Origin of the sequence: Microbacterium gubbeenense DSM 15944, assembly GCF_000422745.1 — a bacterium.
In the GTDB taxonomy this organism is placed as follows: Bacteria; Actinomycetota; Actinomycetes; order Actinomycetales; family Microbacteriaceae; genus Microbacterium; species Microbacterium gubbeenense.
On sequence record NZ_AUGQ01000002.1, the window covers coordinates 112994 to 170664 of the forward strand.

Here is a 57671-nt window from a genome sequence, read left to right on the forward strand (position 1 = left end):
CGAGCAGGCTCCCGGTCGGCGCGTTGCCGACGAACGGCGCCACGATCGCCACCACGACCTGCGCGATCAGCAGCAGCTGGACGATGACCATCGATCCGATCGATACGTCGCCCGGGCGGCGTCCGGCGAGCCCGATCACGAGGCAGAGCGCGCCCGCGACCACCGCGACCGCGATCTGCGCGATCGTGAACCACAGGATCATCGTTCGACCTGCGGCATGTTCATGGTGCTCTTCATCGCGGATCCGCGTCGCTCGACGACGCCGACCAGCGCGCCCGACGGATCGATCGCCGCGCGCAGGCCATCGAAGCGCTCGGGCGCGTCGATGCGCTTCCCGTGCCGCAGGTCGCGCGCCTCGTCGGCGCTCACGTCGAGGGATCCGAGCACGCGCGACGCGACCTCGGCGGGCGCGACGAGCGACGCGTCCTCGAGATCCTCGACGGAGAACGCGCTGTCGACCGCGAACTCCCCGATGCGGGTGCGGCGCAGGCGTGTGAGGTGCCCGCCCGTGCCGAGCGCGGATCCGAGGTCGCGCGCGAGCGCGCGGATGTAGGTGCCCGACGTGCAGTCGACCTCGACGTCGACGTCGATGTGGTCCGCCTCCCGCGTGATCGAGACGATCTCGAACCGCGAGATGGTGACCTCGCGCGACTTCAGTTCGACGTCTTCCCCGGCGCGCACGAGGTCGTAGGCGCGGCGCCCGTCGACCTTGATCGCAGAGACCGCGCTCGGCACCTGAGAGATCGTGCCGGTGAGCGCGGCGACGCCGTCGCGGATCCGTTCTTCCGTCGCCTCCGCGACGGATTCCGCGGACGCCCGCACGTCGATGTCGCCGTCCGCGTCGTCGGTCGTGGTCGTCTGACCGAGCCTGATGGTCGCGAGATACGTCTTGTCGAGGCCGACGATGAAGGTCAGCAGCCGGGTCGCGTGCTCGACGCCGACGACGAGCAGGCCGGTCGCCATGGGGTCGAGCGTGCCCGCGTGCCCGACTTTGCGCGTGCCGCGCGCGCGGCGCGTTCGGGCGACGACGTCATGACTGGTGATGCCCGACGGCTTGTCGACGAGCAGGATCCCGGGTTCCGCCATGTTCGCCACCTTATTCTGGTCAGATGCCCGAAACCTCCGAGCCCCCCGTCTCGTCCGCACCGCTGGGCCAGTTGGACCCCGTCACGCTGTACGGAATCCTGCGCTTGCGCGCCGACGTCTTCGTCGTCGAGCAGGAGTGCCCTTATCCCGATCTCGACGGCCGAGACGTCGAGGACGGGGCGCTGCAGCTCTGGATCGAGGAGGACGGCAGGGTGCTGGCGACGGCTCGTCTGCTCTCCGAGGGCGACGACCGGCGGATCGGCCGCGTCGTCACGAGTCGGGACGCGCGCCGGTCCGGCTACGCCGCGCAGGTCCTCGCCGAGGCGATGCGCCTGGCTGAGGGGCGCGCGATCCGGATCGACGCGCAGTCGCACCTCGAGTTCTGGTACGCGCGCTTCGGGTTCGTCGTCACCGGGCCCGAGTTCCTCGAGGACGGCATTCCGCACGTGCCGATGACCCGCTCGGCGCTCTGACGCCGGTCAGGCGCAAGGTTCGTACGACGGCTGTTTGCCGGTGAGCGTGGAGACCGCGACCGCCCCGTCGTACCCATCGCGATATGTGAACACGAGCTTGCTCGTCTCGTCGTCGATGACGACGTAGGAGTTGTCGGCGATGTCGGACGGCTGCTCGGTCGCCTTCTCGTATGCGCCGAGCACCTGTGCCTTCGTCGAGCCGAGGCCGAGATCCTCTTCCGTGCGCGGCCCGACTCCCATGGTGTCGCCGATCCAGCCGACGCTGACCTCGACGACGTCGTCAGTGCCCTTGAACCGATCCTTGATCACGATCACGTCGTATGCGTTGTCCTCGGCCACGCCGTATGCGACGCCGTCGCATGTGTCGAGGGTGCCGATGCCGCTCGGTTTGATCTCGTCGAGCACGTCGGGGAAGTCGTCTCCGACGTTCACGGGGCCGATTCCGCTGTCCGTGATCACCCACGAGTCCGGATCCGCCGGGTCGTCGGGTTCGATCTCTTCCGGCGTGGGCGTCGGCGAGGTCGTGAACGGCGATGTCCCGACCGAGGCCGACGGCGACGATTCCTCCGGGACGGTGGGGGCCGTGCGCGAGCACCCGGCGAACGCCGTGATCCCCATGACGAGCGCAACGGCCGCTGCCGCGATGCGGCGCGCTCCGACGTTCGTCATAAATATCTCCGGGGGTTTCGATGTGTCGCGTTCCAACCCTCGACGTTACGCGCCAAAAGACACAGCACGGTTACGAATGCGCCCGGTTTGGCAACCGTTCCATCACGATCCGCTCTCCGTAGACTGTGAGGATGCGCGCGAACGATCTGTCCGAGGCTCTCGTGCCCTGGTATCGCGCCACGGCGCGGGATCTGCCCTGGCGACGGCCCGGATTCGGCGCGTGGGGCACCCTCGTGAGCGAGTTCATGCTGCAGCAGACTCCCGTCGCGCGCGTGATCCCGCTGCTCGAGACCTGGCTCGAACGCTGGCCGACGCCGACAGATCTCGCCGACGCCTCCCCCGCGGAGGCCGTAACTCGCTGGGCGAACCTCGGCTATCCGCGCCGTGCGCTTTGGCTGCACCGCGCGGCCACCGAGATCCGCGATGTTCACGAGGGCATCGTTCCGCGCGACGTCGACCAGCTGCTCGCGCTGACCGGGATCGGCGACTACACGGCGCGCGCCGTCGCGGTCTTCGCGTACGGCGATCGGCATCCGGTCGTGGACACGAACACGCGCCGGGTGATCGCGCGCGCGATCGATGCGAAAGCGCTTCCCGGCCCGGCGCACCGGCGCGACCTCGAGCACATGGCGGATCTCCTGCCCTCTTCACGCACGGATGCGGCGATCATGAACGCCGCCATGATGGAGCTCGGGCAGGTCGTGTGCACCGCGCGGTCGCCGAAGTGCGGTGCGTGCCCGATCCGCGCGTCGTGCGCGTGGGTCCAGGCAGGATCCCCCGTCACGCCCGACACCCGTCGCAAACAGGCGAAGTACGAGGGCAGCGATCGTCAGGCGCGCGGCGCCCTGCTGAAGGCGCTCCGCGACGCGGCGCCGGATCCTCTCCCCCGCGCCGGCCTTCTCGTCGACTGGCACGACCCCGAGCAGCGGGAACGCGCGCTGATCTCGCTCGAGAATGACGGGCTGATCGAGCCCGACGGCGAGCTGGTGGGTTTGCCGACGCGCTGAGAAATCACCGAGGCCCTGACGAAATCTTAAGAATCGTCAGGGCCTCGGCGAAAAGTCAGGCGCTCGGCAAACGGCTACGCCTCGTCGTCGTCCTTATACGGATCCTCATCGCCCGCGTACGAAGCATTCTCGGCGAGGGAATGCACCTGCGCGTCGCGCTCGCGCGCCTCGCGCAGCAGCTCGCTGAGGTGCGAGGCCTCCTCCGGGAGGCCATCGGGAATGAACTCGAGCGTCGGAGTGAGGCGCGTGTTGAGCTGTCGCCCCACCTCGCTGCGCAGCAGGCCCGTCGCGGCCTTGAGCGCGGCGGCGGTGCCCTCGCGCTCCTCGTCCGTGCCGTAGACCGTGTAGAACACGCTCGCCATCTGCAGGTCGCCCGTGACGCGTACGTCGGTGATCGTCACGAAGCCGAGGCGCGGATCGCGCAGCCCCTTCTGCAGGCGCTCTGACAGCACAACGCGGATGCGATCCGCGACGCGCGCCTGCCGTTCGAAACCGGCCATTTCTGTTCCCCTTCCGGAACCAAGATGCCGGGTGGCCCAGAAGGACCACCCGGCATCCAGCGTATGCGATCAGCCGCGGGGCTTCTCGATCATTTCGATCGTCTCGATCTCGTCACCGATCTGGATGTCGTTGTACTTGCCGAGGCCGATACCGGCCTCGAAGTCGGTCTTCACCTCGGTCACGTCATCCTTGAAACGACGCAGCGACTCGATGGCCAGGCCATCGGCCAGCACGACACCCTCGCGGATGATGCGGGCCTTCGCGTTGCGCGTGATGGTGCCGCTCTTGACGAGCACACCGGCGATGTTTCCGACCTTGGAGGAGCGGAACACCTCGCGCACCTCGGCGAGACCGGCCTGCGCCTCCTCGAACTCCGGCTTGAGCATGCCCTTGAGCGATGCCTCCACGTCGTCGATCGCGTTGTAGATGACGTTGTAGAACCGGATGTCGACGCCCTCGCGAGCGGCGGCCTCGCGGGCCTTCATGTCCGGACGGACGTTGAAGCCCAGCACGATCGCGTTATCGATCGTGGCGAGGTTGATGTCGCTCTCGGTGACCGCACCCACACCGCGGTGGATGATGCGCAGCTGCACGCTGTCGTCGACCTCGATCTTCATCAGCGACTCCTCGAGCGCCTCAACGGCACCCGAAACGTCACCCTTGATGATGAGGTTGAGCGACTCGACCTTGCCCTCCTCGAGCGCCTTCGTGAAGTCCTCGAGCGACATGCGCTTGCGGGCCTTCGCCAGGGCGGCGTTGCGCTCGACAGCCTCGCGCTTCTCGGCGATCTGACGGGCGGTGCGGTCGTCCTCAGGCACGAGGAACAGGTCGCCGGCTCGGGGAACCGAGTTGAGGCCCTGCACCTGGACGGGGCGCGAGGGCGCCGCTTCCTGAATGCGATCGCCGTGCTCGTTGATCATGGCGCGAACGCGGCCGTATGCCGTGCCCGCGACGATCGGGTCGCCGACGCGCAGCGTTCCGCCCTGCACGAGGACCGTGGCGATGGATCCGCGGCCCTTGTCGAGCTTCGCCTCGATCGCGATGCCGCGCGCTTCCTTGTTGGGGTTCGCGCGCAGGTCGAGACCGGCGTCGGCGGTGAGGAGCACGGCGTCCAGGAGATCCTGGATGCCCGTTCCCTGACGCGCCGACACGTCGACGAACATGACCTCTCCGCCGTACTCTTCGGCGACCAGGCCGTACTCGGTGAGCTGCTGGCGCACCTTGCCGGGGTTGGCCTCGGGCTTGTCGACCTTGTTGACCGCGACGACGACCGGAACACCGGCTGCCTGCGCGTGGTTCAGCGCCTCGACCGTCTGCGGCATGATGCCGTCGTCGGCCGCGACCACGAGGATCGCGATGTCGGTGACGTCAGCACCGCGGGCGCGCATGGCCGTGAAGGCCTCGTGACCCGGGGTGTCGATGAACGTGATCGCGCGATCGTGGCCCTCGTGCTCGGTCCAGATCTGGTACGCACCGATGTGCTGGGTGATGCCACCGGCCTCGCCCTCGATCACGGTCGTGTTGCGGATCGCGTCGAGGAGCCTCGTCTTACCGTGGTCGACGTGACCCATGACGGTCACGACCGGCGGCCGGATCTCAAGATCCTCGTCATCCTCATCGAGCTCTTCCTGCTCGAGGTTGAGACCGAAGCTCTCGAGGAGCTCCTTGTCCTCGTCCTCGGGCGAGACGACCTCGACCTTGTAGCCGATCTCGGAACCCAGTACCTCGAACGTCGACTCGTCGAGCGACTCGGTCGCCGTCGCCATCTCACCGAGGTGGAACAGCACCGTCACAAGGTTGCTCGGGGGTACCGAGACGCCGTGCATGACCTCGAGCTTCTCAGCGAAGTCGGCGATCGATGCGCCGCGGCGCATGCGGATAACGGTGTCGCCGTTGCCGCGCGGAACCTTGACTCCGCCGACAACCGGCGCCTGCCGCATTTCGAATTCCTGGCGCTTCGCCCGACGCGACTTGCGCTGACGCGACTTGCCGCCGCCCTTACCGAACGCACCAGCGGTGCCGCCACGGCGACCACCGGGACCCGGACGACCGGCGAAACCGCCACCGGGACGGAAACCGCCACCGGCACCGGGGGGGCCTCCGCCGCCCGGACGCTGCTGGAACGGAGCACCGCCGCCCGGACGACCGCCGCCGGCACCGCCGGGACGACCGCGACCGGGGCCGCCGGGGCGACCGCCCGGCTTCGGCGCGCCGGGGCGCGGAGCCTGGGGCTTCGGGGGGCGCGGGATGTTGCCGGGCGTCGGGCGCTGGCCCATGCCCTGCGACGACGCGAACGGGTTGTTGCCCGGGCGCGGGCCGCCGGCGGGGCGCTGGCCCATGCCCTGCGACGACGCGAACGGGTTGTTGCCCGGGCGCGCGCCGGGCTTCGGCGCGCTCGAGTCACCGGCGGCAGGCTTCGCTGCTCCCGGCTTGGCCGCACCCGGTGACGGGGCGGACGACTTCGCGGCGGGCTTCGGTGCGTCGGCGCCGGGCTTCGGCGCGTCGGAAGCTGCCTTCGGTGCCTCCGCGGCAGGCGTCGGCGCGGCCTTCGGAGCCTCTGCGGGCTTCGGGGCTGCCTTCGGCTTCGCGGGGCCGGGCTTCGGTCCGCCCGGCTTGGGGGCGCCCGACTTCGGCGCGGCGGCCTTGGCGGCCGGCGCCTTCTCGGCGGATCCCTCAACGCCCTCGAACGCCGCGCGCAGCTTGCGCGCGACGGGCGGCTCGATCGTCGACGACGGGCTCTTCACGAACTCGCCGAGCTCCTTGAGCTTTGCGAGAGCGGTCTTGCTATCGACGCCGATTTCGGCCGCGATCTCATGTACGCGTGGTTTTGCCACAATTCTCCTGTCTGGGCGGTCTACCCAGACAGGGCAGACCTCTTAACGGCGGACGGGTCTCATTTCGAGCCGTTCACTTGATTTCCATAGCTATTCAGCCGATCTGTGAGAGTCTGCGTGTCGAGTGGCCCCGGCACACGGAATGCTCGTACGAATGCTCGTCGCTGGATGGCCAGCTCCATACATTTGCGGGCCGGATGGACCCATGCGCCCCTCCCCGGCATCGAAGCATGCTCGTCGATGACGAGCCGATCTTCGGTGGCGATGACCCGCTGAAGCACGGATCTGGAGTCACGCGTGCGGCATCCGACGCACGTTCGTACAGTGTCCATCCTACACGGTCTCCCCGTACGCGAAGCTGTCGACGTGTCGCAGCGCGTCAGTCCTCGTCAAGGATGCTGTCGGGCTGGATGTCGATCTTCGCGCCGGTGAGCTTCGCGGCGAGGCGGGCGTTCTGGCCCTCCTTGCCGATCGCGAGAGAAAGCTGATAATCGGGCACGAGAGCGCGCACCGCGCGCGTCTTCTCGTCGATCACGAAGCTCGAGGACACCTTCGCGGGGCTCAGCGCGTGCGCGACGAACGTCGCGAGGTCAGGGTCGTAGTCGACGATGTCGATCTTCTCGTTGCCGAGCTCGTCCTGCACGGCGCGCACGCGTCGGCCGAGCTCGCCGATGCATGCACCCTTGGCGTTGATCGACGGGTCTTCCGCAATGACGGCCATCTTCGTGCGGTGGCCGGCCTCTCGTGCGAGCGAGGTGATCTCGACGAGGCCCGACGCGATCTCGGGCACCTCGAGGGCGAACAGCTTCCGGACGAGTCCGGGGTGGGTGCGCGAGACCGTGATGGCCGGCCCCTTGTTGCCGCGGGCGACGCTCGTGACGTAGACGCGGATGCGCGAGCCGTGCGTGTAGTCCTCGCCGGGAACCTGCTCCTCAGGGGGCAGGATCCCCTCGACCGTGCCGAGATTGACGTGGATCATGCGCGGGTTCGTACCCTGCTGCACGACGCCGGCGACGATGTCGCCCTCCTTGCCGCGGAACTCTCCGAGCACGGCGTCGTCGGCGATGTCGCGCAGGCGCTGGCTGATGACCTGCTTCGCGGCGTAGGCGGCGACCCGACCGAAGTCTTCGGGGTTCTGCTCCTCTTCGCCGACGACGGCGCCCTCGTCGTCGGTCACGGGCGTCATCACCGCGACGTGGCCGGTCTTGTGGTCGAGCTCGGCGCGGGCGCCAGCGGGCAGCTCGCCGGTCTGGGACGTGTGCTTCGCGTAGGCGGTCAGCACCGCCTGCTCGATGATCCCCACCAGTTCCGTGAACGGAATCTCTTTCTCACGCTCGATCGAACGCAACAGAGCAAGATCAATCTCCACAGCAGCCTCCCTATTCAGCTCTCCCACCTGACGACATGCGCGTCGGTGCCCATCGACGATACCCGATGAGATGCCGAAGGAGCCTGGGCGTTCGCGTCCGCGCGCGCCCAGGCTCCCGATCGTGCCGGATCAGCAGGTGCCGAGAGACTCCCACGGGCCCCACGGCGTCGACGGAGCCTGGTTCCGCGTCCACCACTTCGCCTCGAACACCTCGCCGCCGGAGACGACGTGCTCGCCTCCGGTGTAGACCTGCGAGCTCGTCCACGTGCTCACGTCGCCCTCGGCGCACGCGACCGTCGCGCCCTGCTCCATCCAGGATCCCCAGGGCGACGACCCCGGGCGCTCGGTCGTCCACCACTGCGCAACGTAGGTCGTGCCGTCGAGCGAGACGACATCACCGCTGTCGTACACCTGACCCTGCTGCCACTCGTCTTCGGCGGGCGGCTCTTCCGCGCCCGCCGCAGCGATACCGACGAGGATCGGGTTGTGGTCGCTCGCGCGGAACACGCTGTCGTCGTACAGCTGGGTCGCGTTGTAGTTGTAGCGGCTGTACTCGTACCCGACCTGTTCCTGGCCGTTGATCTGCCAGACGTCGACGCCCGTGACGAGGTCGAGCGCGGCGGAGTTGGCGAACACGTGATCGAGCGAGCCGTCCATGCCGTCGAAGTTGTACGTCGCCTCGCCGCCGTTCAGCGCGTAGTTGAGGTTGGTGAAGCCGGCCGCCTCGATCTTTCGCGCGGGATCCTCTGCCGCGTACGCGTTGAAGTCGCCGGCCAGGAACACCGGCTCGATGCCGGTCGTCTCCTGCACGTCGGCGCTGAAGGCGACGAGCGCCTCGGCCTGGCGCACGCGATCGGGGTTAGCGTTGCCCTGCCCAGTGCCGTCGTCGACGCCCGACCCCTTCGACTTGAGGTGGTTGGCCGCGACGAGGAAGGCCTCGCCGTCTGCGGCGCCGTCGGCCTTGAAGCCCTGGAACAGCGGCTCGCGCGCGTTGTCGAAGGCAGGGTCGTCGACGAGGATGTGCGATTCGCCGACGAGATCGACGTCGCCCGCGCGGAAGATGAAGGCGTTGCGGATGACGTCCTCATCCGAGGGAAGCGCCTCGGGGCTCGCGGCGTAGTCCCATGCACCGGATCCGTCGGCCGCATTCAGCGCGTCGACGAGCGCCTTCACAGCGAAGTCGCGATCCTTGCCGAAGTGCGCGGAGTTCTCGATCTCCTCGAGCGAGACGATCGACGCGCCCGAGGCGCTGATCGCCTTCACGATCTTCGCCTGCTGCCGCTCGAGGCTCTCGCTCGTCGCCGCGCCGCGCGGGCCGTTGGGCTCGCACCGGTTCGCCGCGATGGGCTCGCGGTCGCGGTCGGTGTAGAACGAGCACGTTCCGAGGCCCGAAGCGACGAACTCCTCGGCCGTGGTCGGGAAGTAGTTCAGCACGTTGAACGTCGCGATGCTGAGGTCTCCCCCGACCTCCTGCGGACGCTCGTTCGCCGCGCGCTCGTCGGAGAAGGTGACGGCTTCGGATCCGTCGCCTGTGATCGGCGTGAGAGGCTGCAGGGCCCAGCCGCCGAAACGGTAGTCGAGCACGAACGGGCGCTCGAAGGTGACGTGCGATCCGACGCGCACGGGGTTGTCGGCCGTGAGGTAGGACAGCGGTGTGTCCTTCTGGCTGTTGAAGTTGGTGCTGCGCGCGTCATCGAGCGTGATCGACTTCGCCGCGTTCTCGGCCACGCGCGCGGCGATCGCCTCGGTGTCGTGCGGGTCGATGTCGGACGTCGGCTGCCGCAGGGTCTCGTCGCCGAGCGCGAGCCCGAACGAGCCGTAGAAGTTCGCGTCGTAGTTGTCGGTGACGGTGAAGGGCGCGTCGAAGTGGACGAGCTCGCTCTCGTGCGCGCGCTTGCCCTCGTCCGTCGCCACCGCCTCCCAGTCCGTGAGCGGAACGATCTCGCCCAGGGCCGCAGGCAGCACCTCGATCGCGTCGACCGTGATCTCGGTGAGGCCCTCGTACTCGCTGACCTCGCCCGTCACGGCCACGCTCTGGCCGATCTCGGCGCGCGCCTTATCGCCCCAGATGAACACGGCATCGGACGCGCCGTCTTCCGGGTCGCCCGCCGGATCCTGCATCGTGAAGCCGTTGAAGCCGCCGTCGCGCCAGTCTGCCGTGACGACGCCCTGCACCGTGACGGTCTGCCCGGCCATCGGCGATGCGTCGCCCTCGCCCTGGACCTCGGCGATCGTCGCGTCGACGGCTTCGCCCGGCTCGGGCTCCTCGGGCGTCGATCCGCCCGACTCACCGGCCGCGTTCACGGGCGTCGGCGCGCCCACGGCGAAGTCGGTTCCGTTGTCGTTGGAGTCGGCGCCGTCGGTGCGCGAGGCGCTCGTGGTGTTGTTGAGCGCGGCGCTCGGCGCCGTCTCGAACGACACCGCGGATCCGAAGCCGAGCATGTCGACGAGGCCGTCGGCGCCCGCGAGGTCGCCCTCGGTCGCCGGGAACTGTCCGGTGCCCTCGAACAGATACACGCGGCCGTTCGACCCGGACATGTTGATGCGGCCGGTCTGGTCTGCCGTCGGCAGCGGATCGCCCTCCCCGTTGCCCTCGGCAAGCTGCACCAGGAAATGGGCGCCAGGCTCGACGGTTCCATCCAGCGCGAGCGAGCCGCCCGAGCCGCCCGCCGCCGACTTGTACTCGAGGCTCAGCCCGGCCAGGTCGATCGCCTGATCGGTCGGGTTGAACAGCTCGACGAAGTCGTTCGTGAGCGGCGCGCCGCTGTTGCCGCCGCCCCCGAACGCCTCGCTGATCACGAGACCGGATCCGTCTGGTGCGGCGATCGCCGCCGACGGGACGACGGCGATTCCGGCCGCCGCGAGGCCCGCGCCTGCGAGCAGGGCCGCCCCTCGGCGCGTGTGGTGAGCGGTCCGATGCGACATGTGTGCGGCTCCCGAAGAGATAGGCGTGTACCGAATGACACATCAGCGTGTCACCGGAAAGTTGCCCCCGCGCGTCCGGTTGGTGAAGCGCTGGGGAACTGCCACGATCCTGCCCCGAACCCCTGACACGCGAAAGGGGCCCGCCTGAGCGAGCCCCTCTGCGCGCCGGCGTCAGGCCGTGAGCCGGGCGATCGCCTCCGCGAGCGGGAGCGTCTCACGCTCGCCCGAGCGGCGATCCCACAGCTCGACCTCGCCGTTGACCGCGGCGCGACCCGACACGACGATCTGCGGCACGCCCAGGATCTCGGCGTCGCCGAACTTCACGCCGGGAGACACCTTCGGTCGGTCGTCGAACAATACGTCCTTGCCGGCCTCCTCGAGCCCCTCTATGAGCGAATCGGCGAGGTCGTACGCCTCCTGGCCCTTGCCAGTCGCGACGACGTGGATGTCGAACGGGGCGATCGCCTCGGGCCAGATCAGACCCTTGTCGTCGCTGAACAGCTCGGCGATCGCGGCCATAACGCGCGTGATCCCGATGCCGTACGAGCCCATCGTCACCGTGACCAGCTTGCCGTTCTCGTCGAGCACCTTGAGCCCGAGCGACTCGGCGTACTTCCGACCGAGCTGGAAGATGTGACCGATCTCCATGCCGCGCTCGAGGGTCACGGGGCCGGATCCGTCGGGGGCGGGGTCGCCCTCGCGCACCGTCGCCGCCTCGATCGTGCCGTCGGGCGTGAAGTCGCGGCCCGCGACCAGCCCGTACACGTGACGATCGTCGGCGTTCGCGCCGGTGATCCATGTGGATCCGTCGACGACGCGCGGGTCGACGAGGTAGCGGATCCCCGTGGCGGACTTCTCGCCGAGAACGGCTCCGGTCTCGCTCCACGGGCCGATGAAGCCGCGCACGAGAACCGGATTCTTCGCCAGGTCCTCGGCGGTCGCAGGCTCGACCTCGGCCGGCGCGAACGCCACTTCGACGCGCTTGTCGTCGATGTCGCGGTCGCCGGGCAGCCCGACGACGACGAGCTCGCGGGATCCGTCGAGGTGCGACAGCGCCAGCACGACGTTCTTGAGCGTGTGCGCGGCGGTCCAGCCGCCCTCCGGCGCGCCGGGAACGGTCTCGTTGGCGTGGTTGACGAGCGTGGCGATCGTCGTGGTGCCGGGCGAGTCATAGATGACGGGCGCCGGCGCACCGGCGAAGTCGATGGGATCCGGTACCAGCGTCGTGAACGCCTCGACGTTCGCGGCGTATCCGCCCGCGCTGCGCACGAACGTATCCTCGCCGACGGGAGTCGGGTGCAGGAACTCCTCGCTGCGGGATCCGCCCATCGCCCCGGCGTCGGCCTTGACGATCACGTACTCCATGCCGAGGCGCGTGAAGATGCGCTCGTAGGCGTCGCGCTGCGCGTCGTAGCTCGCGTCGAGCCCGGCGTCGGACGCGTCGAAGGAGTAGGCGTCCTTCATCGTGAACTCGCGGCCGCGCAGCAGACCCGCGCGCGGACGCGCCTCGTCGCGGTACTTGTCCTGGATCTGATAGATCGACAGCGGCAGGTCCTTGTACGACGAGTAGAGGTCCTTCACGAGCAGCGTGAACGCCTCCTCGTGCGTGGGCGCGAGCAGGTAGTCGGCGCCGTGGCGATCGTGCAGGCGGAACAGCGCGTCACCGTACTCGTCCCAGCGACCCGACTGCTCGTAGGGCTCGCGCGGCATGAGAGCCGGGAAGTGCACCTCCTGCGCACCCGCGCGATTCATCTCCTCGCGCACGATCTGCTCGATCCGCGCCTTCACGCGGAGGCCGAGCGGGAGCCACGCGAAGATACCCGGGGCCTGGCGCCGGATGTATCCGGCACGCACCAGCAGCTTGTGACTGCGCACCTCGGCATCGGCGGGATCATCCCGGAGGGTACGGACGAAGAGCTTGGAGAGACGAGTGACCACGGACTGAGTCTATTCCGTCGGGCGGAGGCGGATGTTCGCGAATGCCCCCGTGGTCGTTATGGTGCGTCAGAACGACCACGGGGCACTTCCGGAACCTACTCGGGGCGCGCGGGCTTCGGTTTCACCAGCTTCAGACCGATGACCGCGCCGACGATTCCGGCGATGAACAGCACGCGATAGCACGTGATCGGCTCGGCGCCCGTCGCCATCGCGTAGATCACGGTGAGGGCGGCGCCGGTGCCGGTCCACACGGCGTATGCGGTGCCGATCGGGATATCGCGGGCCGCATATCCGAGGCCGATCATGCTCGCCGTGAGCGCGACGAGGAACACGACCGTCGGAACCGGCTGGGACAGCCCATCGCTTTCGCCGAGGGCCGTGGCCCAGACGGCCTCGAGCACCGCGCTGATGATGAGGACGACCCACGACATCAGCTCACCGCCTTCAGCCCGATGACGCTCGCCACGAGCAGCGCGAGCAGGGCGCCGCGCGCGAGGGTCAGTCGCTCTTCCTTGCGCACGACGGCGAGCAGCACGGTGAGCACGGCGCCGATCCCCACCCAAACGGCGTAGGCGGTGCCCGTGGGGATGCGGCTCATCGCGAAGGCGAGACCGGCCATGCTCACCACCAGCGAGACGACGAAGACGACCGACGGCCACAGCTTCTTGAAGCCCTTCGACGCCGACAGCGCCGTGGCCCACACCGCCTCGAGCATTCCCGAGGCGACCAGAACGATCCATTCCATAGCGGATCCTCCCACCGGGGTCGTCCCCGAACTTCAGGAAGTCGGCCGGGTCGTCCCGTCCGGCACGCAGGATCCGCGTACAGCTCCAGTCTATCGTCGGCCAGGAGACAGCGCCGCGGGACGCCATAATGGCATCCATGCGCCCCATCTTCATCGCCGGCCCCGTGTCATGGAACACACTCGTGATGCTGGACCATCTGCCGGAACCCGTGCCGCACATGCAGTTCGCCACGCGCGACTGGCAGACTCTCGGTGGCACGAGCGCGGGTAAGGCCCTCAGCCTCGCCGGACTCGGGCGCCCCGTGTATCTGCGCACCCTCCTCGGAGACGATGCCCCCGGTAGGCGCATTCGCGAGGCACTGTCCGCGACAACCATCGAGTTGGATGTGGTGCCTGCTCTCGAGACAGAACGCCATCTCAATCTCATGACTCCTGCGGGAGAACGCGTCTCGCTCTACCTGGCTACGCCAGATTCGTCGGGCGACGCACCCGATGACGACATGCTCACGGCGATGTCCAGAGCCGCCGCGATCGTGCTCGATCTCTCAGCGGAAGGGCGCCGTCTCATTGCCGCGGCACAAAGGCAACGCGAGACGACACTCTGGGTGGACCTCCACGACTACGACGGCCGCGATGACTTCCACCGCCCCTTCTTGGAGGCGGCCGACGTCGTTCTCTGCAGCGAGGATCGGCTGCCTCGACCCACAGAGTTCCTTCGCTCATGCGTTGAGAGCGGAGCATCGCTCGCCGTATGCACCCGCGGCGCGGATGGCGCGGTCGCGGTCGACGATTCAGGACGGGTCTACAACGTCCCCGCGCCGTCCGCGACGGTGATCGACACGAACGGCGCGGGTGATGCGTTCTTCGCAGGGCTGCTCAATGCGCGCCTCGACGGGCGGGGCGTCATCGAATCCCTGGAAGCCGCGTCGGCAGCCACGGTTCCCGTGCTCGCATCGCGGCATCTCCACCCGCTCTTGGAGTCCGTCCTCCCGGCAAGCGGCGCGCTCTGACGAGTCCCTATCACGGACGAATCCGTTCGCGAATCCGGTTCTGGATCTCTTCGCGCGGGAGGGTCGCGTCGATGACGAGGAAGCGTTCGGGCTCGGCGGCCGCGAGCGCGAGGAACGCGTCGCGCACGCGCGTGTGGAACTCGGCTTTCTCCGCCTCCAGGCGGTCGAACGGCTTGTCGTCGGCGTCGAGGCGGCGGCGCGCCACCGCGGGATCCAGATCGAGCAGCACCGTGACGTCCGGAAGCGCCCCACCCGTCGCCCAGAGCGAGAGCTCGCGAACCTCGTCGGCGCCGAGAGCGCGCGCGGCGCCCTGATAGGCCACCGACGAGTCGAGGTATCGATCCTGAATCACGACCTCGCCGCGTTCGAGCGCCGGACGCACGATTGTGTGGATGTGGTGGGCCCGGTCGGCGGCGAACAGGAGCGCCTCCGTGCGGTCATCGAGTTCACCGCGGGAGTGAAGCACGATCTCGCGGATGGTCTTGCCCGCCTCGGTACCGCCAGGCTCACGCGTGCGCACCACCGCGCGCCCCTGTTGCTCGAACCACTCCCGCAGCAGCTCCGCCTGGGTGGTCTTGCCGGTTCCGTCGCCACCCTCGAAGGTGATCCAGAGGCCGTCAGTCATGTGTGTTCTTCCTGCGAGAGAACCGGCGCCGCGAGAACGGGAGGATTCCTGCGCGACGCCGGCCCCTGGGGGCCTACGCGCCCTGTGCCTTTTTCTTTGCTGCGTTCGCGGCGCGGGTCGCGGCGGCCTTCTTCGCGGCGGCGGATCGGGCCGCGGCCTTCTCCTCGTCGGTCTTCGGCGCGGCCTTCTTCGCGGTCGTCTTCTTCGCCGTCGTGGACTTCGCGGCCGTCTTGCGCGCGGTCGTGCGCTTCTTGGCCGGGCCCTTCGCACGCTTGTCGGCGAGCAGCTGCACGGCGGCCTCGAAGTCGACGTCGTCGACGTTCGTGCCGCGAGGGATCGTCGCGTTCGTCTCGCCGTCGGTGACGTACGGTCCGAAGCGGCCATCGCGGATCCGTACGGCCTTGCCGCTCGCCGGATCCTCCTTCTCGAACTCCTTCAGCGCGCTCGCGGCGCGACGGGCGCCGTACTTCGGCTTCGTGTACACCTCGAGAGCTTCCTCGAGCGTGATGTCGAAGATCTGCTGCTCCGCCTCGAGCGAGCGCGAGTCGGCGCCCTTCTTGAGGTACGGACCATATCGGCCGTTCTGCGCCGTGATCGGCTCTTCGCTCGTCGGGTCGATGCCGACGGTGCGCGGCAGGTTCAGCAGCTTCAGCGCCGTATCGAGCTCGATCGTCTCGGGCGACATCGACTTGAACAGCGACGCACGACGCGGCTTGGGGGCCGCTGCCTTCTTCGTCGTCTTCTTCTTCGGCGCCTCGGCGACCTCGCCCGTTGCGGGGTCGGCCTCCGGATCCTCGGGCTCGGTCTCCTCCAGGTACGGACCGAAACGGCCGTCCTTCACGACGACGACCTTGCCGTTGTCGGGGTTCTCGCCGAGCACGCGGTTGCCCGCGACGGGCGCGTCCACGAGTTCCTGTACCTTTTCGGGCGTGAGCTCGTCGGGGGCGAGCTCTTCCGGCACGTTGATGCGGCGGGGATCCGCGTCGGGCTTGTCGGGATCGGTCACCTCGAGGTACGGGCCGTACTTGCCGAACCGCAGCGTGGCGGTGTCGGTGATCGGCGTCGCGTTCAGCTCACGGGCGTCGATCTCGCCGAGGTTGTCGACGATTCCGCGCAGACCCGGGTGCTCGTCGCCGCCGTAGTAGAAGCCTTTCAGCCACTCGGATCGGTCGGCCTCGCCGCGCGCGATGCGGTCGAGGTCCTCCTCGAGCTCGGCGGTGAAGTCGTAATCGACGAGTTCGCCGAAGTGGCGTTCGAGCAGGCGGATCACGCTGAACGCGAGCCACGTCGGCACGAGTGCCTGGCCGCGCTTGGTGACATAGCCGCGATCGAGGATCACACCGATGATGCTCGCGAACGTCGAGGGGCGGCCGATACCGCGCTCCTCGAGCGCCTTGACCAGCGTCGCCTCTGTGTACCGAGGCTTCGGCGAGGTCTCGTGGTTCTTCGCCTCAGCGTCGTTGACGTCGAGCTCGTCGCCCACGACCACCTGCGGCAGCTGCTGGTTCTGGTCCTCGTCGCCCTTGTTGCGCTTCTCGTCGGCGCCCTCTTCATACGCCTCGAGGAAACCCTTGAAGGTGTAGACGGTTCCGGAGGCGGTGAAGCCGAGCTTCTTGCCATCCGCCGTCTGCTCGAGCGTGACGGTCGTGGTCTCGAGCTTCGCGTCGCTCATCTGGCTCGCGATCGTGCGCTTCCAGATCAGGTCGTACATGCGCTGCTCGTCGCGACCGAGCTGGCCCGAGACGTCTTTCGGCGTGCGGAAGGTGTCCCCCGAGGGACGAATCGCCTCGTGCGCCTCCTGCGCGTTCTTCGACTTCGACGCGTACACGCGCGGCTTGGCGGGGATCGCTTTATCGCCGTAGAGCGCGACGGCCTGCGAACGCGCGGCCTGCACGGCCTGGGCGCTGAGGTTGATCGAATCCGTACGCATATAGGTGATGTACCCGCGCTCGTACAGGCTCTGCGCAACGCTCATGGCGATCTTCGCCGTCATGCCGAGCTTGCGCCCGGCCTCCTGCTGCAGGGTCGACGTCGTGAACGGCGCGTACGGGCGGCGTGTGCCGGGCTTGGCCTCGACGTTCGCGACCTTCGCGGATCCTGCGGCGTCGACGGCCTTCGCGAGCGAGACGGCGTCGTCTTCGCCCAGCACGACGACGGCGCGCTTCAGCTCGCCCTTGTCGTCGAAGTCACGGCCCGATGCGAGCGGAGCGCCGTCAATGCGCGACAGCCGGATCGAGAACCCGGTGTCGGCGCGCGAGGCGGTCGCGGAGATCGAGCAGTACCGCGCCGAGACGAACGCCATGCGCTCGCGCTCGCGGTCGACAACCATGCGAGTGGCGGCCGACTGCACGCGGCCCGCGCTGAGAGTCTGACCCGATGCTCCGGATCCGACCTTGCGCCAGAGCACGGGCGACACGTCCCAGCCGTACAGGCGGTCGAGCACGCGGCGCGTCTCCTGGGCGTCGACGAGCGAGATGTCGAGCTCGCGCGTGTCATCGACGGCCTTCTGGATCGCGTCCTTGGTGATCTCGTGGAAGACCATGCGCTTGACCGGAACCTTGGGCTTCAGCGTCTCGAGAAGGTGCCACGCGATGGCCTCGCCCTCGCGGTCGCCATCAGTGGCGAGCACGAGTTCGCTCGCCCCCTTGAGAGCCCGTCGCAGTTCGGTGACGGTCTTCGTCTTGCGGTCGCTGACCACATAGTAAGGAGTGAACCCGTGTTCGACGTCGATCGAATACTTGCCGAACGCCGCTCGGTCCTTCTCCGGGATGTCGCGCTTATCGGCGAGATCGCGGATATGACCGACCGAGCTGAGCACCTCGTAGTCGTCACCGAGATACCCCTGGATCGAGCGCATCTTGGTGGGCGACTCGACGATGACGAGTTTCTTACCGTCTGGCAAAGCGGGTCCTTTCTTCGAAGCACACCATACACACCGCACACTGTGCACAGCCGCGGGTTCTCGCCGATGATGTGCTGCATCACGGTGACTCCGCCTCGAGTGGCGGCCCGGCCCTTGCGGCCGCGGCGACAGGAAATCGAGCGTACGTCATCGAGATGCGCACGGTCGCGACGAGACCATCGATATTGCACGACGTGACACTCGCTCCCTGCGCCGAGACTACCTGGGCGGCGCGGCCGCATGGGTCGCCGGTGGCGAATCCCGCGAGTGCGTCGGCCGCGGCCAGTGCCGCCGCGTCCGCGATTCCCGCGGCGCGCTGCCCGGCAACGGCTGCTCCCCCGACGACCGCGAGTCCCATCGCGAGGGTCGCGGCGCACCCGATGGCCCCGGCTGTCAATACACTCGCGCCCACGTCACAGCCCTCCGTCGAGCGCGCAGCTCTTCGCCCACACCGGAACCGTGACGACCGAAAGCACGACGTTCGCGCTCGCCGTCACGCAGATGAGGTCACCGGATCCCTCGACAGTCGCAGAAGCGCCCTCGACGGCGGATCCGACAACGCCCGAGGCGCGGTCCGGCTCGCCGCGCGCCGCCAGCCGCGCCGCGTCCGCCGCCGCGTCCTGCAGCCGCACGGACACGGATCCGGCCATGAGCGCGCCGATCCCGAGAACGACCACGATCAGGAGGGCCGGCAGCGCGACCGCGAACTCCGCCGATGCGGAGCCGCGGTCGCGCAGCGACAGTGTCATGGCGTCTGCAGCGCCTTCTCGACGATTCCCTGCAGCAGCGACTGCACACTGCCAGAACGCATCACGGCGACGAGTACGCCCGCGATGGCTACAGCGGCCATCGTCACGATCGCGTACTCAGCCGTGGATGCTCCTTCCTCGTCGGTCCAGAGATCTGTCATGGGGTGTCCTTTCTATTGGGGTCGTCGCCGGTCATCCGGCGAACGCGGGGATCGGTGTGGCGCTGACGACGCTCAGAAGCATCGGCGCGACGCCGAGAAGCAGGAATGCGGGCAGGGTGCACACGCCCATGGGGATGAGCAGACGTGTAGCGAGTCGGGATCCGCGAAGCCGTCCGGCTGTGCGTGCGAGGTGCCGCGCATGAGCGGCGGAGGCGCGCAGCAGCTCAACGGCGGGCACCCCCGCCGCGCGGGAGAGGGTGAGCACCCGATCCGCTTCGCCCGATTCGCGGCGCGCCGAGATCGACCATTCGTCGCACGCCTCGAGTACGGCGCGTGCCCGCCGGACAGAGACCCCGCCCGACAGTGCAGCGGCGAGGAGCTCCTCGTGCATGCCAGGGGTGCCTGGCGCCGGCTGCGCCTGGCGCACGAGCCTCCTGGTCCAAACTCGCGCGAGCAGGATCAGCGCGATGCCGACGCCCAGACAGATTCCGCCGAGCGGGGTGGTGAACAGCACGCGAAACGGGTCGAGGCCGAGCCCGGCCGCGACGACGAGCCCGAGCAGCGGCAGCCACAGCATGAGCCGCGCGGACGACGTCGGTTCGGCGAGCGCGACCTTTACGTCATCGCGCAGCTCCGCCGCGTCTCGCAGTGAATCGGCGACCGAGCGCAGGGTCTCGGCAAGCGGAGCGCCGACCGACTCGGCCACCTCCCATGCGGCGGCGACATCGCCCCAGGCCGCATCGGATCCGCGCTCGCCCGCGATCGCGACCACGAGCGAGTCGCCCTCGTCGACGCGCTGCGCGATGCGGGCGGCCGAGCTGTCGCCGCCCTCGGCGAGGTGCCGCCATGCGCGGGGCGGGCTCGCGCCGGATCCGAGCAGCACGGCCAGCGACAGCAGCGTGCCCGCAGGGTCGGCCTGCTCTGCCTTCTTCACTCTCGCCACGGCGATACCTCCTCGATCTCGAGCCGGCCCGCGACCTGGCGGAACTCCCCCACCGCGATGAGCCGCCTGTCGCCCGCTGCACTGCGCGCGAGATGCAGCACCACGTCGAACGCGCTCGAGGCCTGCCGAGCGACGGCGTGGTCGTCCCAGCCGGCGAGTGCGCCGAGCGCCTCGAGGCGGGCGGGAACATCCGCGAGACCGTTCGCATGCAGGGTTCCGGCACCTCCGTCGTGGCCGGTGTTGAGCGCCGTCAGCAGGTCGCGGATCTCCTCGCCGCGGCACTCCCCCACGACGATCCGGTCGGGGCGCATGCGCAGGCTCTCGCGCACGAGCCGGGCGAGCCCGATCGCGCCCGCTCCCTCGCGGTTCGCCTGCCGCGCCTCGAGCGCGACGTGGTGCGGGTGATCGAGCCGGAGCTCGGCGACATCCTCGATCGTCACGATGCGCTCGTTGCGGGGCGCGGCACCGAGCAGCGCCGACAGCAGCGTGGTCTTGCCGCACCCCGCACCTCCCGTGACGAGGATGTTCGCCCGGCGCGCGACGAGGGATCCGAGCCACTCGCGCACCTCGGGCGGAAACGTGCCGCCGGCGCTCAGGCCGTCGAGGTCGATGTCGACGGTGCGGGGCACGCGAACGGATATGGCCGTGCCGCCCGTGGCGACCGGCGCCAGCACGACGTGCACCCGCACGCCGCCCGGCATGCGCACGTCGACCAGCGGCGACGAGTCGTCGACGTGGCGCCCGCCGAAGCCCACGAGATCGACGGCGAGATCGTGCACCTCGCGCTCGGACGCGCGCCAGTCGGGGACGCGCTCCGCCCCGCGCCCGCGGTCGACGAACAGTCCCGCGGATCCGTTCACGAAGATGTCCGTGACGCGCGGATCCGCAACGTACGGGGCGAGCGCCCCGAACGCAACGTCCTCGCGCGCGGGTTCGCCGCCCGCCGCGGGTGATGTGCGCGGCGCGCTGTCCCGCGGGGCGACGATGAACGGATCCGGCATGCCTCGACGCTAGGAACAGGACGAGCGCCCTGCACGAGCGCGCGGCCCGATCCTCAGATAACCTCACGAGATCCGTGATTGTGAGCACGCTGACCCACCCCTGACTTTCGGAGGTAGCCGATCACAGGAATAAGGTCGTACCGTCGACATCAGGGTCGGCGCCCGCCCGCGGGCGACCCCACGTCAGTCCGTCGCAAAGGAGCACACTATGTCGCAGCAGATCGACCACGTCTACGAGGAGAACCGCCGGTTCGCCCCTTCCGCGGAGTTCGCGAAGAACGCCGTCGCCGGGCCGGAGCTGTATGACGAGGCCAAGGCCGACCGATTGGCCTTCTGGGCGAAGCAGTCGCGCGAGCTGCTCGACTGGCACAAGCCGTTCACGAACGTGCTCGACTGGTCGAACCCGCCGTTCGCGAAGTGGTTCGACGACGGCGAGCTCAACGTCGCGTACAACTGCCTCGACCGCCACGTCGAGGCCGGTCGCGGCGACCGCGTCGCCTTCCACTTCGAGGGGGAGCCGGGAGATACCCGCACCATCACCTACGCCCAGCTCACCGAAGAGGTCAAGCGCGTCGCGAACGTGCTGACCGGCCTCGGCGTGGGCCGCGGCGACCGCGTCGCGATCTACCTGCCGATGATCCCCGAGGCCGTTGCCTCGCTCCTCGCGGTCGCTCGCCTCGGCGCCGCGCACTCTGTCGTGTTCGGCGGATTCAGCGCCGACAGCCTGCGCTCACGCATCGACGATGCCGGCGCGAAAGTCGTCATCACCGCCGACGGCGGGTACCGCAAGGGCAAGGCCACCCCGCTCAAGCCGGCCGTGGATCAGGCGCTTTCAGACCGCGGCGAGGGCGAGCAGGCGACGGTCGACAACGTGCTCGTCGTCAAGCGCACGGGCCAGGATGTCGATTGGAACGACGAGCGCGACATCTGGTGGCACGATGTGGTTCCCGCCGCGTCCGCTGAGCACACCGCCGAGGCATTCCCGAGTGAGAACCCACTGTTCATCCTGTACACGTCGGGCACGACCGGTAAGCCGAAAGGCATCCTGCACACCTCGGGTGGCTACCTCACCCAGGTCGCATTCACACACAAGAACGTCTTCGACCTGCGCCCGGAATCCGACGTGTTCTGGTGCACCGCGGACATCGGCTGGGTGACAGGCCATTCGTACTCGGTGTACGGTCCGCTCGCGAACGGCACGACGCAGGTGCTGTACGAGGGCACTCCCGAGTATCCCGAACCCGGCCGGTGGTGGGACATCATCGAGAAGTACGGCGTCACGACCTTCTATACGGCACCGACGGCGGTGCGCAGCTTCATGAAACAGGGGCGCGAGATTCCGCAGAAGCGCGACCTGTCGTCGATCCGCCTGCTCGGTTCGGTCGGCGAGCCCATCAACCCCGAGGCGTGGATGTGGTTCCGCGACGTGATCGGATCCAGCATTGCGCCGATCGTCGACACGTGGTGGCAGACCGAGACGGGAGCCCTCATGATTTCTCCGCTTCCCGGTGTGACCGAGACGAAGCCCGGATCCGCGCAGGTCGCACTCCCGGGAATCGCGATCGACGTCGTCGATGAGAAGGGTGACGCGGTCGGCGAAGGCGCCGGCGGGCTGCTCGTCGTGACCGAGCCATGGCCCAGCATGCTGCGCGGCATCTGGGGAGACCCGGATCGGTTCGTCGAGACGTACTGGAAGATGTTCGCGGACAAGGGTTACTACTTCGCGGGCGACGGAGCCCGAAAGGATGACGACGGCGACATCTGGCTGCTCGGCCGCGTCGACGACGTGATGAACGTCTCGGGCCACCGCCTGTCGACGACCGAGATCGAGTCGGCGCTCGTCGCCCATGAGGCCACGGCTGAGGCCGCGGTCGTCGGCGCGAGCGACGAGACGACCGGGCAGGCCGTCGTGGCGTTCGTGATCCTGAAGGAGAGCTTCCTCAAGGCGCACGGTCCCGAGGGCCTCGCCGAGGAGCTGCGTAAGTGGGTCGGATCCCAGATCGGCCCGATCGCACGCCCGCGCGACGTGTTCATCGTCAGCGAGCTGCCGAAGACGCGATCCGGCAAGATCATGAGGCGCCTGCTGCGCGATGTCGCCGAGGGGCGCGAGGTCGGCGACACGCAGACGCTCGCCGACACGATGGTGATGTCGGCCATCACCAAGCAGGTGAAGTAACGAAAAGGCGGGCGGATCCATTGGGATCCGCCCGCCTTTTCGTGCGCGCGATCAGGCGAAGGTGAAGACGACCTCGACCTCGACCGGCGAGTCGAGCGGCAGCACACTGACGCCGACCGCCGAACGGCTGTGGGCGCCGGCCTCGCCGAAGACCTCGCCGAGCACCGTGCTCGCGCCGTTGATGACGCCGGGCTGGCCGGTGAACGACGGATCCGAAGCGACGAAGCCCGTGACCTTGAACACGCCCGTCAGCCGGTCGACGCCGCCGACGGCCGCGGCGGCCGCCGCGATGGCGTTCAGCGCGGACGTGCGCGCGAGATCCTGCGCGTCGGAGGCCGGCACGAGGCCGTGCCCGTCGCCGACCTTGCCCGACGCGGGAAGCGCGCCGGAGACGAACGGCAGCTGGCCCGACGTCCACACGAGATCGCCGTGGACCTTCGCGGGGACGTAGCTCGCGACCGGAGCCGCGACGTCCGGCAGGTCGATGCCGAGCTCGGCGAGGCGCTCCGAGACGCTCACTGCTCGTCTCCGAACTGCTTGGCGGCCTCGGCCGCGTGGGCGAGGCCCGCGTTGTGGTCGCCGGATCCGGCGGGACGCTTCATGTAGGCCACGAGTCCGCCTTCGGCGTTCTGCACGATCTGCACCAGCTCCCAGCCCTGCTTGCCCCAGTTGTTGAGGATCGCCGCTGTGTTGTGGATCATCAGCGGAGTGGTGAGGTACTCCCAGGTGGTCACGATTTCTCCCGTCGAAACGCGAATGATGTGGCTGTGGATCGGGGCGGCACAGGGCGCGCAGAGACGCGCTACCCAGGCTTTGCCCTTAGCATCAACCCTATGCCTCATGCGAAAAGGACGTTCGGCGGTGTGCTCGGCGGCGTCATAGGACTCGTCGGTCTGAGCGCGGTCGCCGGCATTCTCGTGACCGCGACCGTGACACCCGCCATCGCCGTATCCGGCTACGCGGCCTCCAGCGCGATCTCGCTGTTCGACAGCCTGCCCGGCAACCTTCAGGTCGACCGCCCGATGGAGCCGACGACGATCTATGCCCCCACCGGTGAGGGCGAGGACGACTACTACGAGCTGGCTTCGTTCTACGACCAGAACCGCGAACCCGTCGAATACGGCGAGGTCTCGCAGTTCGTCTACGACGCCCTGCTGTCGACCGAGGATCCGCGCTATTACGAGCACGGCGGCGTCGACCTGATCGGAACGGGCCGCGCGCTGCTCAGCAACGCGGTCACCGACACCACCCAGGGCGGATCCTCGATCAGCCAGCAGTACGTCAAGGGCGTACAGGTGCAGACGTGCGAGCGCACGGCGACGGATCAGGAAACGCTCGCCGAGTGCGCCGAGGACGCGACCACCGCCGACGGCACCGAGGGATACCAGCGCAAGCTGCAGGAGATGCGGTACGCGATCACGATCGAGCAGGACTACTCCAAGGAGCAGATCCTGATCGGGTACCTCAACCTCGTGAACTTCGGCGGATCGACCTACGGCATCGAGGCCGCGGCCCAGCGCTACTTCTCGAAGTCGGCGAAGGACGTCAACCTCAACGAGGCCGCGACGCTCGCCGGAATCGTGAACTACCCCTCGACGCTGCGCCTCGACCAGCCCGAAAACGAGGTCAACGGCGAGGCCGACGGCTACAAGCTGACGAAGGATCGTCGCGACCAGGTGCTCGGCCGCATGCTCGCCGAGGGCACGATCACGCAGGAGAAGTTCGACGAGACGATCGAACAGCCGATCGAGCCGAAGCTCAAGAACCGCGTGCAGGGCTGCGCGGCGGCCGGCGGCACGGCGTACTTCTGCCAGTACGTGAAGAACACGATCCTGCACGACGAGCGCTACGCCGAGGCCTTCGGCGAGACGCCGGAGGAGCGCAGCGACCTGCTCACCCGCGGCGGGCTGGATATCTACACCACGCTCGACAACAACCTGCAGTACGAGGCGCAGCAGTCGATGGCGCGAAACGTCGCGACGAACCGCGACGGCATGGACCTCGGCGCGGCGGCGGTACAGATCGATACGCACACGGGCAACATCCTCTCGCTCGCGCAGAACACGCTGTTCAACGAGTCGTCCGAGACCGCGCCAGGCGAGTCCTCCCTCGTCTATGCCGCAGACTTCACGCACGGCCGCTCCACCGGATTCTCGGCCGGATCGACGTACAAGATGTTCACGATCATTGACTGGCTCGAACAGGGCCGCAGCGCCAACGAGTATCTCGATGGCCGCGTCGGCCGGACACTGCCGTTCACCTGCCACGGATCGACGAGTTCGTACACGACCGCCCGCGGCGACAACTTCGCGAACAACGGCGGCAGCATCAACTCGGTGAGAAACTTCACCGGCCTCTCGCTGAACAGCGGTTTCTACGCCATGGCGTCTCAGCTCGATGTCTGTGACATCCACAACGTCGCCGACCGCATGGGCGTCACCCTCGGCAACGGCGATCCGATCTCGGACCTCCCCGGACACGAGACCGCCTTCAGTATCCTCGGATCCGCGAACATCGCACCGATCGACATCGCGTCCGCGTACGCCACCGTGGCCAACGGCGGAACCCACTGCGAGCCGACTGCGATCCTGCGCGCGGACGCGCCGGACGGCGAGCAGCTCCCCATCCCCGAGACCAAGTGCGAGCGCGTGCTCGACGAGAACATCGCCGCGACGACGGCGTACACGATGTCCCGCGTGATGGAGCCCGGCCAGACCGGTAGCAGCGCCAACGTCGGCGACGGGATCGCGACGTTCGGTAAGACCGGTACGCACGAGGGCATCCAGTCGTGGATGGTCCAGACGACGTCAAACGTCACCTCCGCCGCATGGATCGGCAACGCGAGCGGCGGTGTCCGGAACGGCCAGGGCGACCTGTTCCTCAACGGTCTCGACGGCATTCGCTACACGATGTCCCGGGAGGTCCAGGCCGCCGCAAACGCCAAGTACGGCGGCGAGGCCTTCCCCGAGCCCGATCCGGGCCTGACGAAGGTCGTCGAGAAGCAGGTGCCGAACGTCTCGGGCATGTCGGTCGACGAAGCGACCTCCGTGCTCCGGGGCGAGGGCTTCCAGGTGCGCACGGGCGACTCGATCCCCGGCGAGCAGGACAAGGGCCTCGTCGAGGGCACGAACCCGTCGGGCAAGGCCCCGGCCGGCAGCCTCATCACGCTGCTGATCTCCGACGGCAAGGGATCCATCGAGATCCCTGACGTCTCGGGCATGTCCCCCGGCAAGGCGTACAGCGAGCTCTTCGAGCTCGGCCTGCGCGTGGAACTCACCGCGTGTAAGACGAACCCGGATGCGCCCGCAGGCGGCCGCGTGACGAGCACCGATCCGTCGGCCGGAACGCAGGTCGAGGAGGGCGCGACGGTGAAGATCAACCGTGAGGCGTCGAGGTGCAACGCCAGCGCGGACGACGCAGAGAACGACGACTGATGACCCGCCCACTGCCGGCCGCCCTCGCGGCGGTCGGCATCGCCGGCGCCGCGGCAGCGACGTGGGGCATCGGCATCGAGCGCTACCTGTTCACGGTGCGCCACCGCACGGCGCGGATCCTTCCTCCGGGAACGGATCCGATCCGGATCCTGCACATCAGCGACATGCACCTCGCACCGTGGCAGCGCAGGAAGCGCGAGTGGGTGGCACACCTCGCATCGCTGCGCCCGGACCTCGTGATCGACACGGGCGACAACTTCGGGCACCCGGACGCGCTGCCCGCCATTCGCGGCGCGCTCGGCGCGTTCACGGGCACCCCGGGCGTGCACGTGCACGGATCCAACGACATCTGGGCGCCGAAGCCGCGCAACCCGTTCCGGTACTTCCTCGGCCCCTCGAAGAAGAAGCCCGACGTCTCGCGGCTCGACTCGGATGAGCTCGATGATTTCCTCGAGGGCGACCTCGGCTGGTCGACCCTCAACAACGACACGGCGGTGCTCGACGTGCGCGGGCATCGGATCCGCTTCATCGGAACGGACGATCCGCACCATAAGTACGAAGACTGGGACGCGATCGACGAGTCGCTCGTCGGCGCCTCCCCCGCTGCCCTCACGATCGGCGTCACGCATGCCCCCTATCAGCGGGTGCTCAACGGTTTCATGGACCGCGGCGTCGACGCGATCTTCGCCGGCCACACGCACGGCGGACAGGTGCGCGTGCCGGGCTACGGCGCCCTCGTCGCGAACTGCGACCTGCCGCTGAAACAGGCCCGCGGTCTCTCGACGTGGCACCACGACGGCCGATCGGTGCCTCTGAACGTCAGCGCCGGCCTCGGCCACTCGATCTACTCACCGGTGCGCTTCGCCTGCCGCCCGGAGGTCTCCCTGATCACGCTGGCGCCGCGGCGCTGACCCCGCCTATTTCTTTATTTCTGGCACATTTCTGCAGCGCATTGCGCGCGGAAATGTGCCAGAACTGAAGGTTTGGGGCGGGGCTAGCGGCTTTCGAGCTCCCGGCGGATGTCGTCCAGGTTGCGGTCGGCCTGTTCCAGCAGCGCAGCCGTTAGGGCGAAGCGGCGATTGATGTCGGGGTTCGGCGGCTCGGACAGCGGCTTGTAGCGGAAGTCGTGCTCGACCTCCGCCCAGACGTGCTCGAGCATCGTGCGGATCTGGATCTCCACCGGGATCCCCGCCGGAACCGCGGCGAACACGCTCCCCTCCCGCGTGCGCGCGACGAACTGCACGCTGCGGTAGCCGAAGCTCTCGTCGCCCAGCAGGTCACCCTTGTCGATGTACGACTCCTCGACGACCTCGAACAGGCGCCGGGTCATCTTCTCGACCTGCGCGAGGTCACTGCGGAAAAATGCCATCACACGCACGCCGACGATGTCGAGCACGGCGCGCGCCGGATCCCTACGCACCTTCTTTTCGAAGGATCCGCGCTTCTTCACGCGGGCCTCCACGCGGAAATCTGCGACGCCCCACTGGCGCAGGTGTAGCGGGATCTCCGATTCGAGAGCCTCGGTCAGCGCTCGATATTCGACGAGGTTGCGGTCGTACGCCCGCATCGCTTCTTTGACCTCCGCCTCGATGTCCATGGTGTCAAGCCTATTCGACGCGACGGCGCGTCCCGCCTTCTGCGCGCAATGCGACGGAAGGCGGGACGCGCCCGAGCGACTACTTGGTCGAGAGACGGCGAGACGAACGCCACGCGATAAACCCGCCGACCAACAGCAGGATGCCGAATGCTCCGAGAGCAGGCGCGATGTCACCACCAGTCGGGGACAACGGCTCTTCCGCCACGGCAGGGCCCTCGCTGGGCTCAGGTTCCTCGCCACCTGGGTCTTCGGGACCGGGCTGACCGGGCTGACCGGGCTGCTCAGGCTGCCCCGGTTCCTCCGGACCGGGCTGGCTCGGGGCCGGCTCTGTCGGCTCCGGCTCGCCCGGTTCCTCGGGCTCCGGCTGACCGGGCGCCTCGGGACCAGGCTGTTCCGGTTCCTCGGGCTCCGGCTGACCGGGCGCCTCAGGACCAGGTTGTCCCGGCTCCTCAGGACCAGGCTCCCCCGGCTCCTCTGGTTCCGGCTCTTCAGAGGGCGGCGCCTCCGCGGCGAAGCCAGCGCCCGTCACCGTAAAGGTGCCGTCCCAGTCGGCGTTCGACGATCCGCGAACCCAGACCTTGATCCGTTCGATTGCATCGATTCTGTCCCAGTCGCCAAGGTCGACGGTCACGTCGCTGTGTTCGCTCGTGAGCTCAGCGGTACCGAACGCGACCTCGTCGCCGGCGTACACCTTGACCTTCGCTACGCGGTCGCTTTCGGCATCGGTCCCGGGCACGTCGATCCCGACCTGCAGCAGCGGTGCATCCGTCGCGGCGATCGGTTCTGCAGCGGACTGCACGATGCCGCGCCAGAGCTTGTCGAGTGCCGCGAAGTCGACCATCACGCCGTCGTCCGTCTGCTGGACGCCGGTCGCGTTGTCGCTCGCCACCCAGGCGTCGTTCGCGAGAGGGATCCGGACTTCTGTCTCGTCGCCGGAATCACCGCTGCCGCTGAGAGACGTCGGCATCTCTTCCGGCAGCGGTCGCGTGCCCTGTGCCTCGATATCGAGGCCGGGGAAGATGCCTTCCCACGATTCCTCGCCGATGATTTCCGGCGCGAATGCCGTGTGTTCGGCCCCCTCAACCGTATCGATGTAGCGGAACACGTCGTAGATCGGCTTCTTCTCGTCCGGGGACGAATCCTCCTCACTCTCGTCGTCCCACGTCCACAGCCCGAGCCGCAGACCGCCCTCAGTCTTGTAGTCGACGTGGCGGTGCAGGATGAACGAGTCGATCCCGGGGGTAGAAACCGCGCGGTAATAGCCGTAGGCATACGCGGCGGCCTGCAGCTCGGCAGCTTCCTCGCTGTCATCCGGGGTGTTGAAGCCCTGCTCAGACAGGATGATGTGCCGCAGCTCGCCGTCGTCGAGGAACTGCTCCTGACCGAGATACTCCGACAGCACCTGGAGATTCTTGAACGTGATGCGCATCGTATCGAACGAGTCGGTTGCCGTCTCGTCGTTCCACACGGCAGGGTCGAACAGATCCTCAGGATAGGGGTGCTGCGCGACGTTCCATGGGAAGTCGCCCGCCTCCTCGGTGAGTTCCTGCAGACGATCGATGAGGTCGCGACTTCCGTAGTACCGGTAGGGCTGCGCCGGGTTCAACGAGCCGTTCCAGAAGTGATCGAGCGAGATGTATGTACGTGCCTTGTCATACTCCCGCGTCGTCTCAAGGTAGGTCCACCGCATTGCGCGCTCGTAGTCGTCCATGAACGTATTGACAGTCGCCTCACCCTGGTTCTGCCAGGCCCACGGCGAGTTGACTTCGTTGCCGACGATCCAACCCACGGCGCGGCCATGCGACTCGTCCTCTTGGCTGTACCGTTCCGCCAGGAACGCGAGCGTGGCACGGAAATAGCGAGAGTTCTCGTCGACCGTGTTGAACGCATACACCGTCCCTTGACCACGAGCGGCATCGGGGTGGATGAGCAGGTCGGGAGCACCCGGGTTCGACTTCTCATTGTCATAAACAATGAGGATCAGATTTACCAGCATGTCGTTATCGGACAGCGGCTTGATCGCCTGATCGCTCGCCGCGGCATACTCACGGTCGAAGTAGTACGTCTCACCGTCGTACGTGAACGGGATCGACTTGTCGGATCCGAGATCTTCCGGCTGAAGCAACTGATCGAATGCGATGTTGATGGCCGCGTGGCCGACGCCGAGTTCCTCGGCGTCGTCGGTCATCTGCACCTGCAGCCCCTTCTTCGTCGGCGGCTCGGGGAACTCGAAATCATTCTTCGCGGCGAAGTCGAGCTCGGTCGCGTATCGCGCGGAGTCGACGTAGGCGACCTCGTCGCCCGTCGCGGCCACGACGAGGAACTTCGATGTCAAGCGGTCGCGCTCGCCGTCGAAGCGCGGCACGGCGAAAGAGAAGTCACCCGAAGACGCGGGGTGCGCATCCAGCAGCTCCGCGTCATCGACGTCAGTCTCGTACTCCCATGCGTCCAACTCGTAGAGACGGTACTCTTCCGCGCTTTCATCGGTCGCTCCCGTGACGAGCAGCTCCGAGTCGGTCGCGGTGATCGGATCGACGTGGCCCACGTGCTCGACCGGATCGCGATCTTCGTCCTCCGGATTCGGCAGCTCTTCCTTATTGAAATCGAAACCGATCGACGTGATCGTGACGATGCCCTCGCTCGTGGCGTTATCACCGGGATCGATGCGCAGCTTTGTGATCGTGCCGTCCCATGAGGAGATACCCCGCAGGTCCACGCGATACTCGCTGGGCTCGGTCTCGTCAGGTCGCAACTCGAAGGTTTGGGCCATACCCTCCGACCAGACCGGCTCGTCTTCTGTCTGCCAGTAGATCTTGCCGATCGCGTTTCCCGTCGCGTTCTCCGCATCGATCTCGACGGTGTTGACCGTTTCGGCGTCGAGTGCGAAGTCCGGGGAGGCGATCCAGGGGTCCTGCCCTTCGACCTGTACCTCGAGACCGCGCTCGGTGGCTTCGAGCGAAGGGACGCCGCTGCCTGCGGCCCATCCCTGTGTGTCGCCCGGTGTGTCGAATGTCCACTCCGGATTTTCTTCGGCGAGCGCAGCCGAAGGCGAGAGCACCGACGTTGCCATGGCGGCGAGCACCGCGAGGGCCCCCGCGACGGGCCGACGACGTCGGCGTGCGGTCTGGTCGTGCCGGTCACCGGCACGCAGACTATGGATGTGATGTGTCACGCGAATGTTCCTGTTCCGATTCTCCGTTGAAGTCTTCAGGTGCAGTCGGGGTCGTTCGCGCAGAACGCCCCAGCCGTGGTGCGATGCGTCAGTTCTGAGTCGAGCCCTCCGTCCAGTCGACCGAAATCTGCTGCACGGCCTCGAGCGTTTCGCTGAGGGCCGCAGAGCCGACCGGAATACCCTCGAACACGTTCTGGCCCACGAGCTCGGACGGACGCTGGATGCACCCGTCCTTCAGCATCGGGACGCCGAAGTTCCTTCCCGATGCCATCGAGCGGGACGTCGTCGTCGACATGCGGACCTCTCATAGCGAGCCTCGTGAGTGAAACGTTACACTATCATATGCTCACGACATGGGCTACGACAGCGCGCCCGCCGCGCAGGAAGGATTCGCCACGTGGTCAGCATGAAGGGCGTCGCTCGCCACGCATCTGTGGCGCTCGGAACAGTTTCCAAGTACCTCAACACACCCGAGCGAGTATCGCCGGCGATGCAGGCGCGCATACGCGCGGCGATCGACGAGCTCGGATACACCCGCAACGAGGCGGCCCGACAGTTGAAGTCCGGACGCAGCCGCACGCTCACGCTCGTCGCGCTCGAGCTGAACAACCCCTTCTTCGGCGAGGTTGCCGAGGCGATGGAGCGTCGCGCGACGGAGGACGACCTCTTTCTCTCGATCGTGAGCGCAAACGGTGACGCCGAACGCGAAGCCGAGTACATTCGTCTGCTCGTGCAGCAGCGCGTCTATGGAGTGATCCTGGCATCCGGACACACCCAGACGTCGGAGCTCGATCTGCTGCACAGCACTGACACCCCCACCGTGCTCATGGACGCGTACCCCGACGTGGACCGCTTCTCGTCCTGCTCCGTCGACGACTTCACCGGCGCGAAGCACGCCGTATCGCACCTGGTACAGCAAGGGTGCCAGCGCATCACCTTCGTCGGAGGCGAGATGAAGACTCATCAGATCGCGCAGCGCCTGCGCGGAGCGCAAAGCGCGATCGCGGAGTCTTCCGGAGTGAAGATGGAGATCATCGCGACGAACGACCGCTCCGTAACCGCAGGAATTTCCGCGGGCGACGACATCTCGCGCCGCCGCAAGGCGGAGCGTCCGGATGGTATCTTTGCGGCGAACGACTCTCTCGCTATCGGCATCATCGAGTCGTTCGTCCGCACCGGGACGGTATTGGTGCCGGACGACATCGCGGTCATCGGCTACGACGACGTCGACTTCGCGGCCGCATCGGCGGTCCCGCTGTCATCCGTCAGGCGCCCCCGCGTCGAGTTCGGGCGCGGCGCAGTCGATCTCGTCACCGAGCAGGCGCGTGCGGCCACTCGCACCGCGGTGCGACACACGATCATCCAGCCCGAGCTGGTCGTTCGCCACAGCTCGACGCGCACCGGCTGACCCGCCGTCAGCGGCCTATTGCCGCACGCCGCGATACCCCCACGAACTCGCGTCGTCCGCGGCCCAGCACGGTGTCGGAATTGACGATCCGTCCACGGTCATCAGTGAACGCCCAACGACGAATGGCCGGAGCATCAGATCCGGCCATTCGTCTCATCACGGTCGGGGTAACAGGATTTGAACCTGCGACCTCCTCGTCCCGAACGAGGCGCGCTACCAAACTGCGCCATACCCCGTGACAACTTGACTAGTCTAACGGATCCGCACGCGGGCGTCGAACTGGCTCCGACGCCCGCGCGTGGCGAATCCGGGGCTACTCGCCGACTGGCACGAGGCGCGTCAGCTGCGTCACGTGGCGCGGCTCGAGCTCCTCGATCGTGCTGACTCCGAGCAGCACCATGGTGCGACGGATCTCGCTCGAGAGGATCGCGATCATGCGGTCGACGCCCTCGCGGCCGCCGGCCATCAGGCCATACAGGTACGCGCGACCCACGAGCGTGAAGTCGGCGCCGAGCGCCATGGCGGCCACGATGTCCTGGCCGTTCATGATGCCGGTGTCGACCATGACGGTCGCGTCCTGTCCGACCTCCTTCACAACCTGCGGCAGCAGGCGGAACGGGATCGGAGCGCGGTCGAGCTGGCGCCCGCCGTGGTTCGACAGGATGATGCCGTCGACGCCGAGGTCGATGAGTTTCACCGCGTCGGGCACGTTCTGCACGCCCTTGATCACGATCTTGCCGGGCCACAGCTTGCGGATGATGGCCAGGTCGTCATAGCTGATCGTCGGATCCATCGCCGCGTTCAGCAGATCGCCGACCGTGCCGCCCGTCGTCGACAGCGACGCGAACTCGAGCTTCGGCGTGGTGAGGAAGTCAATCCACCACCACGGTCGCGGGAGCGCGTTGAGGATCGTGCCGATCGACAACTGCGGCGGGATCGAGAACCCGTTGCGGCCGTCGCGCATGCGGTTGCCCGCGATCGGGGTATCGACCGTGAACTGCAGCGTGTCGAAGCCGGCCGCGGCCGCCCGCTCCACGAGGCCGTAGGAAGTCTCACGGTCGCGCATGACGTACAGCTGGAACCAGTTGCGACCGTCAGGGTTCGCCTTCTTCACGTCTTCGATCGAGGTGGTGCCAAGCGTCGAGAGCGTGAACGGGATGCCCGCCGCGCCCGCCGCCCCGGCGCCGGCCGTCTCGCCCTCGGTCTGCATGAGGCGGGTGAAGCCGGTCGGCGCGATGCCGAACGGCAGCGCCGAGGTGCCGCCGAGGATCTGCGTCGTCGTGTCGACGTTCGCGGCCGGCTTCAGGATGTCCGGGTGAAACTCGATGTCCTCGAACGCCTGGCGCGCACGGGTCATCGACAGCTCCTGGTCGGCCGCACCATCGGTGTAGTCGAACGCGGCGGCCGGCGTGCGGCGCTTCGCGATGTCGCGGAGGTCGTAGATCGTGAACGCCTTCTTCAGCCGGGCGTCCTTGCCGAACTCGGGCAGCTTGATCTTGAGGAACTCCATCACCTCTGCGGGCTTCGGAAACTGTCGCTGAACCATTCGTGTACCTTCCTCACACGCGCGTGGACGCGTAATAGCCATTGATGTGGTCGTGGATCCGCGTGCGCGCTTCGTCTGCGCGCCCCGCGGCAATAGATTCGAGCACCCCGCGATGCTCGACCTGCAGCCGATCACGCGCCGCCGCCCAGTCGTCGATGTCGTGAGCGCGCGACTGCACGTACGTTTCGATCGCCGCGCGCAGCCCCGTCATGATCGCGGCGAACACCGCGTTTCCTGTCGCCTCCGCGAGCATCGCGTGGAACCGCGCGTCGAGCGCGAGGAAATCGTCCGGAGCGAGAGCCTCATCGTCCATCGTCGCGAGCAACTCCGCGGCACCCTCTGGCGTCGACGCGTCCGCCGCGAGCGACGCCGAGACGGCCGCTTCGAGGACGAGCCGCGCCTGCACGACATCGTCGAACGCGAACGCCTGCGCCGCGGCCTGCAGGCCGAGCACCTGCGCGAGCCCCGAACCGGCCGACGTCGTGATGACGGCGCCCGCGCGCGGGCCGGATCCGGTCGCCGTGTGCAGCACGCCCATCACTTCGAGGACCCGCAGGGCCTCTCGCACGCTCGAACGCCCGACACCGAGCTGCACGGCGAGATCTCGCTCGCTCGACAGCCGGTCGCCCGGCCCGAGCTCGCCGGAGCGCAGCAGGCTCTCGACGTGCGTCAGCACGGTGCGCCAGGCCTTCGCCTCCGCCATGAGAGCTCCCCGAATCGATTCTTGTGGTCTGACCACAGTAGCGCGCGCCGCACGTCACCACCAACCACGATGTGTGTCGATGTGTTTCACTCGTTTTGTCGCGCATCCCCACGGCCGTCATTCTGGAGGGTATGCCCTCCCCCGATGCCAGCCGTTCGAGCGCGCCCGCCGGCGCCGTTCGGCTCGCGGGCGTGGAGCGCACTTTCCCCACACAGCACGGGGCACGCACAGTGCTGCGCGACGTCGACGTCGACGTCTCCCCCGGCGAGATCGTGGCCGTCGTCGGCCCCTCGGGATGCGGCAAATCAACCCTTCTCCGCCTCGTCGGCGGGCTCGATGCGGCGACTGCCGGATCCATCGCCCTCGACGGTGAGGCGGCTCTCGCGCACGACGAGTCGACCGCCATCGCCTTCCAGGAGCCGCGCCTGTTCCCCTGGCGCACGATCGCACAGAACGTCGCGCTCGGCTTGCCGCGGGCGACGAAGAAGGGCCAGGCGAAGACCCGCGTCGCGGAGCTGCTCGAGCTCGTCGGCCTCACGCACGCGGCCGACCAGCGCCCGCGCGAGGTCTCGGGCGGCATGGCGCAGCGCGCGTCGCTTGCCCGCGCCCTGGCGCGCAGCCCCCGCGTGCTGTTGCTCGACGAGCCGTTCGGCGCGCTCGACGCGCTCACCCGCCTGAAGATGCACGACCTGCTGCTCGATATCCACCGCGCGCAGCCCACGACCATCCTCCTCGTCACGCACGACGTCGAGGAGGCCCTGTACCTCGCCGACCGCGTGCTGCTGCTGCGCAACCTGCTCGCGGCGAAGACCGAGCCCGAGCGCCCGCGCGCGAAGGTCGTCGCCCTCGGATCCGGATCCGGAATCGGCGCGGCAGGGTCCGCCGGCTCGCACGGATCCGCGCCCGCGCGCGAAGACGCCGCGCCGCGCCGCGACAGATCTATCGCCCGAGTCGTATCGGTTCCCGGCGCGCGCCCGCGCGATCGCGGATCCCGCGCCCTCACCGATCTGCGCACCAGCCTGCTCGACGGGCTGGGCGTCACACACCACCAATCGCTCACGACCAAGGAGACCCCATGAGCACCATCACACGCCGAATCATTCCCGCGACCGCCGTCGCCGGCATGATGGCGCTCATGACCGTCGGCTGTGTCGCAGGCGAAGGCTCCGCCGACGCGGCTCCCGAGGGCAGCGAATGGTCTGCCGGCACCCTGTCGGTCGACTGGGCGACGTACAACCCGCTGAGCCTCGTCATCAAGGAGCAGGGTCTCATCGAGAACGTGCTCGGCGACGACGTCGAGGTCGAGTGGCTGCAGTCGGCCGGCAGTAACAAGGCCAACGAGCTGCTGCGCTCCGAGTCGGTCGACGTGGGCTCGACGGCCGGATCCGCGGCGCTGTTCGCCCGCGCGAACGGTTCGCCCATCAAGGTCATCGACATCTACTCGCAGCCCGAGTGGTCGGCGATCGTCGTCGGCCCCGACAGCGACATCACCGAGCTGTCGGATCTCAAGGGCAAGCAGATCGCGGCGACCAAGGGCACCGACCCGTACTTCTTCCTACTGCAGGCGCTCGAAGAGGGCGGCCTCACGCTTGACGACGTCGAGGTGCAGAACGTACAGCACGCCGACGGCCGTTCGCTGCTCGACGGCGGATCCGTGGACGCGTGGGCGGGTCTCGACCCGATCATGGGCGCGGCCGAGGTCGAGTCGGGCGATCAGCTGATCTACCGCAACGTCGACTTCAACACCTACGGCTTCTTGAACGCGACCGAGGACTTCATCGAGAACCACCCCGACCTCGCGCAGGTCGTCGTCGACGCCTACGAAGAGGCGCGCGTCTGGGCGCTCGAGAACCCCGAGGAGACGGCGCAGCTGCTCGCCGACGCGGCATCGATCGACCTCGACGTCGCGAAGACCGTGATCGACGAGCGTTCGAACCTCGATGTGTCGGGCGTTCCCGGCGACGACCAGGTGGCCGTACTCGAGGCGATCTCGCCGATCATCGCCGAGTCGGGCGACGTCAAGGGCGGACAGGAGACGCTCGACGAGGCCATCGCCTCGATCGTCGACGACCAGTTCGCCGTCAAGGCAACCGAATGACATCGAGCACGACAACGACGACAGGGGCGGAGCGCCAGCTCACGCCCCTGTTGTCGCGCACGTGGGCGAAGATCGCGGGCGGATTCCTCGTTCCGCTCGTGATCCTCGCCGCCTGGCAGTTCGTCACCGCCACGGGCATCGTGCCGCCGTACCAACTGCCCGGTCCGTGGGAGGTCGTCCAGGCGGGCTCAGAGCTCGTCGAGCGCGGCGAGCTCTGGCTGCACATCGCGATCTCGGTGCAGCGCGTCGTCATCGGCTTCGCCGTCGGATCCCTCGTCGCGCTCGCGTTCGCGGGCGTCGTCGGGCTGTCGCGCGTGGGCGGGATCCTGTTCGCCCCGACGCTCGTCGCGCTGCGCGCCGTGCCGTCGCTCGCGTGGGTGCCGCTGCTGATCCTCTGGATGCAGGTGGGTGAGGAATCGAAGATCACGCTCGTCGCGATCGGTGCGTTCTTCCCCGTGTACACGACGGTCGCCGACGCGCTGCGCCACGTGAACCCGCAGCTCGTCGAGGCCGGCCGCTCGTTCGGCCTGCGCGGCTGGTCGCTGTTCCGCACGGTGCAGCTGCCCGCCGTGGTGCCGTCCGTCGTGTCGGGTCTGCGCCTCGCGCTCGCCCAGGCATGGCTGTTCCTCGTCGCCGCCGAGCTGCTCGGCGCGTCGATGGGACTCGGCTGGATGCTCAACGACTCGCAGCAGACGGGCCGGGTCGACCGGATCCTGCTCGCCATCGTGCTGCTCGCGCTGCTCGGCACGATCTCGAACGCGATCCTCGTGCTGTTCGAGAAGGCTGTTCTGAAGAGGTGGATGTGATGGACGAGCTCCGTCTGAGCGAGACGCGCTCCTTCCCCGCGCCGCCCGAGTTCGCCGCGCAGGCGAACGTCGACGCGTCGATCTACGAGACGGCGAACGCGGATCCGGCGGCGTTCTGGGAGGCGGCCGCGCGCCGGCTCGACTGGACCGAGCCGTGGCACACGGCGCACACGTGGGACGCCACCACCCCCGCGGCCGAATGGTTCGTGGGCGGCAGGCTCAACGTGGCTTACAACTGCGTCGACCGCCACGTCGAGGCCGGCCGCGGCGACAAGGTCGCGCTCTACTTCGAGGGCGAGCCGGGCGACCGCGAGGCCGTTACCTACGCCGACCTGCAGCGGCGCGTCGCTCAGGCCGCGCACGGGCTCACCTCTCTCGGCATCGGCCCCGGCGACCGCGTCGTGATCTACCTGCCGGTGCTCGTCGAGACGATCGTGATCACGCTCGCGTGCGCCCGGATCGGCGCCGTGCACTCGCTCGTCTTCGGCGGATTCTCGGCCGATGCCGTGCGCTTCCGTCTCGAGGACACGGGCGCCAAGCTGCTCGTCACGACGGACGGCCAGAACCGCCGCGGAACGGCCATCGAGGTGAAGTCGGCCGCCGACGAGGCTGCCCGCGATCTGCCGGAACTCGAGCACGTGCTCGTCGTCAAGCGCACGGGCCAGGACGTGCCGTGGACCGAGGGACGCGACGTGTGGTGGCAGGACGTCGTCGAGACCCAGCAGACGACGCACGAGCCCGAATCGTTCGACTCCGAGCACCCTCTGTTCATCATCTACACCTCCGGTACGACCGGAAAGCCGAAGGGCCTCGTGCACACCTCGGGCGGCTACCTCACCCACGCGAGCTGGGCGCACTGGGCGCACTTCGACGCCAAGCCCGACGACGTGCACTGGTGCACCGCCGACCTCGCGTGGGTCACAGCGCACACCTACGAGATCTACGGGCCGCTCTCGAACGGGCTGACGCAGGTCATCTACGAGGGCACTCCCGACGCGCCGCACCAGACGCGCCACCTCGAGATCATCGAGCGGTACGGCGTCACGGTCTATTACACGGCCCCGACGCTGATCCGCACGTTCATGACGTGGTTCGGGTCGTCGCTGCCGACCGGGTTCGATCTCTCGACGATCCGCCTGCTGGGTACGGTCGGCGAGGCCATCAACCCCGAGGCGTGGGTGTGGTTCCGCCGCAACTTCGGCCGCGACGAGACCCCCGTGGTCGACACGTGGTGGCAGTCCGAGACGGGCGCCGCGATGATCGCGCCGCTTCCCGGCGTCACGACGCTGAAGCCCGGATCCGCAACCGTCGCCCTCCCCGGCATCGACGTGGCCGTCGTCGACGAGGCGGGGGATCCGGTGGCCCCGGGCCGCGCGGGAACGCTCGTCGTGCGCCGCCCCTGGCCGGGCATGGCCCGCACCGTGTGGCGCGACCCTGAGCGCTACCGCACCTCGTACTGGGCTCCGTACGCCGACCGCGGTTACTACGTCGCCGGTGACGGCGCGACGATCGACGCCGACGGCTGCATCTGGATCCTCGGGCGCCTTGACGACGTCCTGAACGTCTCGGGACACCGCCTCTCGACGATCGAGATCGAGTCGGCGCTCGTCGCGCACGACGCGGTCGGCGAGGCCGGCGTGACGGGCGTCGCGGATCCGATCACGGGGCAGGCCGTTGCCGCATTCGTGACCAACGGATCCGCGGGACCCGCCTCGTACGACGCGCTGCGCCGCCTGGTGGCGCACGACATCGGCCCGATCGCGAAGCCGAAGTACGTCATTCGCGTTCCGGAGCTTCCCAAGACCCGTTCGGGCAAGATCCTGCGACGGCTGCTCGCGCAGCTGTGGCAGGGCGATACGCTCGGCGATATCACGAGCCTGCAGAACCCCTGGGCCGTCGACGGCGTGCGCGAAGCCGTGCGCCTGGCCCGCGAGAAGGAGACCACATGAGCGAGCACAAGTTCGGCTTCCGCACGCGTGCGCTGCACGCCGGCGGCACCCCCGACGCGACCACCGGCGCACGCGCCGTGCCGATCTACCAGTCGACATCGTTCGTCTTCGACGACGCGAAGGATGCGGCCAACCTTTTCGCGTTGCAGAAGTACGGCAACATCTACTCGCGCATCGGCAACCCGACCGTCGCCGCGTTCGAGGAGCGCGTCGCGTCGCTCGAAGGCGGAATCGGCGCCGTCGCCACGGCGAGCGGCATGGCGGCCGAGTACATCACATTCTCTGCGCTCGTCGGATCCGGCGACCACATCGTCTCCTCGTCGCAGCTGTACGGCGGCACCGTGACGCTTCTCGACGTGACGCTGCGCCGCATGGGCATCGAGACGACGTTCGTGTCGAGCGACGACCCCGAAGACTTCCGCAAGGCGATCCGCCCCAACACGAAGGTCGTCTACGCCGAGGTCATCAGCAATCCGGGCGGCGAGGTCTCCGACCTCGAGGGCCTGTCGAAGGTCGCCCACGATGCGGGCGTGCCGCTCGTCGTCGACTCGACGCTCGCGAGCCCCTACCTGCTGCGCCCGATCGAGCACGGCGCCGACATCGTGATCCACTCGGCGACGAAGTTCATCGGCGGCCACGGCACCACGCTCGGCGGCGTCGTTGTCGAGGCCGGCACGTTCGACTGGGGCAACGGCAACTTCCCGACGATGACCGAGCCGGTGAAGTCGTACGGCAACATCCGCTGGTGGGACAACTTCGGCGAGTACGGGTTCCTCACCAAGCTGCGCAGCGAGCAGCTGCGCGACATCGGCCCCTCGCTCAGCGCGCAGTCGGCGTTCACCCTCTTGCAGGGCGTCGAGACGCTTCCGCAGCGCATGGACGCGCACGTCGCGAACGCGCGCGTGGTCGCCGAGTGGCTCGCTGCGGATCCGCGCGTGTCGTTCGTGACCTGGTCGGGTCTCGACGAGCACCCGCACTTCGAGCGCGCGCAGAAATACTTCCCGCTCGGTCCGGGATCCGTGTTCGCATTCGGCGCACGCCCGTCGGGGACGTTCGACTCCGACGAGGAGCGGCTCGTGGCGGCGCGGGCGACCGGTGAGAAGCTCATCGAATCGCTGCAGCTCGCGAGCCACCTCGCGAACGTCGGCGACGCCCGCACGCTCGTGCTGCACCCCGCGACCACGACGCACCAGCAGCTCTCCCCCGAGCAGCTGGAGGCGGCGGGCGTGCCGGCCGACCTGATCCGCATCTCGGTCGGCCTCGAGGATGCGGAAGACATCATCTGGGACCTCGATCAGGCCCTCACGATCGCGACAGGGGAATCCCGATGAGCGCTTCGACGTTGCAGTCAGCACCGATTCAGTCTGGAGGCGTCCGATGACCGACGCATGCGAGTTCACTCCCCCGGCGGATGCCTGCGCGCTGCCCGGCACATCTCCCGCCGCCATTTCCGATGTCGACCCCGCGCACGAGGGTCGCAGCTGGCAGGGACCGGGCGCCGGCGCGCGCCTCGGGATCCTGCGCCGCGCCAAGTCGATCGCAATCGTGGGCGCCTCGAACAACCCCGCTCGCGCGAGCTACTTCGTCGGCACCTACCTGCTGTCGAGCTCGCCGTACGACGTGTACTTTGTGAACCCGCGCGAGACGACGATCCTCGGCGAGCCGGCGTACGCGTCGATCGCCGACCTTCCGGTCGTTCCCGACATCGTTGACGTATTCCGCAAGAACGACGACCTGCCGGGCGTCGCCCGCGAAGCCGTCGAGGCGGGCGCGAAGTCCCTGTGGCTGCAGCTCGGATCGTGGAACGAGGAGGCGGCGTCGATCGCAGAATCGGCCGGGCTCGACGTGGTCATGGACCGGTGCGTGAAGATCGAGCACGCCCGTTTCCACGGCGGCCTGCACCTCGCCGGCTTCGACACCGGTGTCATCTCCTCGAAGCGCCAGGTCGTTTCGCGGTAGAGCTTGTTCGTCGAGAGGGCCCGCTTCGGCGGGCCCTCTTCGCGTGTCCCCGGCATCGCCCGCCGCGGAGATGAGCCACAATTGCGGAGGATCAGCGCGATTCGGTCCGCGCGAACGGCTCATTTCCTTCGTTACGGATCGGAGTGGCGCGTGATGCTCCACGCACACCCTGGCAGGATGTGAGCCTCAGAGGTAAACTCACCACAGTTTGATCCTATAAGCTCAAGGAGGCGAGATGTTCGTCATCACCGCGGACCAGCACGACAGCCGTACGTCCGAGGATCTCGTGCCCGACGCGCTCGACGAGATCGCGCGCCTCGCCGGATCCGCGCTGCTCCTGCCGCCCGAGCGCACGGCGGGCGACGAGGTTCAGGCCCTCATCCGCGACGCTGACGCCGCGCTGACGGTGGCCCTCGCGCTCACCCGCACCGAGCAGTGGAGCGTCGGCGTCGGCATCGGGCGGGTCGAGGATCCGCTTCCCGACAACGTGCGGGCGGCCCGCGGATCCGCCTTCCTCGCTGCCCGCGACGCCGTCGACGCCGCGAAAAAGGCGCCGACGCGAATCGCCGTGTCAGATCCGGATGCCGAGGCGCTCGTACGACTGCTCATCGAGCTGCGGGATCGGCGAAGCGACGAGGGCTGGGAGGCGTACGATCTGCTCGCCCGGGGCAAGACGCAGCGCGAGGCCGCCGGCGAGCTCGGTATCAGCGAGGGCGCCGTGAGTCGGCGCGTGTCTGCCGGCGGCATTCGCGCGGAAGAGGCGGCGTTCCCGGCTCTCGCGAAGGTACTCGAGCGCGCGTCGGCCTAGGGCGTGTCTCCCTATTTGAGCCGCAGCGAGCATGGGCGCGAGTGCGTCGCTCGCGAGGCGGAGGAGCGAGGCGATGCTTCGCATCGTCGACCGACGACAACGACGTCGAGGGGCGTGCTCGCGCCCAGCGCAGTATGCGACGAATAGGGCGACACGGCCTAACAAGCGATGTCGGGGGTCCGTGACACACTGACGATATGGTCATTTTCGGCGCGCTCACCGAGCTCATCTTCGGATCCGCGCTCGTCGCGGTGTTCGCCGCCACTCTGATCCTCGTGCTGATCGATCGTCGGCGCCCGAGCACCGCGCCGCTGCTCGCGGCGGCGATCCTCGTGATCCTGTCCTTGTTGGCGGTCGCGACGGTGCCGGCCGCGCCGTCGCTCCCCTTCACGATCGCCCTCGCCGTGCTCGGCACGGCTCTCGCGACGCTCGGCGGCGACCCCGTCGCACGGCGGGTGCTGACGCTCGCGTCGAACAGCATGGTGCGCGAGGGACCGAACGGCGGCATTCTGCTGCGCACCCCGATCATGACGACCGAGCCCGCGCCCGAGGTCATGCGCGGCGGCGTGACGATCGGCTATCTCGAACGCGCCGGCGCCGCACTCTCGATCATCGTCGGCTACCCCGAGGCCATCGCCGTCGTCGTGGCCATCAAGGGCATCGCCCGGTTCACCGAGCTCGGAACCCCCGAGGCGCGCGAGCGCTTCATCATCGGCACTCTCGCAAGCCTCGGATGGGCGTGCGTCGTCGCCGCCACGGTTCGGATCGCTCTGGGGTGACCGCGCGTTGCCACGACCCGTGCCCGAGTCCGGATACGCTCGCCGCATGCCCTTCACCGGTGTCAGCGCGTTTCCTCTCACCCCGTTCGTCGACGATCGCGTCGACGAGAATGCGTATGCGGCCTTCATCCGCCGCATCGCCGGATCCGAGGTGAACTCGATCACGGCACTCGGATCGACCGGATCATACGCATACCTCTCCCGCGCGGAGCGCGCCCTTGTCAGCCGTGTCGCGGTCGAGAACTCCGGCACGACGCCCGTGTTCGTCGGCATCGGCTCCACGCGCACACGCCACGTCATCGAGCACGCGGCCGACGCCGCTGATGCCGGCGCCGAGGGCCTGCTGCTCGCCCCGGTGTCGTATCAGCCGCTCAGCGACGAGGAGGTCTATGGCCTGTTCCGCGATGTCGCGTCGAGCACCGACCTGCCGATCGTGGTCTACGACAACCCGCGCACGACGGGCTATGCGTTCACTCCCGCGATGTATGCGCGGGTCGCCGAGCTGCGAGGCGTCTCATCGATCAAGATCCCCGGCGTTCCGGCGGATCCTGCCGCCGCTCGCGCGCACGTCGACCGGATCCGCGCGGTCGTGCCCGAGACCGTCTCGATCTGTGTGTCGGGCGATGCCTTCGCGACAGCCGGAAAGGCCGCGGGGTGCGATGGGTGGTACTCGGTTCTCGCGGGCACGCTACCCGATCCCGCGCTCCGGGCGTGGGAGACAGGCGATGATGCACGCCTCAGGCCGCTATGGGATCTGTTCGCCGACGCGGGCGGCGGGCTGCGCGTCATGGCAGCGATCGCGGAGCACCTCGGCTGGGTCGAGAGCAACTGCCTCCCCCACCCCCTCAACGGTCTGACGGAGGACCAGCGAGCCCGGCTCGCGCAGATCCTCCCGGCCATCGCGTAACACGGCGGTCCTTCGGAAGGAGTCGGCTTACACCTGGCGCAGGCGCACGGTGCGCCGCGTCATGAGGATTGATCGCGTCGTGTTGGTGGATACGGCGGGATGCGGTCAGCCCTCGTAGCCGCCGGGGTTGTTCTGCTGCCAGTTCCACACGTCGCGGGTCATGTCGTCGATCGTGCGCGTGGCCTTCCAGCCCAGCTCGCGCTCGGCCTTCGCCGGCGTGCAGTAGGTCGCGGCGAGGTCGCCCTCGCGGCGGGGCTTGACCGACTTCGGCAGTTCCTTGCCGACAGCCTTCTCGAACGACGCGACGAGCTCGCGCACGCTCACCGGGTTGCCCGTGCCGAGGTTGTACGACACCAGACCGGCCTGGGCGTTCTCGAGCGCCTTCACGTGCCCCTCGGCGAGGTCGACGACGTGGATGTAGTCGCGCTGGCCAGTTCCGTCGGGGGTGTCGTAGTCGTCGCCGAAGATGCCGATCTCGGGCAGCTTGCCGACCGCAACGCGCGCCACGAACGGCATGAGGTTGTTCGGAATGCCCTTGGGATCCTCGCCGACGAGGCCCGACGCGTGCGCGCCGACCGGGTTGAAGTAGCGCAGCAGCGTGACGTTGACGTCGGGGTTCGCCTTCTGCACATCGGTCAGCACGACCTCGTTCATCAGCTTCGACTTCGAGTACGGGTTCGACAGGTCGACGAGGTTGCGAGTCGCCTCCTCGGTGAACGGCAGGTCGGCCGGATCCGAGTACACGGTTCCCGTCGAGGAGAACACGAACGAGCGGATCCCGCGCGCGAGCCCCACGCGCAGCAGCGCGTACGTCGTGTCGAGGTTGTTCGCGTAGTACTCGAGCGGCTTCTCGATCGACTCGCCGACGGCCTTCAGCGCGGCGAAGTGGATGATCGCGTCGAACGGGCCGTGGGCGTCGAACGCGCCCTCGAGCACCTCGTCATCCGCGGCGTCGCCCGTGACGAGCGGAACCGTCGTTCCGGTGATCGTGGCGATGCGCTCCGTGACGACACGAGACGTGTTCGACAGGTCATCGAGGAGCACGGGCTCGTGCCCCGCCTCGATGAGGGCGATCGCAGTGTGAGTTCCGACGTATCCGGCACCGCCGGCAAGAAGAACGCGCATGTTTCCAGCTTAACGGGGCGCGAGCACTCCGCCCGACTCATCGAGGTAGCAGGCGCCGCACAATGACTCATAGGTGACGAAGTGCTCGCTGCTCACCGTCGCGGCGGCCGCATCGATCGCGACCTGATCGCCCGAGAACACGAAGTCGCCGCCGATCTTCCGCGCGTTGAACAGCGCCTTCCGTCCGCAGCGGCAGATCGTCTTGAGCTCTTCGAGCGAGTGCGCCACCTCGAGCAGGCGCGCGGATCCCGGAAACGCCTCCGTCTGGAAGTCGGTGCGGATCCCGTACGCCATCACGGGGATGCCGTCCTCGACGGCGATGCGGAACACCTCATCGACCTGATCGCGCGTGAGGAACTGCGCCTCGTCGATCAGCAGACAGGAGACATCGGGACGCGTGTCGTCCGAGAACAGCGCGTCGTCCTCCAGGCGCCGACGCCGCGTTCTCTCCGCGTCGAAGAGGTCGCGCACGCTCGCATCGGGAGCGATGAGGAAGTCGGCCTGGCGCGTCATGCCGAGGCGCGAGGAGATCTCCCCCGCACCCTTCGTGTCGATCGCGGGCTTCGCGAGGAGGACGGACTGGCCGCGCTCCTCGTAGTTGTAGGCGGCCTGCAGCAGCGCGGTCGACTTGCCCGAGTTCATCGCGCCGTAGCGGAAATACAGTTTGGCCACCGAACCACCTTAATTCGTGCCGACGCGACGATGCCGCCAGGAGATCCCGGCGGCATCGTCGCGAGCGCGTTCTCAGACGAGCAGACCCAGCTTCTCGGCTGTGGCGCCCTCGGTCGCGGCCGCGAGATCCGCGTCGGCGTTCAGCGGCGTGCCGTACGTGGGGATCAGCGCCTTCAGCTTCGGATCCCACCCCGCCTTGCGATCCGGGAAGCACGTGCCGAGCAGGTTCAGCATGATCGACACGGTCGTCGATGCGCCCGGCGATGCGCCGAGCAGGCCCGCGATCGTGCCGTCGGCCGCGGAGACGACCTCGGTTCCGAACTGCAGCTTGCCGCCCTTCATGACCTGCGCGCGCTGGCCGGCCTGGATGAGCTCCCAGTCCTCGCCCTCGGCACTCGGCATGAAATCGCGGAGGCTGTCGATCTTGCGCGCGCGGCTCTTCATGAGCTCGCCCACGAGGTATCGCACGAGGCTCAGGTTCGTGGCGCCGACCTTCAGCATCGAACCGAGGTTCGACGGGCGCACCTGCTGCACGATGTCGAACAGGCTGCCGGTCTTGAGGAACTTCGGGCTGAACGTCGCGAACGGGCCGAACATGAGGGATCCCTCGCCGTCGACGCGGCGGGCGTCGAGGTGCGGAACCGACATCGGCGGCGCGCCGACCGCGGCCTGCGAGTAGACCTTCGCCTGGTGCTGCTCGACGAGCTTCGGGCTGCTCGTCTTCAGGAACTGCCCGCCGATCGGGAACACGCCGTATCCCTTGATCTCGGGGATGCCCGCGCTCTGCAGCAGCTTGATGGCCCAGCCGCCCGCGCCGACGAAGACGAACTTCGCGTTGATGCGGCCCTGCGCCTTGCCGACGCGATGGCGGTAGCGCACCTCCCACGATCCGTCGGACTGCTTCTTGAGCTTCTTCACCTCGTGCTCGAGACGCACGTCGGCGCCGTTCGTCTTCAGGTGGTCGAAGAGCTGGTGGGTGACGGCGCCGAAATCGACGTCGGATCCGGCCGGCACGCGCGTCGCCGCGAACGGCTCGCCCTTGCGGCGCTTCTGCATCAGCAGCGGCGCCCACTGGTTGATCACGCGCGAGTCTTCGCTGTATTCGATGCCCTTGAACAGGGGCTGCGTCTTCAGCGTCTCGTAGCGCTGCTTGAGGTACGCGATGTCCTTCTCGCCCTGCACGAACGTCATGTGCGGGGTCGAGCTGATGAACGTCGAGGCCTCATCGAGGATGCCCTTGTCGATGAACGACGACCACAGCTGGCGGCTCACCTGGAACTGCTCGTTGATGCCGACGGCCTTCGCGGGATCCGCGGCGTCGGGCATGTAGTTCAGCTCGCACAGCGCCGAGTGGCCGGTACCGGCGTTGTTCCACGCGTTCGACGATTCCTGCGCAACATCGCTGAGGCGCTCGAACACGACGATCTTCCAGTCGGGCTGCAGCTCTTTGAGCAGCGTGCCCAGTGTCGCGGACATTACGCCGCCGCCGATCAGAACGACATCTACGGATTCACTCACGATCTACCACTCTACTCTCGGCGCCTGGACGCCCTCCGCCGCGCGTACGCGACAAGAATCGTCGAATTTATGCCGCTGTCAGGAGCGCGCGGCGAGGAGCTCCGCAATCTGCACCGTGTTGAGCGCGGCGCCCTTGCGCAGGTTGTCGTTCGAGATGAACAGCGCGAGGCCCTTGCCCTCCGGGGCCGCCTGATCCGGGCGGATCCGCCCCACGAAGCTCGCGTCCTGGCCGGCTGCCTCGAGCGGCGTCGGCACGTCGGCGAGCTGAACGCCGGGAGCCTCGCTCAGGACCTCGCGAGCGCGGTCTGCCGAGATGTCGTCGCGGAACTCGGCGTTGATCGCGAGCGAGTGGCCCGAGAACACCGGAACGCGAACGCACGTGCCCGAGACGCGCAGGCCCGGCAGCTCGAGGATCTTGCGGCTCTCGTTGCGCAGCTTCTTCTCTTCGTCCGTCTCACCCAGGCCGTCGTCGACGAGGTTGCCCGCGAGCGGGATCACGTCGAATGCGATCGGCGCAACGTAGTTGTTCGGCGCGGGGAAGTCGATCGCGGATCCATCGTGCGCGAGGCGCCCGATGTCGCCCTGGCTGACGGCCGCTTCGACCTGACCGCGCAGCTCCTCGACGCCGGAGAGGCCGGATCCGGACACGGCCTGGTACGTCGACACGAGCAAGCGTTCGAGACCGGCCTCGGCGTCGAGCGCCTTGAGGACGGGCATGGCCGCCATAGTCGTGCAGTTCGGATTCGCGATGATGCCTTTGACGGCGCCGGCGATCGCGTGCGGGTTGACCTCGCTGACGACGAGCGGAACCTCGTCATCGCCGCGCCATGCGCTCGAGTTGTCGACGACCGTCGCGCCGGCCGCGGCGAAGCGGGGGGCGTGCTGCTTCGAGGGGCCGCCGCCCGCGGAGAACAGCGCAATGTCGATGCCCTCCAACTCGGTGCTGTTGATGTCCTCGACGATCACGTCGGTTCCGCGGTACGTCAGGGTCTTGCCCGCGGAGCGCGGCGATGCGAACAGGCGCAGCTCGCGGATCGGGAAATCGCGCTCGTCGAGAATCTCGAGCAGCTTGCCGCCGACCTGGCCAGTGGCGCCGACGACGGCGAGCGAGACTCCGGATTCTGCGATACGTACCATGGGGATCCTTGAAATTCGGGGGCGGAAGGCACCACGAGTCTACCGGCGCGGCCGGGTGCCCCGCGCGGATTCGACCGGCAGCTTGAAGCCGGTGTGGCTCTGGGCATAGCCCAGGCGCTCGTAGAAGCGATGTGCATCGTGGCGCGCATTGTCGGACGTCAGCTGGATGAGATCCGCACCGAGGGCCGGGGCCGCGGCGTCCGCAACCCAGCGCATCAGCGCACTGCCGATGCCCGCCGACCGCACGTCCTCGCGTACGCGCACCGCCTCGACCTGCAGCCTCGTCGCGCCGCGGCGCGCGAGGCCCGGGATCGCCGTGAGCTGCAGCATCGCGACGACGTCACCGTCGCGCTCCGCGACGAGCTGAGTGTTGCGCGGGTCCGCGTCGATGCCCGCGAGGCCAAGTGCATACGCGTCGCGATCAGCAGAGGATCCAGCGTCGCCGCGCGCGACGCTCACCGGATCGTTCGACAGCAGCGCGATGAGCGCATCGAGATCCGCCGCGCTCGCTTCGCGCAGCCGGAACGGACCGGCGTGCGAGGTGAGCTCGACGGGGAGCGTCAGCGCCGTCAGCGGCCGGTCCCGGCGTAGACCGTCGCCTCGATGTCGCTGTCGAGGCCGTACGCGGTGTGCACGGCACGGGCCGCGTTGTCGAGGTCGGTGTCGCGCAGCACGACCGAGATGCGGATCTCACTGGTCGAGATCATCTCGACGTTGATGCCGTTGCTGCTGAGCGCGTCGAACAGCGTCAGGGAAACGCCCGAGTGCGAGCGCATGCCGGCGCCGACGACCGAGAGCTTGCCGATCTGGTCGTCGAAGAGCACCTGCTCGTATCCGAGGTCGGCCTGCTCGGCCTGCAGCTGCTTCGCGACGGCCGCGCCCTGCTCCTTGGGGAGCGTGAACGAGATGTCGGTGCGCCCACGGCTGGCCGACTGCACGTTCTGCACGATCATGTCGATGTTCGCGCCTGCCTTCGACACGCGCGTGAAGATCGCCGCGGCCGAGCCTGGAATGTCGGGAACGCCGACGACGGTGATCTTCGACTGGCTGCGGTCGATGGCCACTCCGGCGACGACGGGCTCTTCATTGCCGATGTCCTCAGACATTTTCTCTCCCTCTGCGCGGCGGGGATGAGTCATTCCCTCGCCGAGAACATACGTGCCCTCGTTCGACGTGAACGACGAGCGGGCGTGAATCAGAACATTGTGGCGGCGGGCGTACTCCACCGCACGGATGTACAGCACCTTGGCGCCGTTGGCCGCGAGCTCGAGCATCTCCTCGGCGGCGATCGTGTTGAGCTTCTTCGCTAGCGGCACCACACGCGGATCGCACGTGTAGATGCCGTCGACGTCGCTGTAGATCTCGCAGACGTCCGCGCGCAGCGCTGCGGCGAGCGCGACGGCGGTCGTATCGGAACCGCCGCGGCCGAGCGTCGTGATGTCGCGCGTATCGCGATTGAACCCCTGGAACCCGGCGACGATGACGATCGCGCCGTCGTCGAGGGCCTCGCGCAGGCGCACGGGCGTGACGTCGAGTATCCGGGCGGACCCGTGGTCGGCCGTCGTGATCATGCCGGCCTGGCTGCCCGTGAACGAGCGCGCCTCGTATCCCATCGCGTGGATCGCCATCGCGAGCAGCGCCATCGAGATGCGCTCGCCGCTCGACAGCAGCATGTCGAGCTCGCGGGGCGCAGGGCTCGGGGCTACGGCACCGGCGAGGTCGAGCAGCTCATCGGTCGTGTCACCCATCGCGCTGACGGCGACGACGACGTCGTTGCCCGCACGGCGAGTATCGACGATCCGTTTCGCGACGCGCTTGATGCTCTCGGCGTCTGCGACGGACGATCCGCCGAATTTCTGCACGATCAATGCCACTGCGCTGCTCCTGGGGTTGACGAGGCGAGCGGATCCGCTCACCCGACCACCTTAGAGGCGAACTCGCCCGCACCGACAATCGAGGACCGCCGGGAAATGCTGCCTCGCGGCGCGCGGGGGCGGCGATTCTCTGCGCCCTCGGGTTGCAGAAACGAAGTGCGAGATTCAGTATGTAGATATAAACAATACTTAGAGAGGACTGTGGTGGACGAACGCATCTGGCCCGAGCGCGACCGGCCCTGGCAGGCCGCGTACCTGTGGGGCGTGACGCAGCCCGAGGTCTCGGCCGAGACGATCGCCGCACGCCTGGACGAACTGCTCGGCGCCGTGCTCGAGGCCGGTGTTCCGGCCGAGGAGCTGTTCGGCGATCCGGCAGCGCTCGCGGCCGACGATGTCGCAGAGCTCGGCACCGCGGAAGAGATCGTGCGGTCGTCGTTCGGCAGCGGAGCGAAGCAGACCCTGCTGCTGACGGGCGTCATGCTGCTCGTCCCTATCCTCCCGCTGATGATCGTGCTGCTGATCAGCAGCGGCTGGGAGATCGAGCTCACCGCTCGGTCGCTCACCTTCAGCGGATGCCTCGCGCTGCTGCTGGCATCGTGCGCAGTGATCAGGGCGCTGCACGATGCCGGGCTGCCGAAGGGCGTCGGGGCGATGATCGCGGTCGCCGTCGCGCTGCTCGTCGCTGCGGTCGCGGTTGCGATGACGCCGGATCCGCTCCCCCGGCTCGCCCGTGATGTGCCGACGCTGTTCGTCGGACTCGGCGCCGCGGTTCCGGGAGCCGCACTGCTGCTGACCTCCTTCCTGCTCCCCGAGAAACCACTGCGCGAAGACTGGAGCGAAGAGCAGTGGGTGCGCCGCTTCCGCGCCGCGCTGATCAGCCGCGGGCTCTCCCGGCAGCAGGCCGCCGAACGCGTCCGCGAGCTGCGCGCCGGCCGCGTCGCGGTGGACAGATCGGCGTTCGCAGAATACGGGCATCCGGTCGCCTTCGCGCGGAAGATGACCGAGCACGCGCCCGCGGCGAAGAAGCGTCGATGGGTCGTCGGCGGCGCGGCCGAGGTCGTGGTCCCCGCGCTTCTGCTGGTGTTCGGCGCCGCCAGCACCGACATGTGGTGGTGGATGCGCCTGCTGATCGGCGGCGTCGGCGCGGTATGGCTCGTGCTGAATGCGCGGTCGGTCTGGGGCTCGCGCCCGTGGAAGGCCGCGGAGTGAGCACCGCGGCCTGGCAGCGCGCATCGCTGCCGCTGCTCATGCTTCGCGTGCTGCGCTCATCGCCGAGACACGGCTACGGCATCTCGCAGGCGCTCGTCGACGCGGGCCTGCATCCGATCACAGGCGCCCAGCTGTATCCGGCGCTCGTGAAGCTCGAGGCCGACGGCGCGATCAGCGCAGGCTGGGAAGAGGGCGCTTCCGGTCCGGCCCGCAAGGTGTATTCGCTGACCGCGCGCGGCCGCGAGCGGCTGGCAGATCTCGAAGACGAATGGCAGTCGTTCGTGGCCGCCGCGTCGCGCGTCGTCTGAAGCGGCGCGCGATGCGGATCAGGCGGAGCGACGGCCTTCGAAGGCCCGACCGAGCGTGATCTCGTCGGCGTACTCGAGGTCGCCGCCGACCGGCAGGCCGGACGCGAGACGCGTCACCGAAATCTCCATCGACGCGAGCAGACGCGTGAGGTATGCCGCGGTCGCCTCGCCCTCGAGGTTCGGGTTCGTGGCGAGAATGATCTCCTGCACCGTGCCGTCGGACAGCCGCGTCATGAGCTGCCGAATGCGCAGGTCGTCGGGACCGACGCCCGCGATCGGGCTGATGGCTCCACCGAGCACGTGGTAGAGCCCGCGGAACTCGCGCGTGCGCTCGATCGCGGCGACATCCTTCGCATCCTCGACCACGCAGATGAGGCTCTGATCGCGCCGCACATCACTGCAGATCGCGCAGAGGTCGTTCTCGGAGACGTTGCCGCAGCGCTCGCAGAACTTCACCCGTTCGCGCACTTCGCTGAGCAGGGTCGACAACCGCGAGACATCGAACGTCGGCGTCTGCAGAATGTGGAACGCGATGCGCTGGGCAGATTTCGGCCCGACACCGGGCAGACGTCCGAGCTCGTCGATCAGTTCTTGGACGATTCCGTCGTACATATGAAGTCCTTCTTGCTACTGGAACCGCGTGGGAGGCGTGTACTCCTCCTCGTGGAGGAACACCGCCCCGAGCTTCTGCCGCACCACGGCCTCGCCGTAGCGCTGCACGCCCTCGTCGAGATGAACCTGGCGGCGCTGCACCGTCGGGCCGGACGGAGCAGCTTCTTCGGGCGGGTACGGGTCGTCGTACGGATCCGGCGGAACGTCGTCGTCGGTCGGCTCGTCGACGGGCGCCGAGAACGGCGGCGGCGCGGCGGCACTCACGGCCGATGCGGCTGCCGCCTCGGGTGCGTCGACGCGGTCTGGCGCGACCGTTTCGCCCCGCGAGGGCGCAGGATCCGCGACACCGGCGCTCGCGGGCGGAGCGGCCGGGCGTGCCTCGTCGACGGGCACGGCCTCATCGGCAGGCCCGGCCGAATCGTCGTTCTGCTCATCGGCATCGGAATTCGGGATCGGCGCAACCGCCCAGCCGGACGCGGGCGACGCGGCGTACGAGGTCGCGGGCGGCGCACTCGGTGCGGCCTCTGCGGGTGCCGGTGGTGCGACGGGTGCCGCTGATACCGCCGGCGCGCGGTCGGTGCCGGCCGCCGGGACGTGCTTGGCGAGGAACTTCACGGTGAAGCCCGTGACCTCCGCGATCGCCGTGCGCAGGTCGGCGCTCACGCCGGACCCGTCGGGCGCGCGCGTCTTGAACTGCCCGAGGTCGGTCTGGTTGGTGAACACCAGGCCCACGACGTCGTCGGCGACGTGCACGGCGGACGCCGACTGCAGTGTCAGCCACGACGAGCGGCTCGACTGCTCGAGGCTCGCGAGGATCTGCGGCCAGTCGCGCTGCAGCGACGCGAGCGTGAGCGGCTCGGGCGGCGCCTCTGAGGAGGTCGCCCATGCTGCGGCCGGGCCCTCATCGGACTCCGGCGGTCCGGCCGGAGCGATCGGCGGCGCGGCTGCGTCATCAGCAGTGGCCTGTTCTGCTGCGTCAGCGCGCTCGTCCGTGGACGAGGCAGGTGCCGCCGCGGGGCCTTCCGATGTGTCCGGCTCAGCGGACTGCTCAGAGGCCGGTTGCTCGGAGACCGGACGCTCGGAGACCGGGAGCTCGACCGGCGCCGCAGCGGCCGCCGCATCATCAGACGACTGATCGACAACCACGTCGTCTCGCTCCACGGGTTCCACGACGGGCGGAGCTGCCGGCGGAGCTGCCGCAGGATGTGCCGCAGGCGGCGCTGCGACGGGAGGCGCCACCGGGGCGGCCACCGGCGGAACCGGCGCCGCAGGCGGCGCAGTCGCCACCTCGATCTGCGCCGCGCTCGGCGTCACCGCCGACGGCTGTGCCGCGGGAGCCGTCGGCTCGTCGGACGTCGCCCCGTCTGCGGTCAGCACGCGGGCGATCATCAGCTCGAGCTGCAGGCGCGGCGATGTCGCACCGGTCATCTGATCGAGCGCGGAGCTCACGATGTCGGCCGCTCGCGACAACCGAGCGGATCCGTATGCGGCCGCCTGCGCCTGCATGCGTTCGAGCTCGTCAGCGGGCAGCCCGCGCAGAACGGTCGCCGCCTGATCGCCGGTCGCCGCGATCACGATGAGATCGCGCAGTCGCTCGAGCAGGTCGTCGACGAAACGGCGCGGATCCTGCCCCGTCTGCACGACGCGGTCGACCGCACCGAACGCCGCGGCCGCGTCGCGCGCGGCGAAGGCGATCGCCACGTCGTCGAGGAGCTCGCCGTGCGTGTAGCCGAGAAGGGCGACGGCGCGCGCGTACGACACGGACTGGCCCTCGGATCCGGCAATCAGCTGGTCGAGGATCGACAGCGTGTCACGAGGCGATCCGGCCCCGGCGCGCACGACGAGCGAAAGCACGCCCGGCTCGGGCGCGATCTGCTCTTGGTCGCACAGCTTCTCGACGTACTCGAGCATCGACGCAGGCGGAACCAGCCGGAACGGGTAGTGATGCGTGCGCGAGCGAATCGTGCCGATGACCTTGTCGGGCTCGGTCGTCGCGAAGATGAACTTCACGTGCGCAGGCGGCTCTTCGACGAGCTTGAGCAGGGCGTTGAATCCCTGCGGCGTCACCATGTGCGCCTCATCGAGGATGAAGATCTTGTAGCGGTCTCGAGCGGGTGCGAACACCGCACGCTCGCGCAGGTCTCGCGCGTCGTCGACGCCGTTGTGGCTCGCCGCATCGATCTCGACGACGTCAAGCGAGCCGCCGCCGTCGCGCGACAGTTCGACGCAGCTGTCGCATGTGCCGCACGGGGTATCGGTCGGGCCCTCGGCGCAGTTCAGGCACCGCGCGAGGATGCGCGCGGACGTCGTCTTTCCGCACCCGCGGGGGCCCGAGAACAGGTAGGCGTGCCCGATGCGATCGGACCGCAGCGCCGTCATCAGCGGATCGGTCACTTGAGACTGGCCGATCATCTCAGCGAAGGCCTCTGGCCGGTAGCGGCGATACAGTGCGGTGCTCACCACCCCAGCCTACGGTGGACCACTGACATAGTTACCGAGTCATTCGCCGAGCTCTCCGAACTCGGGGATCAGGTCGGCCTCGTCGGGCGTCGGCGGCACGATCGCTCGCGGGTACAGGCTGTCGTCGTCGTGTCGGCGAATCGCCGGCTTGCCGGGCCTGACGGGACCCTGACTCGTCAGCGCAACGGCGACCCGCTCCCCCGGACGAACGACGAAGTCCTCTCCGCGGACGGAGAAACCGACCTCCTCGCCCTCGCCGGCGGCCACGACGATCTCGTCGCGCGTGAGCGTCACCTCGAGGCGCGTGCCGTGCCAGGTGAGCGGGAAGCGCAGATCCTGCCAGCTCTCGGGAAGCCGCGGGTCGAAACTGAGCTTCCCCGCGAAGTCCCGCATACCGCCGAAGCCGTTCACGAGCGCCATCCACACGCCGCCCGCGGCCGCGATGTGCACTCCGTCGGCGGCGTTGTGGTGGAGGTCGGCGAGATCGACGAACAGCGAGTGCTCGAAGTATTCGAGGGCGAGGTCCTGATAGCCGACCTCGGCGGCCATGACCGCCTGCGCGACGCCGGACAGCGTCGAATCAGCCGTCGTGAGCGGGTCGTAGTACTCGAAATCTGCGAGCTTCTCCTCGGGCGTGAACCAGTCGCCCTGGAGGAACTGCGCGAGCACCACATCGGCCTGCTTCAGCACCTGGAACCGGTAGATCACGAGCGGGTGGAAGTGCAGCAGAAGCGGGCGCTGCGAGTCGGGAGTGTTCTCGAGATCCCACAGCTCGCGCTCGAGGAACAGCGCGTCCTGCGGGTGGATCCCCGCCTCCTCGCTGTAGGGGATGAACATCGCGGCGCCCATCTTCTCCCACGAGTCGACCTCGTCAGGGCGCACGCCTAGCCGCTCGCTCATCGCGCGGTGCATGTCGGGCGCGCGCTCGGCCATCTGCTGCACGACGCGCGAGGCGGCGCGCAGATTGAAGCGCGCCATGACGTTCGTGAACAGGTTGTCGTTGACGACCGTCGTGTACTCGTCGGGGCCCGTCACGCCGTGGATGTGGAACTCGCCGCCGCGCCAGAATCCGAGCGTCGACCACAGCCGGGCCGTCTCGACGAGGATGTCGACGCCCTGCTCGGCCATGAACTTCTCATCGCCCGTCGCGCGCACGTACTTCACGAGGGCATAGGCGACGTCGGCGTTGATGTGGAACTGCGCGGTTCCCGCCGCGTAGTACGCCGAGGCCTCCTCGCCGTTGATCGTGCGCCACGGAATCAGGGCGCCCGCCTCGCTCAGCTGCGATGCGCGTCGCCGGGCCGCCGGCAGCATCGTGCTGCGCGCCCGCAGGGCATTGCGCGCCCACCGCGGCGACGTGTAGTCGAGGAACGGCATCACGTACACCTCTGTGTCCCAGAAGTAATGACCGCTGTAACCCGATCCGGTCATGCCCTTCGCCGGCACGCCCCATCCGTCGGCGCGCGCCGACGCCATCGCGATCTGCAGCAGGCACCAGCGGATCGCCTGCTGCAGAGCGTCATTCCCGGAGACCCGGACATCGGATCGCTCCCAGAACGCATCGAGCCAGGCGCGCTGCCGCACGAAATGCGTGTCGATGCCCTCGGACATGGCGCGATCGAGCGTGCGCCGGCCCCTGTCGATCAGCTCAGCCGCCGGCACGCCGCGCGACGAGTGATAGGAAACGAACTTCGTCACCGTGACGGGCACCCCGGCCTTCGCATCGATGCGGAAGACGTTGCGCGCGATGTCGGGCTCGATCAGCCCGCGCGACTCGAAATCGTTCTCCGTCTCGACGACGTGATCGGCGAGCACCGCGAGGGTCATGCCGCTCGAGGCGGTGCGGTACGACAGCGTCGAGCGGGCGCCCGCCTGCCAGTGCTCCTGCGGAACCAGCACCCGCTCGCGGATCTTCTCCGACTTGCGCGGATCCGCGATGCCCTCGGCCTTGGCCACCTTCGGCCGTCCGCCGTACTCGTCCTCGCCGTCCTGCCGATTGATGACCTGGCAGTTCACCACGACGGGCGCGTCGGCGTTGAGCACCGTGACCTTCATCTGCATCACGGCGAGGTGGCGGTCCTCGAACGAGATCAGCCGGTTCGACTCGAGCAGCACCTGCTTGCCGGTCGCCGTCACCCACCGGATCTGGCGGCGCTGCGTGGCGTCGCGGAAGTCGAGGCTGCGCTCGTACTCGGCCATGTCGGCGAGGTCGATCGACATCGGCTCGTCATCGACGTAGACGCGCATCACCTTCGCGTCGGGCACGTTGACGATCGTCTGCCCGACCTCCGCGAATCCGTACGCGCCCTCGGCGTGCTGGATCGGCCACGTCTCGTGGAACCCGTTGACGAACGTCCCCTGCTCGTGCGCGGCGCTCCCCTCGGGATAGTCGGCGCGCATGCCGAAGTAGCCGTTGCCGCTCGCGAAGATCGTCTCGGTGACACCGAGGTCCTTCTCGCTGAAGCGGGTCTCGACG

52 protein-coding genes and 1 tRNA gene (2 of these 53 running past the window's edge) are annotated in these 57671 nt (G+C 68.3%); 18 read left to right on the forward strand and 35 right to left on the reverse strand.

The annotated features are described in order from the left end of the window. Both G510_RS0102530 and truB read right to left on the reverse strand, forming a co-directional pair. Positions 1–202, reverse strand: the 5' portion of a protein-coding gene (locus G510_RS0102530; RefSeq protein ID WP_029152316.1) for a hypothetical protein. Its footprint begins 167 nt before the window's first position; only the first 202 of its 369 coding nucleotides appear in the window; the start codon lies at positions 200–202; the stop codon falls past the left edge of the window. Then, positions 199–1086, reverse strand: coding sequence for a tRNA pseudouridine(55) synthase TruB (truB, locus tag G510_RS0102535; RefSeq protein WP_029152317.1), 888 nt, complete (start codon positions 1084–1086; stop codon positions 199–201). The genes G510_RS0102530 and truB overlap by 4 nt, the downstream gene beginning before the upstream one ends. Before the next feature lie 23 nt (positions 1087–1109). Between truB and G510_RS0102540 the strand changes: the two genes are divergently transcribed. Further along, a complete protein-coding gene (locus tag G510_RS0102540) occupies positions 1110–1559 on the forward strand; it encodes a GNAT family N-acetyltransferase (RefSeq protein ID WP_029152318.1) in 450 nt (149 codons plus the stop codon). 6 nt (positions 1560–1565) lie between these two features. On the opposite strand, the gene G510_RS0102545 is transcribed toward G510_RS0102540, so the two are convergent. Then, positions 1566–2228, reverse strand: coding sequence for a hypothetical protein (locus tag G510_RS0102545; protein ID WP_029152319.1), 663 nt, complete (start codon positions 2226–2228; stop codon positions 1566–1568). A gap of 131 nt (positions 2229–2359) precedes the next feature. Here G510_RS0102545 and G510_RS0102550 point away from each other — a divergent pair, with 131 nt between their 5' ends. Next, positions 2360–3235 (forward strand): HhH-GPD family protein, encoded by an 876-nt coding sequence (locus G510_RS0102550; RefSeq protein WP_036321692.1) that lies wholly within the window; start codon positions 2360–2362, stop codon positions 3233–3235. Positions 3236–3309: 74 nt separating this feature from the next. Here the strand turns inward: G510_RS0102550 and rbfA are convergent, their stop codons facing one another. The 8 genes from rbfA to G510_RS0102585 form a co-directional block, all read right to left on the reverse strand. Next, the gene (rbfA, locus tag G510_RS0102555; protein WP_029152321.1) at positions 3310–3735 is read right to left on the reverse strand and encodes a 30S ribosome-binding factor RbfA; all 426 of its coding nucleotides are present in this window, start codon (positions 3733–3735) and stop codon (positions 3310–3312) included. Between the two features lie 69 nt (positions 3736–3804). Further along, on the reverse strand, positions 3805–6570 hold the full coding sequence (gene infB / locus G510_RS0102560; protein ID WP_029152322.1) for a translation initiation factor IF-2: 2766 nt from the start codon (positions 6568–6570) through the stop codon (positions 3805–3807). A gap of 59 nt (positions 6571–6629) precedes the next feature. Beyond that, positions 6630–6902 (reverse strand): YlxR family protein, encoded by a 273-nt coding sequence (locus G510_RS17765; RefSeq protein WP_084644163.1) that lies wholly within the window; start codon positions 6900–6902, stop codon positions 6630–6632. Positions 6903–6949: 47 nt separating this feature from the next. Next, positions 6950–7939 carry a transcription termination factor NusA gene (nusA, locus tag G510_RS0102565; RefSeq protein WP_029152323.1) on the reverse strand — a complete coding sequence of 330 codons (990 nt, stop codon included), beginning with the start codon at positions 7937–7939 and terminating at the stop codon, positions 6950–6952. A 129-nt stretch (positions 7940–8068) separates the two neighbouring features. Beyond that, positions 8069–10864, reverse strand: coding sequence for an ExeM/NucH family extracellular endonuclease (locus G510_RS0102570; RefSeq protein ID WP_029152324.1), 2796 nt, complete (start codon positions 10862–10864; stop codon positions 8069–8071). Positions 10865–11035: 171 nt separating this feature from the next. Then, positions 11036–12802 carry a proline--tRNA ligase gene (locus G510_RS0102575; protein ID WP_029152325.1) on the reverse strand — a complete coding sequence of 589 codons (1767 nt, stop codon included), beginning with the start codon at positions 12800–12802 and terminating at the stop codon, positions 11036–11038. 95 nt (positions 12803–12897) lie between these two features. Next, a complete protein-coding gene (locus G510_RS0102580; RefSeq protein WP_029152326.1) occupies positions 12898–13233 on the reverse strand; it encodes a DMT family transporter in 336 nt (111 codons plus the stop codon). Then, a complete protein-coding gene (locus G510_RS0102585; protein WP_029152327.1) occupies positions 13233–13547 on the reverse strand; it encodes a DMT family transporter in 315 nt (104 codons plus the stop codon). Before G510_RS0102585 ends, G510_RS0102580 begins: the two co-directional genes overlap by 1 nt. Positions 13548–13684: 137 nt before the next feature. Between G510_RS0102585 and G510_RS0102590 the strand changes: the two genes are divergently transcribed. Further along, the gene (locus G510_RS0102590; protein ID WP_245563214.1) at positions 13685–14557 is read left to right on the forward strand and encodes a carbohydrate kinase family protein; all 873 of its coding nucleotides are present in this window, start codon (positions 13685–13687) and stop codon (positions 14555–14557) included. Positions 14558–14567: 10 nt separating this feature from the next. Here G510_RS0102590 and tmk read toward each other — a convergent pair whose 3' ends face one another. From tmk to G510_RS0102625, 7 genes are all read right to left on the reverse strand, one after another. Beyond that, complete coding sequence (tmk, locus tag G510_RS0102595; RefSeq protein WP_029152329.1) at positions 14568–15182, reverse strand: dTMP kinase; 615 nt, start codon at positions 15180–15182, stop codon at positions 14568–14570. A 73-nt stretch (positions 15183–15255) separates the two neighbouring features. Further along, on the reverse strand, positions 15256–18084 hold the full coding sequence (gene topA / locus G510_RS0102600) for a type I DNA topoisomerase (RefSeq protein ID WP_029152330.1): 2829 nt from the start codon (positions 18082–18084) through the stop codon (positions 15256–15258). Positions 18085–18163: 79 nt separating this feature from the next. Further along, on the reverse strand, positions 18164–18496 hold the full coding sequence (locus G510_RS0102605; RefSeq protein ID WP_036321696.1) for an Rv3654c family TadE-like protein: 333 nt from the start codon (positions 18494–18496) through the stop codon (positions 18164–18166). A 1-nt stretch (position 18497) separates the two neighbouring features. Beyond that, complete coding sequence (locus G510_RS0102610; RefSeq protein WP_029152332.1) at positions 18498–18833, reverse strand: TadE family type IV pilus minor pilin; 336 nt, start codon at positions 18831–18833, stop codon at positions 18498–18500. After that, positions 18830–18994, reverse strand: coding sequence for a DUF4244 domain-containing protein (locus G510_RS17770; RefSeq protein ID WP_084644164.1), 165 nt, complete (start codon positions 18992–18994; stop codon positions 18830–18832). The genes G510_RS0102610 and G510_RS17770 overlap by 4 nt, the downstream gene beginning before the upstream one ends. A 31-nt stretch (positions 18995–19025) precedes the next feature. Continuing rightward, positions 19026–19937, reverse strand: a complete 912-nt coding sequence (locus tag G510_RS0102620; RefSeq protein ID WP_245563215.1) for a type II secretion system F family protein — start codon at positions 19935–19937, stop codon at positions 19026–19028. Then, positions 19925–20938, reverse strand: coding sequence for a TadA family conjugal transfer-associated ATPase (locus G510_RS0102625; RefSeq protein ID WP_029152334.1), 1014 nt, complete (start codon positions 20936–20938; stop codon positions 19925–19927). The genes G510_RS0102620 and G510_RS0102625 overlap by 13 nt, the downstream gene beginning before the upstream one ends. Before the next feature lie 208 nt (positions 20939–21146). On the opposite strand from G510_RS0102625, the gene acs (G510_RS0102630) reads away from it, so the two are divergent. Beyond that, complete coding sequence (gene acs / locus G510_RS0102630) at positions 21147–23114, forward strand: acetate--CoA ligase (RefSeq protein WP_029152335.1); 1968 nt, start codon at positions 21147–21149, stop codon at positions 23112–23114. Positions 23115–23165: 51 nt separating this feature from the next. Here acs (G510_RS0102630) and G510_RS0102635 read toward each other — a convergent pair whose 3' ends face one another. Continuing rightward, on the reverse strand, positions 23166–23633 hold the full coding sequence (locus G510_RS0102635; protein ID WP_029152336.1) for a RidA family protein: 468 nt from the start codon (positions 23631–23633) through the stop codon (positions 23166–23168). Further along, entirely contained in the window at positions 23630–23848 is a 219-nt protein-coding gene (gene sp36 / locus G510_RS0102640) for a Sp36 family protein (protein WP_029152337.1), read from the reverse strand. The genes G510_RS0102635 and sp36 overlap by 4 nt, the downstream gene beginning before the upstream one ends. Before the next feature lie 99 nt (positions 23849–23947). On the opposite strand from sp36, the gene G510_RS15140 reads away from it, so the two are divergent. Continuing rightward, positions 23948–26548: a transglycosylase domain-containing protein gene (locus tag G510_RS15140; protein ID WP_084644165.1), complete on the forward strand. Its 2601-nt coding sequence runs from the start codon at positions 23948–23950 to the stop codon at positions 26546–26548. Then, the gene (locus G510_RS0102650) at positions 26548–27459 is read left to right on the forward strand and encodes a metallophosphoesterase (protein ID WP_029152338.1); all 912 of its coding nucleotides are present in this window, start codon (positions 26548–26550) and stop codon (positions 27457–27459) included. The genes G510_RS15140 and G510_RS0102650 overlap by 1 nt, the downstream gene beginning before the upstream one ends. 83 nt (positions 27460–27542) lie before the next feature. Here G510_RS0102650 and G510_RS0102655 read toward each other — a convergent pair whose 3' ends face one another. From G510_RS0102655 to G510_RS0102665, 3 genes are all read right to left on the reverse strand, one after another. Further along, positions 27543–28145 (reverse strand): GTP pyrophosphokinase, encoded by a 603-nt coding sequence (locus tag G510_RS0102655; protein WP_029152339.1) that lies wholly within the window; start codon positions 28143–28145, stop codon positions 27543–27545. Positions 28146–28224: 79 nt separating this feature from the next. Then, complete coding sequence (locus G510_RS18975) at positions 28225–31317, reverse strand: DUF5722 domain-containing protein (protein WP_157560385.1); 3093 nt, start codon at positions 31315–31317, stop codon at positions 28225–28227. A gap of 88 nt (positions 31318–31405) precedes the next feature. Then, entirely contained in the window at positions 31406–31612 is a 207-nt protein-coding gene (locus G510_RS0102665; RefSeq protein ID WP_029152340.1) for a hypothetical protein, read from the reverse strand. 111 nt (positions 31613–31723) lie between these two features. Here G510_RS0102665 and G510_RS0102670 point away from each other — a divergent pair, with 111 nt between their 5' ends. Further along, positions 31724–32725: a LacI family DNA-binding transcriptional regulator gene (locus G510_RS0102670; RefSeq protein WP_036321771.1), complete on the forward strand. Its 1002-nt coding sequence runs from the start codon at positions 31724–31726 to the stop codon at positions 32723–32725. A 162-nt stretch (positions 32726–32887) separates the two neighbouring features. Here G510_RS0102670 and G510_RS0102675 read toward each other — a convergent pair. The 3 genes from G510_RS0102675 to G510_RS0102685 form a co-directional block, all read right to left on the reverse strand. Next, a tRNA-Pro gene (locus tag G510_RS0102675) sits at positions 32888–32961 on the reverse strand. Between the two features lie 77 nt (positions 32962–33038). Then, positions 33039–34271: an alpha-hydroxy acid oxidase gene (locus G510_RS0102680; protein WP_029152342.1), complete on the reverse strand. Its 1233-nt coding sequence runs from the start codon at positions 34269–34271 to the stop codon at positions 33039–33041. Between the two features lie 13 nt (positions 34272–34284). Next, a complete protein-coding gene (locus G510_RS0102685; RefSeq protein ID WP_029152343.1) occupies positions 34285–34974 on the reverse strand; it encodes a FadR/GntR family transcriptional regulator in 690 nt (229 codons plus the stop codon). A 131-nt stretch (positions 34975–35105) separates the two neighbouring features. Here G510_RS0102685 and G510_RS0102690 point away from each other — a divergent pair, with 131 nt between their 5' ends. From G510_RS0102690 to G510_RS0102730, 9 genes are all read left to right on the forward strand, one after another. Next, positions 35106–36053 (forward strand): ABC transporter ATP-binding protein, encoded by a 948-nt coding sequence (locus G510_RS0102690; protein WP_036321698.1) that lies wholly within the window; start codon positions 35106–35108, stop codon positions 36051–36053. Next, entirely contained in the window at positions 36050–37072 is a 1023-nt protein-coding gene (locus G510_RS0102695; protein WP_029152345.1) for an aliphatic sulfonate ABC transporter substrate-binding protein, read from the forward strand. The genes G510_RS0102690 and G510_RS0102695 overlap by 4 nt, the downstream gene beginning before the upstream one ends. Beyond that, on the forward strand, positions 37069–37878 hold the full coding sequence (locus G510_RS15150) for an ABC transporter permease (protein ID WP_036321699.1): 810 nt from the start codon (positions 37069–37071) through the stop codon (positions 37876–37878). The genes G510_RS0102695 and G510_RS15150 overlap by 4 nt, the downstream gene beginning before the upstream one ends. Further along, entirely contained in the window at positions 37878–39827 is a 1950-nt protein-coding gene (gene acs, locus G510_RS0102705) for an acetate--CoA ligase (protein WP_036321700.1), read from the forward strand. The genes G510_RS15150 and acs (G510_RS0102705) overlap by 1 nt, the downstream gene beginning before the upstream one ends. Beyond that, positions 39824–41158, forward strand: coding sequence for an O-acetylhomoserine aminocarboxypropyltransferase/cysteine synthase family protein (locus tag G510_RS0102710; protein ID WP_029152347.1), 1335 nt, complete (start codon positions 39824–39826; stop codon positions 41156–41158). The genes acs (G510_RS0102705) and G510_RS0102710 overlap by 4 nt, the downstream gene beginning before the upstream one ends. Positions 41159–41204: 46 nt before the next feature. Further along, entirely contained in the window at positions 41205–41786 is a 582-nt protein-coding gene (locus G510_RS0102715) for a CoA-binding protein (RefSeq protein ID WP_036321701.1), read from the forward strand. A 235-nt stretch (positions 41787–42021) separates the two neighbouring features. Continuing rightward, complete coding sequence (locus G510_RS0102720) at positions 42022–42594, forward strand: hypothetical protein (RefSeq protein ID WP_029152349.1); 573 nt, start codon at positions 42022–42024, stop codon at positions 42592–42594. A 197-nt stretch (positions 42595–42791) separates the two neighbouring features. Next, on the forward strand, positions 42792–43373 hold the full coding sequence (locus G510_RS0102725) for a hypothetical protein (RefSeq protein ID WP_036321702.1): 582 nt from the start codon (positions 42792–42794) through the stop codon (positions 43371–43373). A 46-nt stretch (positions 43374–43419) separates the two neighbouring features. Beyond that, positions 43420–44280 (forward strand): dihydrodipicolinate synthase family protein, encoded by an 861-nt coding sequence (locus tag G510_RS0102730; RefSeq protein ID WP_029152351.1) that lies wholly within the window; start codon positions 43420–43422, stop codon positions 44278–44280. A gap of 105 nt (positions 44281–44385) precedes the next feature. Here G510_RS0102730 and galE read toward each other — a convergent pair whose 3' ends face one another. The 6 genes from galE to G510_RS0102760 all read right to left on the reverse strand — a co-directional run bounded on the left by galE (position 44386) and on the right by G510_RS0102760 (position 50606). Beyond that, positions 44386–45405: a UDP-glucose 4-epimerase GalE gene (gene galE, locus G510_RS0102735; RefSeq protein ID WP_029152352.1), complete on the reverse strand. Its 1020-nt coding sequence runs from the start codon at positions 45403–45405 to the stop codon at positions 44386–44388. A 9-nt stretch (positions 45406–45414) separates the two neighbouring features. Then, positions 45415–46077, reverse strand: coding sequence for a thymidine kinase (locus G510_RS0102740; RefSeq protein WP_029152353.1), 663 nt, complete (start codon positions 46075–46077; stop codon positions 45415–45417). Between the two features lie 72 nt (positions 46078–46149). Continuing rightward, the gene (mqo, locus tag G510_RS0102745; protein ID WP_029152354.1) at positions 46150–47595 is read right to left on the reverse strand and encodes a malate dehydrogenase (quinone); all 1446 of its coding nucleotides are present in this window, start codon (positions 47593–47595) and stop codon (positions 46150–46152) included. 78 nt (positions 47596–47673) lie between these two features. Further along, complete coding sequence (locus G510_RS0102750; protein ID WP_029152355.1) at positions 47674–48732, reverse strand: aspartate-semialdehyde dehydrogenase; 1059 nt, start codon at positions 48730–48732, stop codon at positions 47674–47676. A 39-nt stretch (positions 48733–48771) separates the two neighbouring features. Continuing rightward, positions 48772–49191, reverse strand: a complete 420-nt coding sequence (locus G510_RS0102755) for a GNAT family N-acetyltransferase (protein WP_342664719.1) — start codon at positions 49189–49191, stop codon at positions 48772–48774. A gap of 110 nt (positions 49192–49301) precedes the next feature. Next, positions 49302–50606, reverse strand: coding sequence for an aspartate kinase (locus G510_RS0102760; protein ID WP_029152357.1), 1305 nt, complete (start codon positions 50604–50606; stop codon positions 49302–49304). 204 nt (positions 50607–50810) lie between these two features. Between G510_RS0102760 and G510_RS0102765 the strand changes: the two genes are divergently transcribed. Then, the gene (locus G510_RS0102765) at positions 50811–51815 is read left to right on the forward strand and encodes a hypothetical protein (RefSeq protein ID WP_029152358.1); all 1005 of its coding nucleotides are present in this window, start codon (positions 50811–50813) and stop codon (positions 51813–51815) included. Next, positions 51812–52123, forward strand: a complete 312-nt coding sequence (locus G510_RS0102770; protein WP_029152359.1) for a PadR family transcriptional regulator — start codon at positions 51812–51814, stop codon at positions 52121–52123. Before G510_RS0102765 ends, G510_RS0102770 begins: the two co-directional genes overlap by 4 nt. 18 nt (positions 52124–52141) lie before the next feature. Here G510_RS0102770 and recR read toward each other — a convergent pair whose 3' ends face one another. The 3 genes in view from recR to G510_RS15155 are tightly spaced (at most 39 nt apart) and all read right to left on the reverse strand, a layout consistent with a single transcriptional unit that may run on beyond the window. Further along, positions 52142–52735 carry a recombination mediator RecR gene (gene recR, locus G510_RS0102775; protein ID WP_029152360.1) on the reverse strand — a complete coding sequence of 198 codons (594 nt, stop codon included), beginning with the start codon at positions 52733–52735 and terminating at the stop codon, positions 52142–52144. A 15-nt stretch (positions 52736–52750) separates the two neighbouring features. Then, positions 52751–55195 (reverse strand): DNA polymerase III subunit gamma and tau, encoded by a 2445-nt coding sequence (locus G510_RS0102780; protein ID WP_029152361.1) that lies wholly within the window; start codon positions 55193–55195, stop codon positions 52751–52753. A gap of 39 nt (positions 55196–55234) precedes the next feature. Next, positions 55235–57671, reverse strand: the 3' portion of a protein-coding gene (locus tag G510_RS15155; RefSeq protein WP_084644166.1) for a glycoside hydrolase family 65 protein. 41 nt of this gene lie beyond the right edge of the window; only the last 2437 of its 2478 coding nucleotides appear in the window; its start codon lies beyond the right edge, outside the window; the stop codon is at positions 55235–55237.

Coding starts and splice junctions, on each gene's coding strand:
- G510_RS0102590 (WP_245563214.1), top strand. CDS start 13,685: ATGCGCCCCATCTTCATCGCCGGCCCCGTGTCATGGAACACACTCGTG.
- G510_RS0102625 (WP_029152334.1), bottom strand. CDS start 20,938: ATGCCGGATCCGTTCATCGTCGCCCCGCGGGACAGCGCGCCGCGCACA.
- G510_RS0102570 (WP_029152324.1), bottom strand. CDS start 10,864: ATGTCGCATCGGACCGCTCACCACACGCGCCGAGGGGCGGCCCTGCTC.
- acs (WP_036321700.1), top strand. CDS start 37,878: ATGGACGAGCTCCGTCTGAGCGAGACGCGCTCCTTCCCCGCGCCGCCC.
- G510_RS0102540 (WP_029152318.1), top strand. CDS start 1,110: ATGCCCGAAACCTCCGAGCCCCCCGTCTCGTCCGCACCGCTGGGCCAG.
- truB (WP_029152317.1), bottom strand. CDS start 1,086: ATGGCGGAACCCGGGATCCTGCTCGTCGACAAGCCGTCGGGCATCACC.
- rbfA (WP_029152321.1), bottom strand. CDS start 3,735: ATGGCCGGTTTCGAACGGCAGGCGCGCGTCGCGGATCGCATCCGCGTT.
- G510_RS17765 (WP_084644163.1), bottom strand. CDS start 6,902: ATGGACACTGTACGAACGTGCGTCGGATGCCGCACGCGTGACTCCAGA.
- G510_RS15150 (WP_036321699.1), top strand. CDS start 37,069: ATGACATCGAGCACGACAACGACGACAGGGGCGGAGCGCCAGCTCACG.
- G510_RS15140 (WP_084644165.1), top strand. CDS start 23,948: ATGCCTCATGCGAAAAGGACGTTCGGCGGTGTGCTCGGCGGCGTCATA.
- tmk (WP_029152329.1), bottom strand. CDS start 15,182: ATGACTGACGGCCTCTGGATCACCTTCGAGGGTGGCGACGGAACCGGC.
- G510_RS0102715 (WP_036321701.1), top strand. CDS start 41,205: ATGACCGACGCATGCGAGTTCACTCCCCCGGCGGATGCCTGCGCGCTG.
- G510_RS0102610 (WP_029152332.1), bottom strand. CDS start 18,833: ATGACACTGTCGCTGCGCGACCGCGGCTCCGCATCGGCGGAGTTCGCG.
- G510_RS0102665 (WP_029152340.1), bottom strand. CDS start 31,612: ATGTCGACGACGACGTCCCGCTCGATGGCATCGGGAAGGAACTTCGGC.
- G510_RS0102680 (WP_029152342.1), bottom strand. CDS start 34,271: ATGGTTCAGCGACAGTTTCCGAAGCCCGCAGAGGTGATGGAGTTCCTC.
- G510_RS0102545 (WP_029152319.1), bottom strand. CDS start 2,228: ATGACGAACGTCGGAGCGCGCCGCATCGCGGCAGCGGCCGTTGCGCTC.
- G510_RS0102730 (WP_029152351.1), top strand. CDS start 43,420: ATGCCCTTCACCGGTGTCAGCGCGTTTCCTCTCACCCCGTTCGTCGAC.
- G510_RS0102685 (WP_029152343.1), bottom strand. CDS start 34,974: ATGGCGGAGGCGAAGGCCTGGCGCACCGTGCTGACGCACGTCGAGAGC.
- galE (WP_029152352.1), bottom strand. CDS start 45,405: ATGCGCGTTCTTCTTGCCGGCGGTGCCGGATACGTCGGAACTCACACT.
- G510_RS0102655 (WP_029152339.1), bottom strand. CDS start 28,145: ATGGACATCGAGGCGGAGGTCAAAGAAGCGATGCGGGCGTACGACCGC.
- G510_RS0102670 (WP_036321771.1), top strand. CDS start 31,724: ATGAAGGGCGTCGCTCGCCACGCATCTGTGGCGCTCGGAACAGTTTCC.
- G510_RS17770 (WP_084644164.1), bottom strand. CDS start 18,994: ATGACAGATCTCTGGACCGACGAGGAAGGAGCATCCACGGCTGAGTAC.
- G510_RS0102725 (WP_036321702.1), top strand. CDS start 42,792: ATGGTCATTTTCGGCGCGCTCACCGAGCTCATCTTCGGATCCGCGCTC.
- G510_RS0102750 (WP_029152355.1), bottom strand. CDS start 48,732: ATGGTACGTATCGCAGAATCCGGAGTCTCGCTCGCCGTCGTCGGCGCC.
- G510_RS0102690 (WP_036321698.1), top strand. CDS start 35,106: ATGCCCTCCCCCGATGCCAGCCGTTCGAGCGCGCCCGCCGGCGCCGTT.
- G510_RS0102550 (WP_036321692.1), top strand. CDS start 2,360: ATGCGCGCGAACGATCTGTCCGAGGCTCTCGTGCCCTGGTATCGCGCC.
- G510_RS0102695 (WP_029152345.1), top strand. CDS start 36,050: ATGAGCACCATCACACGCCGAATCATTCCCGCGACCGCCGTCGCCGGC.
- G510_RS0102650 (WP_029152338.1), top strand. CDS start 26,548: ATGACCCGCCCACTGCCGGCCGCCCTCGCGGCGGTCGGCATCGCCGGC.
- acs (WP_029152335.1), top strand. CDS start 21,147: ATGTCGCAGCAGATCGACCACGTCTACGAGGAGAACCGCCGGTTCGCC.
- G510_RS0102580 (WP_029152326.1), bottom strand. CDS start 13,233: ATGTCGTGGGTCGTCCTCATCATCAGCGCGGTGCTCGAGGCCGTCTGG.
- G510_RS0102710 (WP_029152347.1), top strand. CDS start 39,824: ATGAGCGAGCACAAGTTCGGCTTCCGCACGCGTGCGCTGCACGCCGGC.
- G510_RS0102585 (WP_029152327.1), bottom strand. CDS start 13,547: ATGGAATGGATCGTTCTGGTCGCCTCGGGAATGCTCGAGGCGGTGTGG.
- G510_RS0102720 (WP_029152349.1), top strand. CDS start 42,022: ATGTTCGTCATCACCGCGGACCAGCACGACAGCCGTACGTCCGAGGAT.
- recR (WP_029152360.1), bottom strand. CDS start 52,735: ATGTACGACGGAATCGTCCAAGAACTGATCGACGAGCTCGGACGTCTG.